The 46,952-nt window shown below is 33.8% G+C and carries 36 protein-coding genes and 9 pseudogenes; 31 read left to right on the forward strand and 14 right to left on the reverse strand.

Annotation, left to right across the window (positions count from 1 at the left end; all coding sequences use genetic code 11):
• Positions 1–210, forward strand: a pseudogene (locus ABH957_RS28035) (IS4 family transposase); the annotation flags it as partial.
• A 257-nt stretch (positions 211–467) separates the two neighbouring features.
• Here ABH957_RS28035 and ABH957_RS28040 read toward each other — a convergent pair.
• Both ABH957_RS28040 and ABH957_RS28045 read right to left on the reverse strand, forming a co-directional pair.
• The gene (locus ABH957_RS28040) at positions 468–1,898 is read right to left on the reverse strand and encodes an IS4 family transposase (RefSeq protein ID WP_404512759.1); all 1,431 of its coding nucleotides are present in this window, start codon (positions 1,896–1,898) and stop codon (positions 468–470) included.
• A gap of 1,487 nt (positions 1,899–3,385) precedes the next feature.
• A complete protein-coding gene (locus tag ABH957_RS28045) occupies positions 3,386–3,586 on the reverse strand; it encodes a hypothetical protein (RefSeq protein WP_002016954.1) in 201 nt (66 codons plus the stop codon).
• A gap of 733 nt (positions 3,587–4,319) precedes the next feature.
• Between ABH957_RS28045 and ABH957_RS28050 the strand changes: the two genes are divergently transcribed.
• From ABH957_RS28050 to ABH957_RS28070, 5 genes are all read left to right on the forward strand, one after another.
• Complete coding sequence (locus ABH957_RS28050; RefSeq protein ID WP_404512746.1) at positions 4,320–5,138, forward strand: hypothetical protein; 819 nt, start codon at positions 4,320–4,322, stop codon at positions 5,136–5,138.
• A 208-nt stretch (positions 5,139–5,346) separates the two neighbouring features.
• The gene (locus ABH957_RS28055) at positions 5,347–6,345 is read left to right on the forward strand and encodes an ETX/MTX2 family pore-forming toxin (protein WP_404512748.1); all 999 of its coding nucleotides are present in this window, start codon (positions 5,347–5,349) and stop codon (positions 6,343–6,345) included.
• Positions 6,346–6,824: 479 nt separating this feature from the next.
• Positions 6,825–8,273 carry a serine hydrolase domain-containing protein gene (locus ABH957_RS28060; RefSeq protein ID WP_404512750.1) on the forward strand — a complete coding sequence of 483 codons (1,449 nt, stop codon included), beginning with the start codon at positions 6,825–6,827 and terminating at the stop codon, positions 8,271–8,273.
• 491 nt (positions 8,274–8,764) lie between these two features.
• Positions 8,765–9,337, forward strand: coding sequence for a tyrosine-type recombinase/integrase (locus ABH957_RS28065; RefSeq protein ID WP_002191945.1), 573 nt, complete (start codon positions 8,765–8,767; stop codon positions 9,335–9,337).
• A 385-nt stretch (positions 9,338–9,722) separates the two neighbouring features.
• Positions 9,723–10,262 (forward strand): helicase, encoded by a 540-nt coding sequence (locus ABH957_RS28070; RefSeq protein WP_098800994.1) that lies wholly within the window; start codon positions 9,723–9,725, stop codon positions 10,260–10,262.
• A 328-nt stretch (positions 10,263–10,590) separates the two neighbouring features.
• Here the strand turns inward: ABH957_RS28070 and ABH957_RS28075 are convergent, their stop codons facing one another.
• On the reverse strand, positions 10,591–11,415 hold the full coding sequence (locus ABH957_RS28075; RefSeq protein WP_016093926.1) for an MBL fold metallo-hydrolase: 825 nt from the start codon (positions 11,413–11,415) through the stop codon (positions 10,591–10,593).
• A gap of 237 nt (positions 11,416–11,652) precedes the next feature.
• On the opposite strand from ABH957_RS28075, the gene ABH957_RS28080 reads away from it, so the two are divergent.
• The 3 genes and pseudogenes from ABH957_RS28080 to ABH957_RS28090 form a co-directional block, all read left to right on the forward strand.
• Positions 11,653–12,201 (forward strand): DUF4865 family protein, encoded by a 549-nt coding sequence (locus ABH957_RS28080; protein ID WP_215551253.1) that lies wholly within the window; start codon positions 11,653–11,655, stop codon positions 12,199–12,201.
• A gap of 44 nt (positions 12,202–12,245) precedes the next feature.
• Positions 12,246–12,510 (forward strand): annotated as a pseudogene (locus ABH957_RS28085) (tautomerase family protein); the annotation flags it as partial.
• A gap of 3 nt (positions 12,511–12,513) precedes the next feature.
• A pseudogene (locus ABH957_RS28090) lies at positions 12,514–12,735 on the forward strand (DDE-type integrase/transposase/recombinase); the annotation flags it as partial.
• A 484-nt stretch (positions 12,736–13,219) separates the two neighbouring features.
• On the opposite strand, the gene ABH957_RS28095 reads toward ABH957_RS28090, so the two are convergent.
• Positions 13,220–14,164, reverse strand: coding sequence for an acetyl-CoA carboxylase carboxyltransferase subunit alpha (locus tag ABH957_RS28095; RefSeq protein ID WP_000050726.1), 945 nt, complete (start codon positions 14,162–14,164; stop codon positions 13,220–13,222).
• Positions 14,165–14,196: 32 nt separating this feature from the next.
• Positions 14,197–14,643, reverse strand: a complete 447-nt coding sequence (locus ABH957_RS28100; protein ID WP_000817662.1) for a MarR family winged helix-turn-helix transcriptional regulator — start codon at positions 14,641–14,643, stop codon at positions 14,197–14,199.
• A 764-nt stretch (positions 14,644–15,407) separates the two neighbouring features.
• Here ABH957_RS28100 and ABH957_RS28105 point away from each other — a divergent pair.
• The 4 genes and pseudogenes from ABH957_RS28105 to ABH957_RS28120 form a co-directional block, all read left to right on the forward strand.
• Positions 15,408–15,662, forward strand: a complete 255-nt coding sequence (locus ABH957_RS28105; RefSeq protein WP_033707390.1) for a hypothetical protein — start codon at positions 15,408–15,410, stop codon at positions 15,660–15,662.
• 66 nt (positions 15,663–15,728) lie between these two features.
• Positions 15,729–16,891: pseudogene (locus tag ABH957_RS28110) on the forward strand (serine hydrolase domain-containing protein).
• Between the two features lie 93 nt (positions 16,892–16,984).
• Positions 16,985–19,060 (forward strand): serine hydrolase domain-containing protein, encoded by a 2,076-nt coding sequence (locus ABH957_RS28115; protein ID WP_404458093.1) that lies wholly within the window; start codon positions 16,985–16,987, stop codon positions 19,058–19,060.
• A gap of 222 nt (positions 19,061–19,282) precedes the next feature.
• Positions 19,283–19,492 (forward strand): annotated as a pseudogene (locus tag ABH957_RS28120) (S-layer homology domain-containing protein); the annotation flags it as partial.
• A gap of 200 nt (positions 19,493–19,692) precedes the next feature.
• Here the strand turns inward: ABH957_RS28120 and tnpB are convergent.
• Positions 19,693–20,814 (reverse strand): IS200/IS605 family element RNA-guided endonuclease TnpB, encoded by a 1,122-nt coding sequence (tnpB, locus tag ABH957_RS28125; protein ID WP_404512761.1) that lies wholly within the window; start codon positions 20,812–20,814, stop codon positions 19,693–19,695.
• A 583-nt stretch (positions 20,815–21,397) separates the two neighbouring features.
• Positions 21,398–22,309 carry a TetR/AcrR family transcriptional regulator gene (locus tag ABH957_RS28130; protein ID WP_404512753.1) on the reverse strand — a complete coding sequence of 304 codons (912 nt, stop codon included), beginning with the start codon at positions 22,307–22,309 and terminating at the stop codon, positions 21,398–21,400.
• 185 nt (positions 22,310–22,494) lie between these two features.
• On the opposite strand from ABH957_RS28130, the gene ABH957_RS28135 reads away from it, so the two are divergent.
• The 6 genes and pseudogenes from ABH957_RS28135 to ABH957_RS28160 all read left to right on the forward strand — a co-directional run bounded on the left by ABH957_RS28135 (position 22,495) and on the right by ABH957_RS28160 (position 30,341).
• Complete coding sequence (locus tag ABH957_RS28135) at positions 22,495–23,994, forward strand: DHA2 family efflux MFS transporter permease subunit (RefSeq protein WP_002204065.1); 1,500 nt, start codon at positions 22,495–22,497, stop codon at positions 23,992–23,994.
• A 126-nt stretch (positions 23,995–24,120) separates the two neighbouring features.
• The gene (locus tag ABH957_RS28140) at positions 24,121–24,732 is read left to right on the forward strand and encodes a GTP pyrophosphokinase (RefSeq protein WP_002069075.1); all 612 of its coding nucleotides are present in this window, start codon (positions 24,121–24,123) and stop codon (positions 24,730–24,732) included.
• Positions 24,733–26,361: 1,629 nt separating this feature from the next.
• The gene (locus tag ABH957_RS28145; protein WP_404458099.1) at positions 26,362–28,725 is read left to right on the forward strand and encodes a putative mucin/carbohydrate-binding domain-containing protein; all 2,364 of its coding nucleotides are present in this window, start codon (positions 26,362–26,364) and stop codon (positions 28,723–28,725) included.
• Positions 28,726–28,908: 183 nt separating this feature from the next.
• Positions 28,909–29,616, forward strand: a pseudogene (locus ABH957_RS28150) (IS6 family transposase).
• 129 nt (positions 29,617–29,745) lie between these two features.
• The gene (locus ABH957_RS28155) at positions 29,746–30,108 is read left to right on the forward strand and encodes a cell division protein SepF (protein ID WP_078179031.1); all 363 of its coding nucleotides are present in this window, start codon (positions 29,746–29,748) and stop codon (positions 30,106–30,108) included.
• Positions 30,109–30,182: 74 nt separating this feature from the next.
• On the forward strand, positions 30,183–30,341 hold the full coding sequence (locus ABH957_RS28160; RefSeq protein ID WP_002204060.1) for a DUF3954 domain-containing protein: 159 nt from the start codon (positions 30,183–30,185) through the stop codon (positions 30,339–30,341).
• 426 nt (positions 30,342–30,767) lie between these two features.
• On the opposite strand, the pseudogene ABH957_RS28165 reads toward ABH957_RS28160, so the two are convergent.
• Both ABH957_RS28165 and ABH957_RS29505 read right to left on the reverse strand, forming a co-directional pair.
• A pseudogene (locus ABH957_RS28165) lies at positions 30,768–31,366 on the reverse strand (undecaprenyl-diphosphatase).
• Positions 31,367–31,600: 234 nt separating this feature from the next.
• Positions 31,601–32,365 carry a collagen-like protein gene (locus ABH957_RS29505; protein ID WP_483862343.1) on the reverse strand — a complete coding sequence of 255 codons (765 nt, stop codon included), beginning with the start codon at positions 32,363–32,365 and terminating at the stop codon, positions 31,601–31,603.
• Between the two features lie 1,207 nt (positions 32,366–33,572).
• Here ABH957_RS29505 and ABH957_RS28175 point away from each other — a divergent pair.
• The 4 genes and pseudogenes from ABH957_RS28175 to ABH957_RS28190 form a co-directional block, all read left to right on the forward strand.
• The gene (locus tag ABH957_RS28175; protein ID WP_176523409.1) at positions 33,573–33,725 is read left to right on the forward strand and encodes a hypothetical protein; all 153 of its coding nucleotides are present in this window, start codon (positions 33,573–33,575) and stop codon (positions 33,723–33,725) included.
• Between the two features lie 424 nt (positions 33,726–34,149).
• Positions 34,150–34,359 (forward strand): hypothetical protein, encoded by a 210-nt coding sequence (locus tag ABH957_RS28180; protein WP_002204055.1) that lies wholly within the window; start codon positions 34,150–34,152, stop codon positions 34,357–34,359.
• Between the two features lie 385 nt (positions 34,360–34,744).
• Positions 34,745–34,939, forward strand: coding sequence for a hypothetical protein (locus ABH957_RS28185; protein ID WP_229168235.1), 195 nt, complete (start codon positions 34,745–34,747; stop codon positions 34,937–34,939).
• 391 nt (positions 34,940–35,330) lie between these two features.
• Positions 35,331–35,552 (forward strand): annotated as a pseudogene (locus ABH957_RS28190) (recombinase family protein); the annotation flags it as partial.
• 143 nt (positions 35,553–35,695) lie between these two features.
• On the opposite strand, the gene ABH957_RS28195 reads toward ABH957_RS28190, so the two are convergent.
• Complete coding sequence (locus ABH957_RS28195) at positions 35,696–35,890, reverse strand: hypothetical protein (RefSeq protein ID WP_002204052.1); 195 nt, start codon at positions 35,888–35,890, stop codon at positions 35,696–35,698.
• A 169-nt stretch (positions 35,891–36,059) separates the two neighbouring features.
• A complete protein-coding gene (locus ABH957_RS28200) occupies positions 36,060–36,290 on the reverse strand; it encodes a glycosyltransferase family A protein (protein ID WP_142333467.1) in 231 nt (76 codons plus the stop codon).
• Between the two features lie 416 nt (positions 36,291–36,706).
• On the opposite strand from ABH957_RS28200, the gene ABH957_RS28205 reads away from it, so the two are divergent.
• Together ABH957_RS28205 and ABH957_RS28210 are read left to right on the forward strand one after the other, a co-directional pair.
• Entirely contained in the window at positions 36,707–36,874 is a 168-nt protein-coding gene (locus tag ABH957_RS28205; RefSeq protein ID WP_404512755.1) for a hypothetical protein, read from the forward strand.
• A gap of 138 nt (positions 36,875–37,012) precedes the next feature.
• Positions 37,013–37,249, forward strand: a complete 237-nt coding sequence (locus ABH957_RS28210; protein WP_340954473.1) for a hypothetical protein — start codon at positions 37,013–37,015, stop codon at positions 37,247–37,249.
• A gap of 1,402 nt (positions 37,250–38,651) precedes the next feature.
• Here the strand turns inward: ABH957_RS28210 and ABH957_RS28215 are convergent.
• Complete coding sequence (locus tag ABH957_RS28215; RefSeq protein WP_404512763.1) at positions 38,652–39,347, reverse strand: IS6 family transposase; 696 nt, start codon at positions 39,345–39,347, stop codon at positions 38,652–38,654.
• A gap of 100 nt (positions 39,348–39,447) precedes the next feature.
• Entirely contained in the window at positions 39,448–40,305 is an 858-nt protein-coding gene (locus ABH957_RS28220; RefSeq protein WP_002187328.1) for a glycine betaine ABC transporter substrate-binding protein, read from the reverse strand.
• A 247-nt stretch (positions 40,306–40,552) separates the two neighbouring features.
• On the opposite strand from ABH957_RS28220, the gene ABH957_RS28225 reads away from it, so the two are divergent.
• The 3 genes from ABH957_RS28225 (at position 40,553) to ABH957_RS28235 (ending at position 43,110) form a co-directional block, all read left to right on the forward strand.
• Entirely contained in the window at positions 40,553–41,758 is a 1,206-nt protein-coding gene (locus ABH957_RS28225) for a quaternary amine ABC transporter ATP-binding protein (protein ID WP_404458108.1), read from the forward strand.
• The gene (locus ABH957_RS28230) at positions 41,751–42,581 is read left to right on the forward strand and encodes an ABC transporter permease (RefSeq protein WP_201033508.1); all 831 of its coding nucleotides are present in this window, start codon (positions 41,751–41,753) and stop codon (positions 42,579–42,581) included. The genes ABH957_RS28225 and ABH957_RS28230 overlap by 8 nt, the downstream gene beginning before the upstream one ends.
• Before the next feature lie 247 nt (positions 42,582–42,828).
• A complete protein-coding gene (locus tag ABH957_RS28235; protein ID WP_048567255.1) occupies positions 42,829–43,110 on the forward strand; it encodes an ArsR/SmtB family transcription factor in 282 nt (93 codons plus the stop codon).
• Between the two features lie 390 nt (positions 43,111–43,500).
• Here the strand turns inward: ABH957_RS28235 and ABH957_RS28240 are convergent.
• Positions 43,501–43,876 (reverse strand): annotated as a pseudogene (locus ABH957_RS28240) (hypothetical protein).
• Positions 43,877–44,079: 203 nt separating this feature from the next.
• On the opposite strand from ABH957_RS28240, the gene ABH957_RS28245 reads away from it, so the two are divergent.
• The 3 genes from ABH957_RS28245 to ABH957_RS28255 all read left to right on the forward strand — a co-directional run bounded on the left by ABH957_RS28245 (position 44,080) and on the right by ABH957_RS28255 (position 46,819).
• The gene (locus tag ABH957_RS28245) at positions 44,080–44,946 is read left to right on the forward strand and encodes a recombinase family protein (protein WP_404458113.1); all 867 of its coding nucleotides are present in this window, start codon (positions 44,080–44,082) and stop codon (positions 44,944–44,946) included.
• A 74-nt stretch (positions 44,947–45,020) separates the two neighbouring features.
• Complete coding sequence (locus ABH957_RS28250; protein ID WP_002187322.1) at positions 45,021–45,887, forward strand: Rpn family recombination-promoting nuclease/putative transposase; 867 nt, start codon at positions 45,021–45,023, stop codon at positions 45,885–45,887.
• Positions 45,888–46,393: 506 nt separating this feature from the next.
• Positions 46,394–46,819: a DUF4879 domain-containing protein gene (locus ABH957_RS28255; protein ID WP_404512757.1), complete on the forward strand. Its 426-nt coding sequence runs from the start codon at positions 46,394–46,396 to the stop codon at positions 46,817–46,819.
• Positions 46,820–46,952 lie beyond the last annotated feature (133 nt).

The raw sequence follows: 46,952 nt of genomic DNA on the forward strand, positions 1-46,952 counted from the left end.
GAGTATAAAGCCATATATATGATTAAAGACTATTTTCTTCTTCTATTCCAAACTATACAAAAAAACACCCAAGAGCTATCAAAGGTGTTACTTCGTCTGTTCAATCTCCTACAGCAAAACGGGCGGAAATCTCATCGATATGAGAAAAAAACGGTCTTTGATATATTAGGTGTCGTTTACAATTCCATGTCTGATAATCAAGCCGCTTAATTCAAAAAAGTGAAACCCATTAGGGTTTATTTCGTATGCAAATCTTTCAATCACCTACACTTGCCCCTTAGAAAAAAGAAACAATCTCGCCTAAAATTGACTTTGCATAAGCTTAGCTTGATAGCGATGGGGTCTCGCCACATGCCCATCAAGCTAACCAAGTAACTTACTAGATATGAAGCGATCCTTGGTTTAAGACTAGCAATTGATAGAAAAGTAGGCATACTAAAGAAGCCTATTAAAGCGTGATTTTTTCGCTAGGCAGTTTGTCTATACTTCACCGTCGTTTTATACACAATCCCTAAAATATCAAAGACGGTCATTTTCTTATACCGATGACATTTACGACCGTTCTTTTTGAGCAGTAGATAAAGACGATGCAAAATTTTCAAAAGTTCTTCTGTGCCAATGGCTATCGCTTGAAACAGTAACGGAAAGTAATCTTTAATCATATAAATCGCTTTGTATTCACTCAGCTCCTGCTTTTTCTTTTCAAGCAGAAACTGTCGCATTTGAAACATCGTAGAAGAACAGAGGAGAATGCCGATGAGTTGTCCATATAAATGGCACTCTAGGCGTTCTCTTTTAATATTTTTACATTCATCGATTTCAAAAAATGACTTCCACGTTTTAAACAAAATTTCAATCTGCCAACGAAGTGAATACAGTGAGTGCACGTAGTTCGTTGGTACCCCTTCTAGAGAAGTGTTCGTGATATATACATTCATACCCATTAAACGTTTACTTTTATCCTTCATGACAATGCCTTTTTTCTTTTCACGTATCGCTTGGTTTTTCAGGCGTGTTTGCGTTTGATCATCGGTTAAACGATGGATAATGACACGTGCTGGAAGTTTCTGATTTTGGCCAATGTATACCTCGGGAATTTCTATCGTTTCACCAGGGATTAGACCCAACATCATTTGTGTCATATCAAGCTGGATGTATTCTGTTTGCTTTATTAACGTGCCGTTGTTGAAGTATTCCGGCTCAGGGTTCTTGATATAAATCCTTGTATTCAGCTTCAACCGCGAGATGTAGTAAGCCCCTTTATCATGGATAGTTTGTAAGTCTCCTAAATCGAAGTAACCAAGATCACGTAAACATAAATCGTCCGCCTCTACGGTTTCAAGGCAGATGGTACCGTATGTTTTATCATTATTCTTTCCTGGTCCAAGCTGCACGTTAAGCAATTGACCACTAAGTAAATCATATTCCAATTGGATTTTCACGCCTGCCGTATTACTACTTCCACCTGAACCTTGATAGTCAGTGGCGAAATGATCAGGCAGTTGAAACACTGTTGCATCTAAAATACGGATACGATTAAAAGTAGAGATCACGTGTGCAGAAAGTGAGTGATTTGAACAGAATTTTTGTGTGAGAAGAGAAGTAAAGACTTCTCGAAGAAATGCGATGGCAGCTGAATTAAAGCGTTGATTCAGTCCTTCTGGGCTTATAAGTACCCCAGTGGAAACTTCTAACTGACCACACAATTGTGCAAGTGATGTGCTAGCAATTTCTTGACTGAGCCATACGCAAAGGGCAATGAGTTCGTTTGCTTGATACTTACTAGATCGCTGTACAAAGCCAACTTGTCTGGCGATATCTTGTAGGACTACTGGAGATAAAAAGTATTGTAGCTCTTGTGCAAAAAGATCCAGTTCATTTGAAATGATAGGGTTCATCAAAAACGCCATCCTTTCTGTATGTTTCTACAAAAAGAATAGCGTATCTTTGCATTTTGAGGAAGTTTAGTTTTGTTAGCTTGATAGCGATAGGGCGGGACCCCTAATATTGATGAAAAAAGACCGAGCAACTTATAATTATTATGGGTGAAACCAAAATAATTATAAATCCAACTATTCTATATTTTGAAAAGAACTGAACAATATACCCTATTAAAAGTAAAAAAATTAATACCCATATTAAATAGTAATCAAAGTTAGCTGGTTGACCAAAGGCTCTTGTACTGAGATTCAATATAGAAAAAATTAATAGAAATACCGGAAATACTATCAGTAAAATACGGTAAAGTACTTTTAATATTTTCAAACTATCCCTCCATACATATACTTAATTTCGAATGGTATATCCCACTATCTATAAATTACCGCCTTTTTTCATATCCTAAGATATATAGGTATATTTTAACATCTTCCAAGTTGAATGATTACTAAAATTAATCGTATATAAAAGTATTTTCATTTAACCATTCTGTGAATTGCAGAACGATCTCTTTTAAACATATTCAGCAACAAGAAATATTAATACGTATATTACAACCCCCTTTATATCATCGTAAATGGAGCGAAAAAGTACTCAGATGAGTACTTTTTGCTAACTTAAATCACCATTTTACTTTTGAGCGGTTGCTCTCATATATTTCGCAAATATATCTACATTAGTTATTAAAAGGGATTTTATTTCAAATGTTATTGGTAGTTCAGTTTCAATCAAGACCCATGTGATTTTATATGTAAAAAAGCCCCTTTTTTATCTAAAGGAGGCTAAGTATTATTCTTATTAAGCTAACACTTTGAGGTATCCCTAAAACAAAAATTTTATATAACTACAACCATTATTTATGAGAATTTAGGTCATTTTTTTCGTTTTGGGGAACAATGAATTTCTTAGCTTGATGGGCATGGGGTCTCGCCAACATAACGCTAATTTCGTACGCTAAGGAATTTTCAAGTTGAAAAACTTGGTTTTACCATACGTTAACAAAGTACCATAAACGACATTTAATGTTTGTTATGGTACTTTGTTTTTGATAATGAGTTTTGGAACTGGTTTTTGACTGTATTTCTTTCAGTTATATTAGAATTAAATAGAGTTCCCTAAACGATCGTTTTCGGTTCTTATTATACAATCCTTGTAACATCAGTGGTTGTAGCCTTAGCGTACAGAATTTGCGATTGGTGCTATCCCATAATGAAAAAATCCTTAATATTTAAGGCTTTAAGAAATCACTTCGCTATCAACTCAAAGGCCTACTGTTATAGAAATATATTAGGCTTTTATATACTACTTATTAACCGATTCATCAGTTTTATTATAAACATATTTGGCTTCTCCAAAAAGACCATCTGTGTCCCATTCTCCACCATAATACGCATGCTTCCTAGGTGAACCATTGTCTCGTATACTTGGATATAATTTTAGTTTATAGTCATAAACTGAAACCATAAAAAGATAAATATATCCCCCCGATTAAAAGTGCCGCAGCAACGATTAATATTATTACTCCATCCGGACTATTAAGAATTTCTTTTATATGTTTTTTTGCTATTTGCTTAGTTTCTCCACTTGAAAAGAGATAAACAATGGAATGGAGAATTAGTAAGAAAAATGCCGTAATTAACTCTATCATGGCTTATGTACCTCCTAATATATGTACCTTTAATTAAACAATAATTACCTTATACATTATATCAGCTAGGGTACATGGAGGTATAACAAATTATTTGTATAATTTATTTTATTAATCGATATGTTAAAAAAAGACACTGAATAATTCTTTAGCGTACAAGATTCGCGTTATGTTGGAGGGACCCCTTATATATCTGTTATTTCCTGTTGCAGAATCCTTAACACAAGGATTCTATTTTTTTGCATTAAATTTCTACAAACAAAAAAAGATAAGATCGGAGAATACGATCTTATCTTCAGCACAAGGAGTAAACATAAGTGATAACCATCATATTTTTATTATACTTTAATTTTTGTTAATTTTGAATATTAAAACCATAATTCACAAGTATATCTATATTGAGAAATTTATTACAAAATTAGCTATAAATGATTCAAAAAGCGAAAGTAAACTTTTAGCCAGAAGTTTACTTTCAATCACAGGGTTACCGTTAACAAAGCTCGAATATCCTACGCTAAAAAATCATCATAAATTAAGTCGCCTTAGAGATGACATTTTAGTAGCAGTCAAAAACAAAAGTCTTGAAATAAGCCATGTAGGACACTCTATTGTAAACTTTCTCAATATTATATTTTAAAGCTTCTAATTATAATTATATTAGTTCTCTTTTTAGAGGCTATATATTTGTACAACTCTTACTAATTACTTAATCACTATAAGGAGGAATGATAATATGTTGAAAAAACATACAATATGTTTGAAATTTTGCCATCACGATACAGTAGTCGAATTTGAAATGGGTGATAATGATTCTCGATGGGGTTCTTTTGAACTTTATATTGATACATATGCAGAGGATGCGCAGGAGGCTAGAAGAAACATACTTGAGCATATAGAACATTATATTGATAAAAACAAATTTAGTAAGTGGTTAGATACCCATTTGCATTTTGGTAAGAGCAATATATTTCTAACGATGACAACAAATCGATTTGATGAAGAGAAGTCTTTATGGGATGTAGAGTTGAAAATTGATGGTTCTATTGTAACTAAGCAAGTATCAGCATATTCAGAGTATGACGCAATAACAAGTTTTGGAATAGCAAGACTAGCTAACTCAGTTGAAATCATCCTTATTAAACCAAGTACTCAATACATAATTAAGACTGAAGATAATACTAAGGGAGATTACAACTTTGCGGTGACTTTTAATATTAATAATCAAGATAATGAAACGTGTCAGGTTAATTACTTTTCAAGTGTAGTTCCAACAGAAGAAGAATTACAATCTATTCAGGGAAACGCACTATCGGCAATAATAGAACCAAGTTGGCAGAACGTAAAAGTAGTTGAAACAAAGATCCATGAGTCTTCTTATGATGTTGTACTTAAATCGAATGAAACTGAGAAGACTTATCAAATTCGAACTCCAAAGACAAAAGAATTTGCCTGTATGTTGGGTATTAGCGAGTTAGCAAAAGAAAACAATCCAAATATGGATTATACAAAGTTAGAATTTTCGGATGTAAATAAGATGGATGATAGCCAATAAAAATGTGAAATATGGTCAAGAATCCTTATTGTTGAAAGGGTTCTTTTTTTGATCTTAAATAAACGTTTTTTTATATAAAAGGGATATTTTCTTTGTTCATTTTTCATAAGTTAATTTATTTATCAATTACATTTCCTACCATTTAAATATAAAATAAACTAGCAAAGCTGAATTTTTTATATTCTCAAATTGAATGGGAGGCTTCTCTATGAAATCTGAAGGTGCACAAGTGGGTAATCTTAAAGTAAGTGTAGAATTAACTGAGGTGTTAAAGAATGTAGGTTTTTTTCCCGTTTATAATTTAATACGTTGTGATATGGACACATTCAATAAAGCGGGTAATAAATGGAGTGATAATGGATATTATCCTTTCCCTATTTCAAATAAAATATCTTCAAATTGCGCAGCGGATACAGGAGATAAGGATGACCAAATAGCATACGATTGTAATTTAGAAGGTATTGATGTAATGGATGTACAATTAAGTGTAGATGCTGGAAAATTATTTGCTAATACAGAGCCTTTTTATTACACCATTCAAGATTTAGAAAATAAAACTTCCGTAGAACAAACAATGACAACACTTCAATATTCGGAACAGGTAACTGATACAACAACCGTTACAAAAACTAAAACGATAAAAGCTGGTACAGAAGTATCTGTTAAAACAGACTTGGACGTTTTCGACATAGTAGGTGTAGAGGTTGTCGCAAAGGTTACAGTACAAACAGATTGGTCTACAACTACTACAGATACTCATACAGTCCAAAAAACTTTAACAGTACCTCCATTACAAGTTAAAGTTCCATCAGGAAAAGGGGTACATGTTAAGGCTCAGGTACTAAGAGGAACGCTAACTTCTCAAGACATTACAGCAAATGCCAAGTTTTATGGTGCTTATAACATACAATCAACAGTAGATCATGGAGGCCCTGGTGCTTGGCATAAAGGGGACATCTATCCTTTCCTAAAAACGGTCTCTTTAGGTTCTCCAAAAATGTGGGAATATGTTACTGACAATGAAATTGTACTAAATGATGATTCACAAACTGTCTCAGTCTCTGGAATCGGTTTATTAGATGCAGAGTTTACTACGACTAACTATACTGTTGTGGAGGAAGAATATGATTTAGTAACAAAGAAGGTAGAAAAAGTTCGCACGGTTCAATCAGGTCGAATGGAGATAACTCAGAGTAAGTCTGAATAGAAATATATGCAATTGAAGGGAATTAAGTTCTGATAGTATTACATGAATTATGTATTAAATATAACGATTTATTATTGTTATTTCCTGTTGCAGAATCCTTATAATAAGGATTCTTTTTTTGTATCAAAAATTTACAAATAAAAAAGATAAGATCGGCATACACGATCTTATCTTTAAGCTGTATAGTGATAATAAAGTTATTGAATTTTGATTAAAAAAGATAAGAGCCTTACTACATTCTATATGCAGCAAGGCTCTTTAAAGTTGTTTCAAATTATATCCATCTGCTTATGTAATGCTTAAAAAATGAATAATAAAGTTGTTTACTTCTTATTAAACTAACGCCCCCGTTAGTTTAAGTGTAACTCTTCACAATTATTTGATATTATATAGATAAATAGAAATATAAATCAGAATTTAGTTTATAGTTATAAAAATAAGTTATTTATACCCTTATAATTCTTCAGAAAGGAGAGTGTATGAAAAAGACTATTGTTTTTGTATTAACGATATTTATATTATTCTCAGGATTCGCAACACAAAGTTATGCGTTGTCAGATTCGAAATCTGTGGCAATACAAGCATTGCTAGATGATGCCTGTCGTACGTCAGGTGTGCCTGGAATGTCACTCTCAATACTTGCTGATGGTGAAGTGTTCTACTTTTCTTCTGGGTATGCAGATCTTGAAAAGGGACTGTCTGCAAGTGAAAATACACTCTATGAGTTGGCCTCGGTGAGTAAAGCTTTTACTGGTATGGGGATTTTGCTATTGGAAGAGCAAGGGCTGCTATCAATGACTGACCCTATCCAAAAATATTTACCTTGGTTTACGTTAAAGTATCAAGGTAAACCTGTTGATATGCAAAACCTTACACTAAATAACTTTCTTCACCATACCAGCGGCCTAACAAATATTAGACATCTTCAAAATATTCCACAAGGTAATACGCCTGATATGTTGCAAAAGACTGTGGAAACGCTGGTAGATGCAGAATTGGCGTTCTCTCCTGGTGAACAATATAACTATGGAACCGTTAATTATGACGTATTGGGTTTGGTTATTGAGATTGTATCACGACAAAGCTATGAAGACTTTATGAAGGAGCAGGTATTTCTACCCTTAGGTCTTCACCAGACGTATGTTTATAAAGAAGATGCTCAAGCCACTGGACAGTTAGCACAGGGTTACCGTTCTTCCTTTTTTATAACAACTCCATTTAACGCTCCGGATTATACTGGGAATAAACCTGCCGGCTATATCATTTCTAATACAAAAGATATGGCGCGTTGGATGGGCATACAGATGGGTATCGTGCAGGACATACCCGAAATATTTCACAGGGCCATCGAAAAATCACATAGGGGTGATATGTCTGTTTCGGCTGTCAATGATATGTATTATGCGGCAGGTTGGTCGGTAAACGCCGAACAAACGTTTATAGAACACACTGGGGGTAATCCAAATTTTAGTACCAAAGTAGCCATACTGCCAAATGAAAGAACAGCCATCTGCTTACTGAGCAACGGCGCAAATACCAATATAAACCTGGTACTACAAGTTAAAAATATATTAAACGGCAATCTAACTCAGTCATATGAGATAAGTGGCACACAGCTTTTGGACATCATTTTGTCGTCTACCACAATTATTCTTTGCCTATTAGCCATTCTGTTATTTTTCTTAGGATTAAGAAAAAGGAAAACGAATGAGCAGCAGCCAATGACAAAAAAGAGAACAATCGTAACAATTATTTTCCTAATCGCTACGATTGCCCAGTGTATAATGTTTTTTGCCTTCGATTGGTCAACGATACTTATTTGGCAAACATATAGTGTTCTTACAGCTTTAATTTCGTCAACATTATTAACAGCAAGCATTACTTGGTTTGTATATACTCACCGATTAGATGCCTCGGTCCGAAAATAAGTACAATGTTAAGTAAATAAATCTTAATTTATCGATATCCTTAATTTAAAAAACAGAAGACACCTCGGTGTCTTCTGTAATGTCATCGACACTTCTCCTAGTTAAACCCACTTGCTATTTCTTCCACTAACCTGCCTCGTTAGTAGAAGAAGGATTTTTAAACTACTATATTATTTTTTAAATGACTTTATTGTAAATTAAACAACTTTATTATCTCTGTACATAAGCAAAAGGAAAAACCATCTTATTTTAAATTTATTGTATTTTTTGTTAATTTTGAACATTAAAACCACAAATGATATCTTCCTCTATATTGAGAAATTAATTACAAAATTAGCTATAAATGATAAAAAATCGAATGTAAACTTTTCACCAAAAGTTTACATTCATATCCCCTTAAACATTGACTTTCATCTAATTTCATTGATATTATAAAAATAGACAAAAAAGTATACATTCAAATCATTGAAAATAAAGGGATTGAAAAGCAGATGGATAAAAAGCAACATTTAATTGATGTACAACCAATTCGGAGCATAGAACAGCTCGAAGATATGAAATGGTCTCTTAAACGTCATTGTTCAGACCGTGATTACATTTTATTCCTACTTGGGATTAATACTGGATTACGTGTGAGTGACTTACTTAAAATGGAAACGAATGAGATTTTAAAATTAAAGCGAAAAAAGAGGAAAGAATTTAAAGTTAAAGAAGGAAAAACAAAAAAGGAACGTATCATAAATATTACTTCTATTTTTGAGGAAGTATTTCCATACGCTGAAAATCTAAAAAGTACCTGGTTATTTCCTTCTCGAAAAGGTGATAAACCCATTAGTAAAATTCAAGCCTATCGACAGTTACAAAAAGCCGGGGATTTTGCCGGAGTCGAATCTTTAGGTACCCATACCATGCGTAAAACATTTGGATATTGGTTTTACAAGCAAACAAAGGATATTGCTATGTTACAAGAAATATTGAATCATAGTACACCACAAATTACACTAAGATACATCGGGATTAATAAGGAAGAAAAAGATAATGTACTTGACACATTCCGCATCTAATTTAAATGAAATGCTTTTTTGTTTTGTTGAAAATATATGAGGTACTATCAACAAACGTTAAAATGTTGATGGTACCTCATATAGGACGGATTAGCATTTTCCATAGTCCCCTTTATAGGGTGATTTTTATAAACTGGACTGTAATTTAAGACTCTATTTCATACCTCTTTCGGACGGGAACACCAATTGACCATTTGTAATCAATAAAAAACGCCATCCTTACCTATGATTCTACAGAAAGAATAGCGTATTTTTTCATTTTAAGAAAGTTTAGTTTTGTTAGCTTAATAGCGATGGGTCTTTACTCCAACAAAGGGATTTATGGAAAATTGTAGAATGTATTAATTTTAAATTCTTATACCCAATTTTTTAGGAGTGACTACAAATGCGAATATACCCTGATTGTCCAATTATTACTAGAACAGTAGAGGTTGGCGGACTTACGAAATCACAGCTTATTCAGAAATTGCAACAATACTCCATTTTGATGAATGAGTATGGAGAAAGACTGCTAGCTGATGATAAATTTACGACTTCTAATACAAAGTACAGCCTGGAGACCGTTGAACTAACCGTTATAGACCTTGGCTTTCCTGATGGAGCTACTACGGCTCAGCTCTTTAAAAGAGCGAGCGAACTTGGTTTGGAATTGTGTCCGCTTGAGCTGGGACCTCAACTAAGATTGGAGTATCTGGAACAGCCTGAAGGTTATTTGGGGAATGCCTCACAACAACATCAAGCTCCATCTGGCTCCATCACAATAGCATCGGAAATATTAACTAAAGACGATGATTTTCCGAAAGGCTTTTATCTTAGACGAATTAATGGCGTGTTGTGGCTACGCGGATACATCGCTGACCATCTGCACGTTTGGAAGCCTGAAGACCACTTTATCTTTGTCAAACAAAAAAATTTTAAGAAGTGAGAAATCATGAGAAACTTACCTGCTTTTGTTCAACTAAAGGGGGGCTTTACTTCATGAGACCGTCGTTAGACGGTCTTTTTTATTGTCCTTGTTTTTAGGGATCACCACATCACCATCAAGCTAAGAAAAGCAAATACCTCAAAACAAAAAAATAAGCTTTTTTGTTACAAGTTAATACAAAATTTCGTTCTGGGGGTACTATAAAATATTAGCTTGATAGCAATGGGGCATTATAAAATTCTTAAGTTGATGGGCATGCGGCTGTACCCCTATATAAATCTAAAAATAAAGAATGACTGTTTTAACAGTCATTCTTTATTTTTAAGATTTAAGTATGAAAAAGTGTTCCTTGTAAAGCTTTTACATAGCGATCAGCAGATCTTTGAACAGCTTCATTTGCATCCTCGATTATTACTCTATGAAATGCATTATACAAACGATTAAAAGGTAAGTCTTTAATCTTATCTACCATTTCTTTTACTTTATTAGCTGGTAACGGAATCAAATTTGGATAACTATACATAAAACTTACCCACTGACGATCTGCAACAACTTGAATGATATCGCCTGTCAGAAGAAGCCCTTTTTTATCACTGCCATCTTTCCAATGTAAAATAGCTCCACCTTTAAAATGCCCTCCCAAACGATAAATTGTAATCTCATCAGTTAATACCAAAGATTCTCCAGACCAGAAAATAATTTGTCTACTTGAACGATTTACCCACTCTTTATCATCTTCATGAATATAAATTGGAACATTAAATGTTTCTGCCCATTCTACTTGTGTAGAATAATAGTGAGGATGGGAAAGTACAATTGCTTGTATACCTCCCAATTTATGTATCTCTTGTATTGTATTTTCATCTAAATAAGTAATACAATCCCACAAAACATTAAAATTTTGACTTTGTATTAAATAAGCTGTCTGCCCAATTGCAAATTCAGGTTTTGTATTAATGCTATATAAACCAGTTTCTTCTTTTAAAATTTCATTTTTATATAATTTACTTTTTTGCATTTTTTCAAGAGTAGTCCATGATTGTCCAGATGGATTAATATACTGCCTTTCTTCATTACAAATTATACAATCAGAAGGAACTTCTTGACTTTTAGAATATTGAACGCCGCATGTAGTGCAGATGTAATTTAACATATGTATGCCCCTTTGTTATAAAATTTCTCACAAATTAATTATAAACTTCAAACTAAAATTAATCTATTTATATATTGAGAATCTTCAAAAATAATTATATATACTTACCTTTTAATTAACATAACACCCCTTATTGGGTATCATTATAAATGATACCGTGTATAATTTATACCTATTTTACATTTATTTAATATCGATTTATCATAATTTATATAATATTGAAAGTGAGTGATGAACATGATTGGAATGCAATATAAGGTCATTTTGCCAAAAGATTATGATATGGGGATTATTAAAAAAAGGGTGCAAGACAATGGACACAAGACGGACAGTTTTCCAGGGCTTAACTTTAAAGCGTATTTAATCACTGAGGCAGAGAAGAATGAAAGTTCATATAATTCCTATGCACCGTTATATATTTGGAATAACTATCAAGGAATGAACAAATTTATCTTTGATGGTTTTTATGACAATATTTTAGAATCCTTCGGATGGCAACAAATTAATATCGGTGTTCCTTTGTCTATTGACTTAGAAAAAGATTTTATTAAAAGTAAATATGTTGTTGAATATGCAGGGAATATTACTGAAAGCAAATCATTAACCAATACGCCATTTAATACTATTAATCACTATGTGGAAAATGCAGAAAAAAGTTTGGGGAATTTATTAGTTTATAATCCAGATAAATGGGGATATAGTCAATTCAGTTTTTATCAAGAAAAACCAAAAGTTAACTCATCAGACAACCTTACAGTATATGAAGTTTTGCATATTTCAAAATAACAATTAATCTCAAAACCACACAACAAGAAAGGGAATGAGAGTATATGCCTTTTGTTAACGTTTATTACCCTGAAGGTCTATCGAATAAAGAAGAATTAAAAAGGTAAGCAATAGTATTCACCTTTCTTTAATTGAACATTTCGAAGTTCCTGAAAATGATTACTTTCAAATGTTTTTCCCTATCCATCTAACCAATTTTTTTACGATCCGTATTACCTGTTAGAAGGAGAAAAAAAGAGAACAGAAAAAATAATGTATGTTTCTATTACATGTGGGCCAGGAAGAACAATAAATCAAAAAAAGAGTTTGAAACATTGTACCATAAAGCATCTCAATAACCTGATTGAACAGGATCATCGACATGTAAAACGGCGCTTTGTCAAATCTTCTGGATTCCAAAATCTTCGTCATGCTTCACGTACTATAAAAGGTATCGAGACCATTCATGCCCTATATAAACAAAGGCGAAGTCTTCAAAGAGACTCCGCCTTTTCAACGTACAATGAACTTCAACAATTACTAGCTACTTCCTAAACATTGTTCCTCATTTACCAACCTGTTTATGCTTTTTCAAACTTTGCAGCAAAACCTATACACTCATTGATTCCCAATACTAATAGATACATTAACTTCCGTTTTCGATAATTATGTAAATAAGCTGTCCACATGGGCAGCTTATTTTATTTTACCGCATAGCGTAGGTTATTTTACAAAATGCTGGCGGTACCCCATTGCCATCAACCTAAGCTTTTGAGATACCCCCATACCGAAATTTTCACCTTTTTACAGTTATTTATGAGAATTCAGCTCATTTTTTCGTTTTGGGGAACAATCAATTTCTTAAGTTGATGGGTATGTGATAATGCTTCCATTTGAACAAATTTTCCTTTTCCATACCGATCACACACCTTTTGTAGAGTAATAGTATCAGCATATCCCAGTTTAAGAGGTTACTTACAAAATATTTAGAATTTTTTTGCGAGAATCCTCCGAAATGTAATACGGACTTTAAATATTTTCATTTATAATTCTCTATTTGTCTATACTTTTCATACCGCTGTTGTATAAGCTCTTCCGAGGATAATAGTATCAATTTTTTTAGAGATGATTCGATTACAGATTCAATCACTTTTGCCTGTGATTTTATATCATTTTGTGCTCCACCTTTAATTTCAGGAATGATTTCATCAATAATTCCTAAATGTTTTAAATCTTTTGCTGAAATTTTCATATGTTCAGCAGCTTCTGGAGCATACTTAGCGTCCTTCCATAGGATAGATGCTGCTCCTTCTGGCGAAATTACCGAGTACCATGAATACTCTAACATATGGATATGGTTACCGACACTAATGCCAAGAGCTCCACCACTTGATGCCTCTCCAATTACAATACAAACAATTGGCACTTTAAGTGTAGCCATTTCAAATAGATTTCGAGCTATCGCTTCAGAAATTCCACGTTCTTCAGACCCTTTCCCTGGATAGGCGCCTATTGTATCAATAAATGTAATAATAGGGCGATTAAATTTATCAGCTTGTTTCATAAGTCTGAGCGCTTTTCTATAACCTTCTGGATGTGCCATTCCAAAATTTCTTTCTATATTTTCCTTTGTATTTCTACCTCTTTGATGACCAATAACCGTAACGGGCATCCCTTTAAATTTTGCAATACCACCTATCATTGCTTTATCATCACCATATAATCGATCACCATGAAGTTCGAGAAAGTTTGTAAACAATAAAGGTATATAGTCCAATGTCGTGGGTCGGTTACGTAGCCTTGCAATTTGAACTCGTTGAAAAGGTGTAATATTAGAATAAATTTTATCTTGCATTTTATTTAAACGTTTTTCTAATACATGAATTTCTGGCGATAAATCTACATTATTTTCTTTCATAATTTTCTTTAATTCATCAAATTTCTCTTTTAATTCAATAATAGGACGTTCAAAATCCAAACTCATTTTACCCTCCAAATGTTATGATTTACCTCACTCTAATCAAAAGGCTTAGAAATAGAATCAATAAATAATTCAAAACCATCCACAACTATTTTTTGTTCTGATTCTGATAAATTATTGAGAATACTTTGATAAAATGTAATAGATTGCTCTCTTAAGCAATTAACAGTTATGTGACCTTTTTCTGTGAGGTGCAGAAAAAGTTCTCTTCTATTTTTTTCATTTACTTCACGATAAATAAGCCCCTTTTTTACTAACTTATCTACCAATCTACTTACAGTTGAAGTCTCTAATCTAAGTTTATTGGATAGTTGCCAAACAGTTAATTTTTCCACCTCTAGTTCCTCTAACGCCATCATTTGAGAAGTTGGTAAAGGTTTTTCAAATGGTCCATTGGGCAAATTTTGAGATTCAAAAACCCCAGTTATTATAATCATTTTCTTAATATCTGTTCTTAGTTTTAAGGCATCTTCTCTTTTCAAAAAGGTCACCCTCCTACAATTAATGTATCATACATCAATTGTATTATACATGAATATGTTTTTTTCACAAGCTTAACGTAAGCCAATATTACAACATGGACGAGATATTTCTTCTTGTTAAAATGGTATAAGTGGATTGTTTTCTACAAATGGCAGAACATCAATTATGTATCAGGGGCCTTTATGGGGTACCGCTCATCGCAATCAAGCTAAGAAAATAAAACTACCCAAAAAACTAAAATTTTGTGATAACTTGTAACAAAAAACTCATAATTTTTTGGGGGAGTTCTAAATTCTTAAGTTGATGGGCATGGGGTAGCACCACATTACTATCAAGCTAAGGTTTTAATATATCTCCTAAATGAACATTTTCTTTTTCTACAGGTAGTTACTTTGAGAAGGTAGTTTATTTTTTCGTTTTGAGGGCGTTTATTTTTCTTAAGCTGATGGATATGGAGTATCTGCCCTAAGTTAAATAAATTTTGACTTAAAAACAAGTGATTTTAACAACGGTAGGAGTGTTTCATGCAGCACAATTTCATTTGTGTTGTATTGCAAGAAGAAAAATTACATTAGAAAAGAGCCAGAATTCATCCTGTTAAGGGTAAATCGACTCTTAATATTTAAAAGGATGGAAAAAAGAAACACAGAAGTAAAAAACCTCTGTGTTTCTTTTTGATTAATATATTTACTGACCCTTACGGCACAGATGCTCCTTCTACCCTATTATAAAAGCGATTTTGAACGTAAGTAATTTGTAAGAAATGGGTAAGAAAAAAGAAATTTTCATTGTGTATGATAAAAATATAAAGAGGCGTGAAAGGCGGAACAGATATGACTTATATATGAAAAACAGACCGGTAACAAGAGTATTTCAAAGAAAAGAAGTAATTTCTGTGGTTAACATATATGTGGAAAAAGAGGGATTTACCCAGGACAGAATGGCGTTTGTAAAAATAATAATTATGAAGATGATTACGAATTCAATGTTGACCTTTTTTCATTGGTGGAGATGGTAGCTGTGTGGTTAATACGAAATAGCAAGAAACCACCTATACAATATGAATAGAGGAGAGGAATGCCCTATGAAAACACATAGTCAAATTACATGTGCAAGTCTTGCCCTTTTAATAGCTGGAAGTGCCCTGTTATACACAACGCCAACCTTAATTGTAAAAGCAGAACCTACTCAAAGTGTATCTAGTTCGTTACAAACAAGTACTCAACGAGATCGTAATTCTGTCAAGCAAGCAGTGCGGGATACATTACAACTTGGATTCCCGGGGGTACTTGCTAAAACTTCTGAGGGTGGAAAAACATGAAGTTATGCCGCTGGGGTAGCGAATCTGAGCAGCAAGAAACCAATGAAAACAGATTTTCGCTTTCGCATTGGTAGCGTGACGAAGACGTTCACGGCAACAGTTGTACTTCAATTAGCCGAAGAGAACAGCTTGAATCTAGACGACTCTATTGAAAAATGGTTGCCTGGTGTCATTCAAGGAAACGGGTATGATGATAAACAGATTACTATCCGGCAATTATTGAACCACACAAGTGGTATCGCTGAATACACAAGGTCAAAAGGCTTTAATCTTATGGATACTAAAAAATCGTATAGGGCTGAAGAATTAGTAAAGATGGGGATTTCGATGCCCCCAGATTTTGCTCCAGGAAAGAGCTGGTCTTATTCAAATACAGGATACGTATTACTAGGGATCCTTATTGAAACAGTAACCGGGAACAGCTATGCGGAAGAGATTGAAAATCGGATTATTGAACCGCTTGAATTATCGAATACATTCTTACCAGGCAATTCAAGCGTGATTCCAGGAACCAAGCATGCCCGTGGATATATCCAACTAGACGGAGTAAGTGAGCCAAAAGATGTTACTTATTATAACCCAAGTATGGGAAGCTCGGCTGGAGATATGATTTCTACTGCTGATGATTTAAACAAATTCTTCTCTTACTTGGGGGTAAATTACTAAAAGAACAGCAACTGAAACAAATGCTTACTACAGTTCCAACAGGAGAAGCTGCACTTGGCAGATATGGTCTTGGAATCTATGAAACTAAGCTTCCAAACGGTGTCTCAATATGGGGACACGGAGGTAGCATTCCAGGGTTTGTTACTTTTGCTGGAGGCACACTTGGAGGCAAGCATACATTAGCTGTCAATTTGAACAGCCTTAATGCTGATAATCATGATCCTTTTAAAAATATTTTACTTGCTGAATTTAGCAAGTAGGCCAAAAGGAAGAACGGATAAATTTTATCATATTTTCATAGTTAAACAAATAAATGATGAAATTGATCACTTATCTAAGGAGGCAATTCCCTCATGAAAAATAAACTAACTGGTGTATTAGCCGCTACATTAGCGCTAACTATGATTCTACCAACAGGGGCGAAAGCATTTTCTGACGGTAAGACTACAGTTGTATCTAACGCAGAAGTAGCTAGCCAAGAACTGAAGAAGATTGCAGCAGAAAAGGCTGCGCTACTCACGAAGTCCCATGGGACGACTAGCGTGCAGTATGCGCTAATTGATAATGGCAAGCTTACTTTGTCGGGGCAGGCTGGAAAGAACGATATGGAAGGGGAACAGCCGCTAACCAAAGATACTCTATACGGGATTGGTTCAGTCAGTAAAATGTATGCAACAGCGGCTGTAATGAAATTGGTCGACGAAGGAAAAGTCGATTTGGATGCTCCTGTGGTCAACTATGTTCCTGATTTTAAGATGAAAGATGGGCGGTACAAACGCATTACCCCGCGTATGTTGTTGAATCACTCCTCCGGCTTGCAAGGTTCCACGTTAAGTAATGCATTTTTATTTAACGATAATGATACCTATTCCCATGATTTCTTGTTGCAGCAATTGTCCAACCAGAGCCTGAAAGCAGACCCTGGCGCGTTTTCGGTATACTGCAACGATGGCTTTACGCTGGCCGAAATTTTGGTGGAAAGAGTCAGCGGTATGAGCTTTACCGAATTTCTACATCAACGGTTTACAGAACCCTTAAAGATGAATCATACAAAAACGCCGCAGGACAAATGGAGAGACGAAAAGCGGGCTGGACTTTATTTTCCGGCGTACCAAGGGCAGCTTCCAATTGAATCGGTGAATGTGATTGGTACGGGAGGGGTCTCTTCCACGGCAGAAGATATGGTACGATTCTCACAATTATTTATGGGACAGGGAAAAGGGATCCTCTCTGATAAGGTAGTCAAGGCGATGGAGCAAGAGGAATATAAAAAAGGAATGTGGCCGGGAGATGGAGATAATATTTTTAACTATGGTCTTGGCTGGGATAGTGTGAAACTATACCCATTTAGTGAATATGGGATAAAAGGCTTGGCTAAGGGCGGCGACACGGCACTGCAACATGCTATACTGGTCGTGCTTCCGGAACAGAAAATGGCAGCGGCTGTGTTGTCATCCGGTGGACGAAGCTCTACAAATCAACTGCTGGCAACTGAATTGCTGCTCGCCGTGCTTAAAGAGAAGGGTACAATTAAGAACATCAAGCCGAACAAATCTTTTGGCAAGCCGGTCAAGGTCAAGATGCCTCAAGACGTGGCAAAGAAAGCGGGCTTTTATGGCAATAGCGAAACTCATTTCAAAATTGAAATTACGAAGAATGGAGAACTGTTCTTACCATCTAATCGAGAAGAAAAATATGTATATACTGCGGATGGAAGCTTTATTAATGAGAAGGGTACTTCTAAGCTCAACTTTGTCACCGAGAAGAATGGAAGAACTTATTTGAGGGAGAGCACATATAAATCGACACCAGACTTAGGGCAAGGTGCGATGACTCACTATTTGGCCGAGAAACTAGAAGACAATGTGCTATCGAAGAAAACCGCTGCCGCATGGGCGAAGCGGGAAGGTGTCAAGTTCTATCTCGTGAATGAGAAATTTAGTTCTATTGAATATCTCGTACAACCGAAACTTATTACCACACAAATTACTCGTAAGGAAGGCCTGGCGGGCTATTGGGAGGGCAGAAAAATTACAGGTCCGAACACCGCGACGCATCAGCTCCAGATCCCCGTGATGAATGGCCGTGATACGACGGAAACGCATTTCTATACAGAAGGCGGCAATGAATATATGGAAATGGCCGGGTTGTTATACGTAAGTGGAACCAGCGTAAAACCACTTGATGCTAGCAAAGTTACGCTGCAAGCAAATGGGCATGCTAAATGGTTTACGATCCCGCAAGCGGCAGCAGGAAAAAGGATGACCGTGACATTGCCATCGAAGGGTGCGTTCGCGGTGTATGATGAGGATGGAGTATGCGTCAACTTTACCATCGTGAGCGGCAATAACAAAGTAAAACTGCCGAAGAATGGAACGGTTGTAATTGCTGGGGCACCGAACTCAGAATTTGCAATTACGTTGAACTAGCTACAATTCAAGATGGACTTCAACAAAACCAGTACGACATAGGAACGGTGTTTTGCTGGTTTTGTTTGTATTTACGTATTATCTTTAAGAAGAGAATTTCAACGAATAATATCACGCTCAAACTCTGCAAAAACAGCTATCATACCAATTCAGGGCAATCATCATTTGCTCCATTAATCTTCTTGATGTAAATACGTTCGCAGCCGGTATTATGATGTACAAGCCCTATACGATACAGGAATTATCCGAGGTGTTTCAGCTACTAAGTTTACGCCATATGGCACACTCACACGTCAACAGGCTGCACTTATGTTAGAACGAACTCTAGAATATCTAGGTGTAGAAAAAGAGTCAAATATAGGGCCCTACCACATCGCTATCAAGCTAAGAAAAGTAAATACCCCCAGAACGAAATTTTGTGCTAACTTGTAGCAAAAAAGCTCATTTTTTGTTTTGGGGTAATTCTGAATTCTTAAGTTGGTGGGCATGTGTAGAGAAGGCCATTTTGATTAATCTTTATTCGAGATGCCTTCTTTTTGTTTGTAAAGAACCCCTTTTTGAACTACCCCCACTTTCACTTCGTTTAGAAGTGAGGGATTCCTAAGTAAAGAGTTCTAACGAACTCTAATTGATTAGGCTAGCTCCACAGTCCTTGTGGTTAGAAGCCTTATCGCTTCATTCTTTAGATTAATACTTGCGTTAATATCCCTATCATGGTGTGTACGACAAGAAGGGCAGTCCCATTTACGTAGGTTTAGATTTTTAACGTCTTTATTTTGATATCCACAACAAGAACATAATTGGCTGGAAGCAAATGTTTTCGATACGACAATGACTTGTTTGCCATACCATTTTGCTTTGTATTCTAACATGGATCGAAATTGCGACCATGATACTTCACTAATGGCTTTTGCTAACTTATGATTCTTTAACATATTCGATACTTGCAAATCCTCTATACCGATAACATCGTGGTTTTTGATGATTTCAGTTGAGACTTTGTCCAAGTAATCTTTTCTAGCATTCGTCATGTATTCATGAATTCTAGCTACTTTTACTCGCTGTTTATTCCAGTGAGAAGATCCTTTTATTCTTCTAGAAAGAACACGCTGCGCTTGCGCCAACTTCTCTTCTAATGACCGAAAAAACTTCGGATTTTTATAGGTTGTTCCATCTGACAAAATGGCGAAATTTTTTAGTCCCACATCCATTCCGATGTAAGATTGTGTTTTTGGAAGTTCTTGCACTTCTGTTTCAACTAACAATGACACAAAGTATCTGCCAGAAGGGTTCCGTCTAACTGTAGCATTTACAATACGTCCCTTTACTTCGCGACTCTTGGCAAATCGAACAAGACCTAGTTTCGGCAACTTTATCTTTTTTCCTACAATGGCAATGTTTTCATTTGTTTGTTTTGTGGTGTAAGATTGTACGTTGTTTTTCTTAGATTTGAAACGCGGGGCACTAGTTTGTTTTTTGAAAAAGCGTGTATAAGCATCCGCAAGGTTGCGAACAGACGACTGAATCGCAATACTATCCACTTCTTTGAGCCAAACAAACTCTTTCTTCATGGCAGGAAGTATGGCAGAGCATGTACCATATGTCAAACCTTTCCCTGTCTCTTTGTATGCGTTATCCCATAGAGATAGGAAATGATTGAATACAAAACGAGAACAGCCAATCGTTTTATTAATTAGGGTTGCTTGTGTTTTATTTGGATAGATACGAAATTTATATGCTTTATTAATCATTATTCATTTCACCTCCATTTCGGCATGTGTCTATTATATAACAAACATATATTCGATAGATAGTGAAGTAACAGTTTATGTATGTCGAACAATTAAGATGGCTTCCTGCCATCTCTTGTCCGAAGCCAATTCATCTCCCACCTACTCACTTCGCGTTCCTTGAGGAAGGAGTCTTCTTGGCTAAAATGATAAAATAAAAATAAAAAAACAAAAAGTAAAATCATCACCGTATCTATATAAGTACGCAAGTGTAAATAAAAGAAACCTATATAAACCGAGTTAACAAAAATCCAGAAATTAGTTCCTTATCTCTATCAGATGTGAGTTAAACGTTAAAATACTTTTCAAAAGGAATGAAGCCAGAGTAAGAACAGATATCGTTTTTGTAAGAGGGATTAACTTAATTCAAATGGGTAAAGAAACTTTTGAAAGGCCAGAGAGGAATAGCTGAGAAATATCATCCAACGTTAAATATGATGATAAAAAACATATATTGGAAGACCCTATATATACAGGATATAGGGTCTTTTCATTATAAGAATACCTTTAAATTTGTGTATATAGTTTAGATTGAAGAAAATGAAATTTATGAAATCGGAAAATACTCCATTTTCCCTAAAATTTGTTCATATTGTATATATTCCTGAGTGGCATTGATTTCTGGACTATTTTTTAAAGTTGTTAAAGTACTTTCAATTAAAAATTTTCTTGAATCTGCTTTATTATACATAATCTCTTCTTGAATAAAGTACAACAGGTTTAAACATGTTGTCATTTTCTGCTTTTCGAAACCATTTTTTTTCTCAATCACTTTTTTTAAGTTTAGCGTAGCAATTGAAAATTCATTGTTAAAAAAATCATTATAATCTGATTGAGGTAAAAATTCATTTATATATGCGGGTGTAAATAATTGAATGCTTTTTTCACTAATATCTTCCAAAATGATAATTATCCGATCCATACAATAAGTAACAATTTGCTTTATGGTAATTGTTTGATTCCATGCATTACTGGTATGAAGAATATTCTGCATCATACCTATGAAAATAACCGCACAATCCACTAAATAATTTGATTTATCCTCGGGGAAAATATTTGTAAAGCGTTTATACACCCAACTTAAAAATAAGTATTTAGACTGCTTAATAAATTGTATGAGATCTGGATCGTTTGATACAAGCACATCTTCAATTAATTGCATTAACTTGTTTTTTTTATTAAGTTCCATCATGAGGCTGACTTGTTCTATATAGATAGCAATATCTTTACAATCTTCTCCAATAAGTAATTTGTCTCTTTCCACTTGCATCTCTTCTTGGATAAGTTTAAATACAGCTTTGAATAGTTCGCCTTTGGAAGAAAAATAATTATAAAAAGAACCTTTGGAAATATTGCTATGATTTAAAATATCTTGAATAGATGTCGCGTGATATCCCTGTTCTATAAATAGCTCATGTGCTTTATCTAAAACGTCTCTTTTCTTCTTATTCTTATTCATATTTTAAGCTCCTTTAGAGGTAATACTCTTATATTAATAAATATATTGTAACAAAGAAAATACAACTAGTACAATTTTGGACAACCGGTATATTTTTGTTGATAATTAATTGCTAATGAGATATCATTAACCTTGTTGGACTTGAGGTATAAAAATAAACCGATAGTACAGAAGGGGGCATATACATGAAAGAAAAACAAACAAAAGCTTCTTTTAGCTTATTAGCGATTTTAATGATAGGAGCATTTGTAGCGTTATTAAGTAATACATTGCTTAATATAGCTTTACCATCTATCATGAAGGATTTTGATGTGAGTGCTTCAACCGTACAATGGTTATCGACAGGATATATGCTAGTAAATGGAATTTTAATTCCCACTACTGCATTTTTAATAAAAAAATATACGGCTAGACGATTATTTTTAACCTCTATGGGGTTGTTTACAATTGGTACATTAATAGGTGGATTTGCACCAAGTTTTTCAGTCTTACTTTCGGCTCGTATGATTCAAGCTTCAGGAGCGGCTTTAATTATGCCACTACTAATGAATGTTTTATATACAACATTTCCACCTGAAAAACGTGGCTCAGCAATGGGGATTTTTGGTTTAGTAATGATTTTTGCACCTGCTATTGGACCAACATTATCGGGGTGGGTTATCCAACATTATGATTGGCCGGTACTTTTCTTAATGATGGCTCCTATAATGGCTTTAGTCTGGATTTTGGGATACTTTAAATTACATGATCACAAAGAAAAAAGCAATGACAATATTGATGGATTATCTGTTGTCTTATCAGCCTTGGCTTTTGGTGGTATTTTATATGGATTCAGCTCTGCTGGTAACAGTGGATGGAGTGCAGCTAATGTTTATTTAACCATTATTATTGGACTAGCATCGTTGGTAGGGTTAATTGTTCGTCAATTTAATCTTGAGGAGCCTATGCTCGACTTTAGAGTATATAAATACCCAATGTTTGCTTTATCGTCAATTATTTCAGTGGCTTTAAACATGGCGATGTTCTCTGCCATGCTGTTATTACCGATTTATTTACAAAATATCCGTGGTATTTCCGCAATGGATTCTGGTTTACTAATGTTACCTGGCGCATTAATCATGGGGATTATGATGCCTATTACAGGAAAATTATTCGATAAATATGGTCCGAAATTGTTGGCGTTTATTGGCTTAGCTATTGTAATCGTTACAACATTTTTATTTAGTCAACTAACGGGATCCACTGAGTATACACATTTAGTTGTGTTATATGCAACTCGTATGCTTGGTATCTCAATGGTTATGATGCCGATTATGACGAATGGTTTAAATCAATTACCACCAGAATTCACACCACACGGAACAGCAATGAATAGTACGATTCAACAGGTTTCAGGAGCAATTGGTGGTAGCCTACTCGTTACAATTATGTCTAATCGAACAGCAATACATGTAGAAGAAATGATGTCTAATGCTATAAATAAGCTAACAAATGCACCTACTGGTGAAGCCTTAGCAAAAATACAGCAGCATATCTCCATGGAAGCAACTATTTCAGGAATCAATGATGCATTTTTAGTATCAGCTGTTATTGCTGGTGTAGCATTTATTCTATCGTTCTTTCTTAAAAGAACAACAGTTCCAATTTCAAATCAAGTAGATGATCGACTTGAGAACATAAATTAGTTGTTTAAAAAATGAAGAATTTTTAGAGTTAAGGCATCTTCTTTCTGTCTATCTGATGAACGTTTTTAATGTGATTGATTCAATTGAACAATACATGTGAAAAGTTGAAATAAGAGGGGGATTAACATGGAAGATGTAAGAAAATGGGGTCAATTTTTACTACCATATAAGTTTGCTTTAGATGAAATGACAACCAAAATTAATATAATAGCTGAAGAAGCAAAGTATTTAAAAAACCATAATCAAATTGAGCATATTAAGACGAGACTTAAATCATTCGAAAGTATTCAACTAAAACTTGATAGAAAAGGAATTTCTCCTACAATGTCAAACTCAAGAGAACAGTTGTATGATATTGCAGGTATGAGAATCATTTGTTCTTTTGTAAATGACATTTATGATATCTATTCTCAGCTATCCAAGCGAAATGATATTAAAATTGTACAGGTGAAAGACTATATTGAAAATCCAAAATCAAATGGGTATCAGAGTTTACATGTAATTGTACAAATACCTGTAACACTATCCCAAAAAGTAGAGACTGTTTATGTTGAAATACAGCTTCGAACCTTAGCGATGGATTTTTGGGCTAGCCTAGAACATAAAATTTATTATAAGTATGACAAAAAAATCCCTTTCTATCTGGAGCAAGAGCTTATTGACGCGGCCAAAACTGCAAAATCTTTGGATGAAAAGATGAGGGACATTCATGTAAGAGTGGAAGGTTTGAAAGGTTAAAGAGGCATGTTAAGAATAAATAGGATCGCATGAAACAACATGTTATATAAAAAGGACGCATATGCTTGATTGCAGCTGAGGAAAGAAAGATTCAACACCAATGATTATCAATAATTGAAATGCTAATGATTATAATAAAAAAGAACCTTCAATAGGTTCTTTTTTATAGTTGGTAAATATGTTATCAACAATAGATGGTAATAAAGATAGTAATTTAGACACTTTTTATTAATTGGCTAAGTTTTCTTAGGAAGAAATCTTTTTCTCATGACTGATCGCTAGATATAATAGGATATATCATGTATTGATTTGGGTGGGTGATTTAGCTTTTTGGGTTTACCACGCTAAAATGTAAATTTTGCTTAGGGACAAAATGTTAAAGTTCTACATTCTGAATTAACAGAAAATTTAGGTGGTAAAAATCCCGTTGAATATTTTATCAGGTAGTTCATATTTCTTTGACCATAATTTCATGTTGTTACCGAACGTTTATATGTGTCTAATGGAAAGAAATATTTTAAGTTTGTTACCATCTATTGTTTGATTAAGATGGTAACACGAAAATAAAACGTTTACAACAAAAAGATAAAGAAAAAATATGAAAATTCGACTTTTTTCGACAAAATGATTGAGAGAGAAAAAATCTAAATTAAGTAAATCTTATATGTAGAGAGATTCTTTATCTCATAAATAACAGTTATAACATATGTAAATGTTCTATAAGTAATTAAAACGTCGAAGATAAAATTATATTTTGACAATTATAAACAAAACATACTTAATAATTCATACTTAGACTAACAAATCAATTCATAATAAGTTAAATACGCTATATTTAATAGAGTATAATATGGAATATTTAACTATAATATTCCATATTATATATAATTATAAATCATTTAACATATTAGTTGCGGGAAATTTTGACATAAGATATTTTAAATATTAAGCACAGAAACATTTTAAAGAAAAAGAGCTATTTTAAAATGTACCCTAAAAACGTTTTTCCTAAAAAGTAGTAAGAATTTTTAAATTGTTTCTGTGCCTAATTAGATGAAAATAATACAATAAATTGTTTAAAAAAGATAAAAGCAAGTTACTTTTACGGAGAAATATACATTCCATACCATTAGAATTATGTCAGATCGTAGCATACAAATTACATTCTTCTATCTCACAAACTGCACAACTACCATTATAGGTAGCTTGTCTTAGTTTTAACATCACATTCAGCATTTTTTTGTCCAATAAGATTAATATGGTTAGAAAAACGTGCCGCCATCTACTATGAAAATATTAGCAATTAGAAAGAATTATTTATAAAGTAATATAGAAATAAAATTATCCGGTTGTTTATAAGTGAATTTTTAATATTTTTGGCGTTTTTCAAAGGGCTTTCACTTATATTTCATATCATGAGGACAATTGTTGTGTTGTTTGAAGGGTAGGGTATAGGTGTTAACAGTTCATTTGTATATAAAAAATAAACAACCTGTTGAGTGTATAATAAAAGATTTTTTAAAATAATTTATGAATACACACAAGTGATGTTGAGTTATTTATTCAAAGTAGAACCTTTAAAAAATCTATAAATTGTTATATAAAGAAATAGGAATAGAGGTATTCATTATGAAATTTATAAAAGGGATATTCGTTTCTACGATTGCACTTACGGCCTTTACAGGATTAGAGCTAATTAAATTTCATGAAAATCCCAATGTAGTGTATGCAGATTCGAAAGGTCCTGTAAAAAATATAAGTCAATCTGAGGCAGATATTAAAGAAGAAGATCAAATTATTGTAAAGTTTAAAAGTGAAGTGAATTTCCCGTATAAGGATGGACTTGAGAAACAAATAAAAAACGAAGATAGCGATCTGGAATTAGTAAAAATCTTTTCTGAATTTCCACAGCTAACATTAAAACGTTTATTTACATCTGTGGACCCAAAAGAGATTGAAAATATTGATAAAGATACGAGGGAAACTGAAAAAAAATCATCTTCTAATTTACTAGATTATTATATTGTAGAAGTACCTAATAAAGTAACAGCTGAAACATTGATGGACAAGTTTAAGAAATCTTATCTTGTTGAAGAAGTATATATGCAAGAAAAACCAACTCTTTTACCAGAAGTACAATTACCTACTGTATCGCTTAACCCTTACGACGATCCAAGATTTTTAAACCAGGGATATCTTAAGGAAGCACCATATGGGATTAATGCATCTTATGCATGGAGCATTAAAGGTGGAGATGGAAAAGGAACTACTTTTGTAGATATGGAGTATGGGTGGTTATTAGACCATGAAGATTTAGTAAATCAAAAAGTTGAGCTTATATCTGGTAGAAATATAGATCAACACGTTGGTCATGGAACGTCTGTTCTTGGGATTGTTTCTGCTGAAGATAATAAGATTGGTAATATAGGAATTGCACCAAAGGCTAAGGTCAAAGTAGTATCCCAAATAAGAGGTGATGGGTCGTATAATACAGCTGATGCGATAATAAATGCTGTACATAATTTACAAGCTGGGGATATTTTATTATTAGAGGCACAAGCTTCATATGATGGATATGGAGATAAATATTTACCTGTTGAAGTACAGCCAGATATCTTTGATGCAATACGAGCTGGAACGGATAAAGGAATTATTGTGATAGAAGCCGGGGCAAATGGTTCTAATGACCTTGATCAATTTAGAGATCGGAATGGAAAACAGGTATTAAATCGCAATAGTCCGGACTTTAAAGATTCAGGAGCTATAATGATTGGAGCCGCATCGTCAACTGTTCCTCATAAACGTTTATGGTTTTCAAATTATGGTAGTAGAATTGATGTTTATGGTTGGGGAGAAAACGTAGATACAACTCGTGCTGAGCCTAATAGGATTACTAAAAATCTCTATACAACAGGCTTTAGTGGTACATCTAGTGCTTCTCCAATTATTGCTGGAGCAGCGACTTCAATACAAGGTGTGGCTAAAGAACATTTAGGTCGTCCATATAAACCAGCTGAATTAAGAAATATACTAAGTAATCAAAATACAGGTACCAAATCCCAAAATCCGTTAACAGATAAAATCGGTGTTTTGCCAGATTTAAAGTCAATCCTGTCAAATTTGGGATATAGTCCAGATATATCAAATAATGTTTTAGAGGGAAACCAATTTGTATGGTCAATGAAAGGAATAGGAGATTTTGAGTTTGCAAAATTGGATTTTAATAAGACAAAAGAAGAAATGCAAATTCAATTAAAAGCAGGTGTACCACATCATTACTTTGATAGTACATATGCGAGTGTGAAAGTCCAAAATTCATCTGGAAAAGTGGTATATAATAAAGATATTTATGGAAACAGGCAACAAAATGCTGAAACACAAAAAATTCCGATGAAAGTCGGAGACTATATTGAGTTTACACATTTAGAGGGTGGAAACCGGGCGACTCTTATAAATGTGGATAAAAATATACAGGAGAGCTTTGGTAAGAAGATAGTGTATCAAGTTACAGTTAATGGTCTTAAGAAAGTTGATCAAATTATTAACCCTAGCCCAGATACGGAAGCTCCTACACGGCCTGAAGGATTACAAGCAGCCAACATTACTACAAATAGCGTAGAGTTAAAATGGAATTCATCAACAGATAACGTAGGTGTGAAAGAATATCAAATATTACGTGACGGAAGATTCATTCAAACGGTACAGGGAACCACATTTACTGATAGTAAACTGACTGCTAACATGGAATACAAATATACTGTGAAGGCTATAGATGCAGCTGGAAATCAGTCTATTCAAAGTAGTGTTCTTAGTATAAAAACAAAAGAGCAAAATACCTCTTATGAAAAATGGGATCCGAGGAAAGCATATACAAAAGGGGATAGAGTAGAGTATCAAGGGAAAATCTATGAAGCTGTTCAAAGTTACCAAGGAAATGGAGATTCGAATTGGATATTCTCGTTATCCTTATGGAAAACAATTTCAATAAGTTGATGATATCGTCTATTTGAGAGAATAATTATTTCATAACTAGCTAAATAATTTTTATCTCATAAGAAGAAGGCGCCTTTTAGGTGCCTTTTTCTGGTTCTGGTGCGAAAACTTCAAGATAATTTCAAGTAATCTCTAAATCTTGGACATACTGATACGATTACTCTAAAAAGGTGCGTGATCAGTATGGAAAAGCGAACTTTATTCAAGTGGAAGCATTATCATCATGATATTATTTTGCAAACAGTAAGATGGTACCTACGGTACAACTTGAGATTTCGTGATTTGGTGGAAATGATGGAGGAACGGGGCTTATCCGTTGCTCATACAACGATTATGCGTTGGGTTCATCAGTATGGTCCTGAATTAGACAAAAGAATCCGTCGTCATCTCAAGCAAACCAATGACTCTTGGAGAGTTGATGAAACATATATCAAATTAAAAAGTCAATGGATGTTACCTGTATCGTGCTGTCGATTCGAAAGGAAATACCATCGATTTTTACCTAAGCAAAGCAAGAAACCACAAGACTGCAAAGCGATTCTTCAAGAAAGCTTTGCAGTCTTTTCATATTTCTGAGCCTCGTGTCGAGACAGTCGATAAGAACCCAGCTTATCCTATAGCAGTTGAAGAATTGAGAAAAGAAAAAAAGATGCCATTAGGCATCCAACTAAGGCAAGTGAAATATCTCAATAACATAGTGGAACAAGATCATCGATTTATTAAAAAGCGAGTTCGTTCGATGCTAGGATTGAAAACCTTTCGTACAGCTACAGCCATTATTTCTGGAATAGAAGCTATGAATATGGTAAAAAAAGGTAACTTATTTCACTGGACAAGTCTGCCCAAAATCAAGTGGAGTTCATCCATCAACTATTTGGAATTGCTGCTTAAGACTAGATTCCACTAGGAAACTTTTCGCCTCTTTATATCTTTCCCAAGTATTTGCACCAGAACCACTAACGTTAACGCAGCGTGAAGGAATCTTAATTGCAAGCTTGCACGTATTGGAGGGGAAAAGCAATGCCAAAGCAGTTAACAATCTTTGATGTTGAACCAGTTGTATCATTTGATTTTAAGAAGGCTCATGATCATCGATTAAATTCTAAACTACGTTTTGCCGACGTTGTTGTACAAATACCACGTCAAGCCAAAGCGATTGATGAATTAAAACCAACGACAGCGCCTGATGAGCGTTATGAGTTATTTGAAGATTACACAATTGGAATTTGGCGTTATAAGCGAGTGGAGGGTAAACAATTTGATTGGGAAGAAGCAGAGGAAATGTGTAAGCGAGCACGGGATGAAAAAAAGCCTATTCCAATACGGCTTCATTTATCACTTGAACAATCATTTGTTCCAGAAAATGTTGTGCGATATTTGTAGACAAACAAAAAAGCCGAGATTGCTCTCGACATAATTATTCGAAAAAGTAATTATAACATATGGGAGTGATCTTGGTGGGAATTAGAAAAGAAAATCTTGTAGAAATGACAGCTGAAATAGATTTGAAAATAAACGGAATATATGTTGTTAAAAATGGTCAGGTCCAACTAATACAACCACCTCAAAGTGGAAAAGTAATCCGTATGGAAGAACGAAAAACACAGTTACTTTAATCAAATTTGAATTTTATTAAGAAATTGGACTGAAAGCATCGATAATTAGATGGGATAAAGAGCATCATCACTGAAATGAAAAAGCCCTGCACACAGGGCATCTAAAAAGATACCTTAGCTATAACAACGATTAGGGGGAGGTATTAGCTAAGGTATCTGGATGGATGATTGCATACTAAGTATGCAATCAAGAGCATTGTTGAATGTATTGGGTTATTCAACAAGTTCAGAATAACACGAAATTTCCGCTAATTCACCTGGTAAATTTGTCCAAAAAAGGTGTTTCTATAAAAGTTTTTCACCTAAGAAATGGATTCATAGATTTTAATCAAAGCGTTATTTTAAAATTAAAGAGTGCTCTTCGATCAAGACAATATTGAAAAATACTCGGTAATATATGTAATCTTTTTAGCTTTGTGAGATTAATCAAAAGTTTTTCGACTTGTTTTTGGAGGGTATTACATTTTGTTCTATTTTTTCGTAAAGATTAAGTAATTGTTTGATGAATGTAATTTTCGGTGTTAACCAATATGAAAATAGTGCTGAAATAATTCCTATTAAAGCTCCTGTTATGACATCAAAAGGATAATGAACTCCTACCCAAATACGAGAAATAGCTACGCAGAATGCAAGTACAAGCCATAACCATCTAGCCTTTTTACGAACAAGCCAGAATGAAAAAAAATTGAAAAAAATAGAATCGTATGGTCGCTAGGAAATGAATTATCTACTGCATGATCGACAAGTTTATTAACATTAGGTAATACTGCAAATGGTTGATAATTCAAATGCAAATTCCCTGCTAATTTTCCAATTATTTCAGCAGTTACGAAAGCAACTATTGCTTGAATAATCATCATTTTGTTTTTTCTAGATTGAGTAAACCAATAAGCAATAATAATTAAACCTAAAAAATACACCATATATTCCGCTAAAAATACCATAGTGGAGTTTAGGGATGAATATTGCTTCCCTAAATTATTGATAGCTCGAAAAGCATCAATATTTAATTGAGAAAAAAACATTTTTAAATCGCTCCTTATTGTTTGTGTATAAGGAAAATTATAGTAAAGAATTTATAGTGAAAAAATTGATTTTAGTGACAGTAGTCTTACAAAACTGTAAGGATTAGCTCATTAAAGATTTTTAATAAAATAGTTATTTTAATTAAAGTAAGAAGGTTAAAAGTAATCTTAATCTACGTGATTCATAAAGGTTAAGTAGAGTCGCTTTATGAATCACGTTTCTAACCTAATTAATCATCCTACCTGAAAAATACTTACATTTGCAGATACATTTGTTAAAGAGCCACCATCACTATTTGAGAGAGTGATAGTACCCGCTGAAGAAGTATTATTTATTAAAGTTAATGTTGAAGGAACAACTGTTACTGTAAAAGCAACAGTACCTTGATTTAAGGAATGGGGTGACCCTGTCCCAAACCGTCCGCCTGGAATTGGTGTACCGTTTAGTGCAAAGGAAAATTGGTTTTCACGAGAAGATTCTAATTGAAATTCTGCTACATATGTTCCTAGTGTATTAATTATAATATTTCCAGTACTTGCTATGTGGGTAAGGGCGGTTCCTATTATAGGTCCATTTGTATTAAAAGTAACATTACCTCCTACTACAATTGACTGGTTGGTAGTATCAAAAGCATATAGATAGTTTGTTAATCCTACGCCAGCGGGTCCAGTCGATCCGGTAGCACCAGTCGGTCCGGTAGCACCAGTCGATCCTGTAACACCAGTTGGCCCAGTAACACCAGTTGGTCCGGTAGCACCAGTCGATCCTGTAACACCAGTTGGTCCGGTAACACCAGTCGATCCAGTAGCACCAGTCGATCCGGTAACACCAGTCAATCCGGTAGCACCAGTCGGTCCGGTAGCACCAGTCGATCCTGTAACACCAGTTGGCCCAGTAACACCAGTTGGTCCGGTAGCACCAGTCGATCCTGTAACACCAGTTGGTCCGGTAACACCAGTCGATCCAGTAGCACCAGTCGATCCTGTAACACCAGTCAATCCAGTAACACCAGTTGGTCCGGTAGCACCAGTCGATCCGGTAACGCCAGTTGGTCCGGTAACACCAGTCGATCCAGTAACACCAGTCGATCCAGTAGCACCAGTTGGTCCGGTAGCACCAGTCGGTCCAGTAACACCAGTTGGTCCGGTAGCACCAGTCGATCCGGTAACACCAGTTGGTCCAGTAACACCAGTTGGTCCAGTAGCACCAGTTGGTCCGGTAGCACCAGTCGGTCCAGTAACACCAGTTGGTCCGGTAGCACCAGTCGATCCGGTAACACCAGTTGGTCCGGTAGCACCAGTTGGTCCAGATGGTCCAGATGGATAATGTGGGAGAATAATATGGTTAATATCCATAAGCGGAAATTTATTGAATATATCTTTGTTTTTGTAATCTATCAAAATCACCTCACTTGTGTGTTTAGAAAAATAGTAAATTTAATTTTTTATTAATACCTCATTTTTATACTATTAATTCAATTTATTTTGGAAACAGCGAATAACTACTATAGGGCATTAGTTATTAGTTTAAATCTCAATAAAATCGTTATTTTATCTTAAATAAAAAAGAGCACACTTATATGTGTGCTCTCAAATGAGAAAGGTAGAATGCTATGAATGGAAAGCTTCCATACAATAACATATGCTTGTCCGGTTTAAATGTGAGAAGTTTTTAATAAAAACGCTATTTTATAAAAAAAGAACCAGCTAACTGTAACGAGTTCTAAAAAGGAGTTTAACTCAACTCTCAGGGAGTATTTCTTTTCTATAATGGTACAGACCTGATATCGATCCGAAAAGAAGTGAAATGGAAATTATCATGATGAGATACTGTCTTAAATAGATAGTATTTGTAGGCATCCATAGAATAAATATTGCTAATAAGACAAGTAGTGAAGTGCACATTGTATAAGATATTTGGTGCTTGAGTTTTAGTCTTTCTGTATCGTTGGTACCTATTTTCTTAAACGTTATAGAAAATAAGATAACAGACGCTAGAGAGAGAAGGGTTGTCATACCTACAAATAAATTAAAATGAAGAATATCACTAGATAGCCATGATTCTAGCCATTGGAAAATAACCATTTTATCATCCTTTCTTAAATGCCTAAAAAATCATTGTTGTTAATCTATGTATATATTAACATATTGTGGGTTTTGGAGGGAGGATAACAAAAATTTCATTTTGTAGAAAAGGGGAATGGATATGAACATCAAAACGCAATTAGAAAATATCGTTTGGCACATCCAAACAAACAGAGATGTCATAGGGGATAAACAAACACTGGAAGATGTATTGATCTCCTTAAAGAGAATGGTAAGGGATGAAGAAAGTAAAAGAGCAGCTAGCAAAAGCTAACTGCTCACCCAAGGAAAACAAAGAAAGGATAACCATGTGTCTACAGTATTAACGTAATATTTAGTTTTATTCAGGGTTGGTTCCAAAAAAGTGACATACCGCCAAAATATAAAATTATTAAAAGGACAATTACTATGAAAGCAATTAAAGAGATTTTCTTCCAGGGATTTTTCATTAGTAGACCTCCTTTATGAAGAATATTAACACTTTACCAGAATCTGAACAAAATAATCCTTTGAATAGAAAGCGAGGTTATGAAAATGGAAGATAACGTAAAGCTATTAGGCGTAGGCGCAGACGGAATGTGTGGAATGGAGTTTACAGAGAATAAGGTCAATGTTCGGAGATGAATTTTTGTTTATTCAGATAAAAGGATGATAAGGTCTTTTGTCGAATAGATAGATTTGGAGAGGAGGGGGCATATATGCTGATTTCTTTTAAAGACGAAACAAAAAAACTAAAAGCTTCAATAGACAGCCATGATCTAGCAGGATTAATAGCAGTGCTAGAAAAAAATAAAAAAGTAAAAATAGGACATGATCGTTATGAAGTTGTCGAAGTGAGTTTAGAAATCAACAAGTACACAAATAGTGATGATTTAGCAGAGGTTATAGTAACTGTGAAAGAGGCTTAAAGTAGCAAATAAATCAGAAATAGCATCCATAACGGGTGCTTTTTTCTTTGTTATATAGAAATTATATATTAAACCAGTAAAACTTTGAATGAGACAAGCATATACTAATAACTGACACGACGTATTCATTCTTTATAATCGTATCGGACGAGCACCTTATAGGGCTCTTTTTTTATTGCACATAAGGAATTCCCAAACATACAATATCGAGTCAATGCCAACCAACTTATTCCTTTTCCGATAGCTATATATATTCCGCTATAAAGCTCTTTTATGTTGCGCCATTAGAACGGGCAGGGCATTGTCGTATATTTAATACTCAGAAGCTTAGGGCACTTTATAGTGTTCTTTTTTTATTGAACAAAATGGATATTTGGATAGGAGGATGAAGAAGTTAATGGAAACAATTAATAAATTTGCAGACTATATGAAACGTCTTGGTGAAAATAAAAAGGTAGTCGTTGAGGAAGAGGATGTAAAAGATATTACTGAAGATATCGAAGCGTATTTAAGTAATAACGGCCATACTTATTCTTATAGTGAGAATATGGCAGGACAAGTGTTAATCATTGTTCATTAAACCAATAGCAATTATCGTAGGCGTTGCCGTGATCTTGGTTTAGCGTCTTGTTTGTTGTTAAGGGATGATAAGGGGTGAGGGCATGGAAGTTATTTACGAACATCCTTGGTTAACTACATGGTTTATTTTATGATTTGTATTTGTGCATCTAGTGTTGTATCTATGGAAAAGAAGTAACAAAACAAACGAACACAACGAACGAAAATAGAGGATTAAACGTCCGTAATGGGTGTACTTATTTAGAATTATGTTTGTTCACAAATTAGACATATTTAGAACCCTTATTTTCCAACAACCTATTTGTTCGGTTTAGCATGTACGGAAATTAAATGCTGTTATTAAGCTATAGTTAATTTACGGACACTTAAACGGACAAAAGGGGAGAAACGGAATGATTCTTGGATATGCTCGTGTATCAACACAAGATCAGAACTTAGCAAGGTAACTCAAACAATTGAGTGATTATGGATGTGATTATGTGTTTGAAGAAAAAGTTAGTGGAGCTACAACAGACGGACCAGAGTTATTACGCATGTTAGAGAATCTGCGTGAAGGTGATGTAATTGTAGTTACTGAATTAGCACGTATTACAAGAAGTACACAGGACTTATTTAATTAAGCTCGTTTCTAATTAAGACATAAAATACTCATTAAAAAATCGATTTCTTAACGTACAGGAAATCGATTTTTTATTTATAATCCCTTCATCCAATTCTTTCTACATTTTAGGCATCTTTGCAGCAGGACCATCTAGAATTAGAGTGTAAAAAATGTATCTTGAATAGTAGAAAGAAAAGATTGGCAACGAATTTGTTTTGCCCAAAATGCCGTTTCTGCTTCTCTTTTTTGTAATGTCATGTTAGTTCTAAAGGGAGAAGGAAGAATAAGAGCAGTTACAGTTGGTATTGAATGAAAAGTTATATTATCTAGCTGTAGAAATTTTCGCCACATATTAAGATCACTCCACACATCCTCTGGTCCAGGGCTCCATCCTTAAAGAAGACGATGGTAGGTATCTATGCGGTGTCCAGCAATCGTAGGACTAAAATTTATATGACTCTTTCAACATACGATCGCGAGTCTCAAGTTCCTCCAATGATCCCTGAATGGCCATCATTTGTTACTTATTCACAATAGCCATATAGCGGCTATGTACAAAATCTGCTTTGGATAAAGCTTGCTCCATGTATTGTAAGTGATCAGGAAACCATGAATCATCGTCACTCAGATAACATACAAATTTTCCTTTTGCTAATTGTAATGCCTCATGTCGATAAATTTCTCCGTTCCTTGCACTTGAGCCTATAAAAACAGAGAAGAAATCTTTAATCAAGCTCCTGCTTTTCAGCATGAAATACACCAAAACAATTACTTGAAATATTATTCATTTATTAATCTGAGTATGCTTTTTTAACTTTGCAACAGCAACCATAAATGCTCCTCATAATAAATATAAGGTTATTTTATATATACATAGATTTTATTCATCGTAAGCCTACTGAAAATAAGAAAAGACGTAAAAAGACAGTGGCTTATATTGTCATGCAATTTAAACTTTTAAAAGGGTGAATGGGGTATCGAAAGCTGTACAGTTATCTTTTAAACAAAGGAGTCAAAGTTACTCTGTCTCAAGTAAGACACGCCTTATGTAAGGTCAGCTCAAAGTGAAAAATTGTCACTTATTATAAGAAACAAAAGCAAGAACTCAATACGTTTCCGAATATATTAGAACGCTCTTTTATACCTAGTACGAAGGAAAGACCAACAGTGGTTGAGGAAATACAAATTATATTAGGTAGATTGGCAATAAATAGTGATTTATCACAGCTAACAGAGGAAGAAAAGCGGCAATATTACCATTATGTATGCAGAAAATATGGACTAGATCCATTTACAGAGTCGTTTGCTTTTATTCGGTTTAAGGGAAGTAAGTGAACTACAGCTATAGGTGCAGTTCCTATTAGTACAAAAGTTGGAAGAAAACTTAGTCCCGCTCAGTTAGCTCATACACTGATGACTTGTGCAACCAAAGTAAAGAGACGAGCGACAGTATCACTGTGTTGTTTAGCTATGATGGATGAAACAGAAGTAGGTATACTTTTTGGTGTAAAACGATTTGATATACAATCCGTCATCGAAAATAAAGATTTACCTCTACAATCCAAACAATCTTATGGCGGTTATACATTTATGGTAAAAGAATCAATGGGAAAATCAGAACTATTTGAGAAAGAAAAAATAAAAAAAAGAAGTGACTGTTTTGACAGAATTGAGAGAGTCATAATGGTACATCAAAAACTTCATGAATAGAAGAAGTGCACCTATTATCATATAGAATTTGTTGTGAAAGATGAAAGAAACAAGCAAGCATACAATAATGATGAAGTATGGCATTATATATATTTCTTATATTAGCACTTATTTATTTGTCAATTCTCCTTTGTGTGAAAGTAGAGTGCACGAAAATGAAAGCGGAACGAATCTTGAGATTACTATTGAAGAGGGTGTGCTTATTTATTGAGTTGTAGTGCATAGATACTATAAGAGAGCATAGGATACACATATTTTTAGAGGAATTATGTAATAAGTGACATATGAAGAAGACAATGTTGCAAATATGAGAGGTTGAAAAGAAAGCTCACAAACCAATGTAGTTTTAAGAATAGTAGTAAATAAAAAACTGTATCTAGCCTGAAAAATACATCGAAAGGATAGCAACGGTATTTAAAGTATCTGGGGATATATTGTAAGGAAGGCAGATGTTCAATGAGTATATGCTTATAAAAAATACTGTAAAAAAACTATTGTATGTTAAAAATTTATATGTTACATTTATGTTACAAAATTATTACTTTATGTGACTTTTGTTTCATTTTGTTTTCTTGTTATTTATTTTTTGTTACAAATCATATACTAAAAGCGTTATTTCTATGTGCGTAAGAGTGTGTGTAGTAAGAAGTCTGAGTTAGAACTTCATACATTATATTAAAAATCCTTTCTGTCTTAAAAGAAGAAGAATACCAACTATATAGGGGTTTTTAGGTAATGAGATTATATAAAATGTACTTCCTTCCCCACACAATTTAGTACATATTTAAGGTTCAGTCTAATTGCTGCACAGCTACTTTTGCATATGAGTGTATCGAAATAAATGAAGAGATTGGTAATTATAAACAGCATTAAAAAATTAATCTCGAGATGGATTTAAATAGAGTGATTGAGGTATATAAAGTGAAAAATTCTTATAAAGTGTTTATATGTATTTGGATAATTATTTTGTTGTTTTTTGTAATTTATTTTGGATACAAAATGACATCTGATAATAATCAGGTATCAATACAAGAAAAACAGGTAAAACAAGAAGTTCAAAAAGTGTCAGAATAATCAAATGAGAGAGAAATAGAATCCTTTTGAAATATTCTAAAAGAAATCAGTAATAAAAAGAGGGCAGTTACGTACTAGCGGGTTCCCTTTTGAGGTGCAAACATTGCAAATCACATCACATTTTTGTCACTAATATCAATGGGATTCACTAATTAAGTAACAATAATAAACGCAGAGGAGGGATAGCTTAATAGCTATCCCTTCGTCATAATATCATTTAAATAAATCTTCTATTATATTAGCAGGGGATAGTGATAGAAAAGTGGGTTCTGGTGCAAAGATTGTATTTATTTGAAAGAGGTATATAGATTCCTAATGGAATCTATTCTTATGCAGCCATTCCGAATAGTTGATGAATAAACCTCACTTCATTTTGGACAGACTTGTCCCTTAAAATAAGTTGGCCTTTTTTAATGATATGCATCGCTTCTATTCCTGAAAGAATAGATTTAGCTGTACGAAAAGAGTTCAATCCTAGCATTGAACGAACTCTCTTTTTAATAAAACGATGATCTTGCTCTACAAAGTTATTAAGGTATTTTACCTGCCTTATTTGGATGCCCACAGGCATCTTTTTCTCTGTCTTCAACTCTTCAATCGCTATAGGATAGGCCGGGTTTTTGTCCACTGTAATCACACGGGGCTTTGAAACATGAAAAGACTGCAAAGCTTTCTTGAAAAAACGCTTTGCAGACCTATGATCTCTTGTTTTGCTTAAATGAAAATCAATTGTATATCCTTTTGAATCAACAGCACGATATAGGTACATCCATTGACCTTTGACTTTCACATAGGTCTCATCGACTCGCCAAGAATCATTGGTTGACTTAAGATGACGTCGTACTCGCTTATCTAATTCGGGACCATATTGATGAACCCATCGCATGATAGTTGTATGAGCCAGGGATAGCCGGCGTTCTTCCATCATTTCGACTAAATCACGAAAACTGAGGTTGTACCGTAGGTACCATCTCACGGTTAATAAAATAATATCCGGTTGATAATGTTTCCACTTGAATATAATAAAAAGAAAGAGAAATGATTATATGAAAACATCACTTCTCTTTCTTTGTATTTACGAGTGGCTCGAAAAAGAAGGAATGGTTGCCGTACCCCATAAATGATTACTTTTTCATCCATGTATCTACTAATTTTTTATTCTTTTTTATCCATTTTTCAGCGGCCTGTTCAGGGTCATTCGATTCATTAATCATGGTCATCAACGTTCCGAGTTGCTCATCGGTCATGTTCCAGTTATCAAAATACTTTATAAGCTCTGGATAATCTTTTTCAAATCCTTTACGAACAGAGTAATAAATATCATCTTTTTCTCCATACACCTTTTTAGGATCTTTTAAATATTTAAGATCAAACTCTGAAAAAGCCCAATGTGGATTCCATAATGTTACTGCAATGGGTTTCTTTTGATTATATGCTTTTTTTAATTCACTCATCATAGCGGCTTCTGAAGATTGAACAAGATTTAGCTCTATCCCATATTTGTGTATCGCTTTATCTGTTAAGCCCATTAAACTGCTGCCAGGTTCAATACCAATGATTTTATTGTTAAATTTATCCTTATTCGCATTCAAATCCTCAATACTATTGATATCTGTCATGTATGAAGGAACAACTAAACCAAGACCAGTACCTTTATACCACGCTGACTTTATTACAACATCATCCTTATATTTTTCATATAATGGCTTATCAGTAATTGGTAGCCAGACCTCTAAGTTGGCGTCCACATCTCCTCGTGCTACCCCGGTCCAAACGGCTGCCTTTTCTAAATATAACAATTCAACTTTATAACCTTTTTCCTCAAGTAATACTTTCCACATATTTGCGGTAGCTATGTTTTCTTTCCAACTCGTTACACCAATTTTAATTTTTCCCTTTGCATTACTGTTCGCGCCACTACAAGAAGTAGTAATTATGCTAATTAATAATAGTATGCACAGAAGCCATATTTTTTTCTTCATCAAGCTCCTCCTAGTCTCTATGATTAGATATTTCTTCTTTAACTAACGTAGAAAATTATTTCAGTAAAGCTAAATACTTTATAATTATAAATAAATATTTTATAATTATAACTATGAATAATATAAACTAACTATTAATAGCTTAACAAAAAAATAAAAAAAAGTCTTTGATGAACTATTGTAATGTACTATTTGGTTTAGAAATAGTTACAGTATTTGTTTAGAGTCAAAGAAAAGGAGTGAAAGAATGAAAGAAACGAAATTACGTGTTGAAAACGTTACAAAAGTATTTGGAAAGAATCCTTCTAAAGGAATCGCTTTACTAAAAGAGGGAAAAAGCAAAGCTGCTATATTAAAAGAAACTGGTATGAATATTGGCGTGAACCAGGCAAAATTCGATGTTTATGCTGGTGAAATATTTGTCATTATGGGATTATCCGGTAGTGGGAAATCTACACTTGTTCGTATGTTAAATCAGTTAATCAAACCGACTTCTGGCCATATATATATTGATGGTGAAGATATCGCAACAATGGGAAAAGAATCTCTTCGAAAAGTAAGAAGAAACAAAATGAGTATGGTATTTCAAAAATTCGCCTTATTCCCTCATCGAACGGTTTTACAAAATGTTGCATATGGTTTAGAAATACAAAAAGTATCAAAAGAAGAACGAGAAACAAAAGCGTTAGAATCTCTAAAATTAGTAGGTCTAGAAAACAATAAAGATAGTTATCCGGAACAACTTAGCGGTGGTATGCAGCAGCGTGTTGGTATCGCAAGAGCACTAACAAATAATCCAGATGTCCTACTGATGGATGAATCATTTAGTGCTTTAGATCCGATTATTCGAAAAGAAATGCAAAATGAATTATTAGAACTGCAAGATAAAATGAAAAAAACGATTATTTTTATTACACACGATCTAGATGAAGCACTCCGAATTGGTGATCGTATTGCTTTAATGAAAGACGGAGAAATTGTTCAAATTGGAACACCAGAAGAAATTATGGTGAGCCCTGCAAATGAATTTGTAGAGCAATTTGTTGCTGATGTAAATTTAGGAAAAGTTTTAACCTCTGAATCCATTATGAAAAGACCGGAAACCTTATTAATTGATCGCGGTCCACGTGTTGCACTCCAAATCATGAAAAATGCTAGTGTTTCTAGCGTATATGTAGTGAATAAGAAACATGAGTTTTTAGGTGTCTTAACTGCTGATAATGCTAGTAAAGCTGTTAAAAAACAGGTTCCGATAGCGGATTTATTAGTAACAGACATTCCTCCTGTTTATTTAGATACTCTATTAGAAGAAATGTATATAAAAATGGTTAAGGCAAAGTTACCTCTTCCTGTTCTAGATGATAAACATAGATTACGAGGGATAATAAAGCGTGAAAGTATTATTCAAGCTTTAGCAGGAAATGTAGAGGAAGAGGTGAATGATAATGAATAGTATTCCACGTATTCCTTTAGGAGAATGGGTTGATACACTTGTTACAAGTTTGTATCAGCATTTCGAAGGGTTTTTCAAAGGATTTTCTTTTATTATCGGAGGATTTGTTGATTTATTAACAAATCTATTAATATTTATCCCAGCCATTATTTTTATTGCACTCACATGCTTATTAGTTTGGTACACCTCCCGTAAAATTTCACTTATAGTATTTTCTTTAATTGGATTTCTGTTTATCCTTAACGTTAACTATTGGGAACAGACTATGCAAACACTAGCGCTTGTCTTGACGTCTGTTATTATCTCTATCATTATAGGTATACCAATTGGGATTTTGGCATCTCAGAACGAAAGGTTTTCCAAATTTTTAAAACCAACTCTTGATTTTATGCAAACAATGCCTGCATTTGTTTATCTTATTCCGGCAATTACATTCTTTGGTGTTGGAGTAGTACCAGGTATTATTGCATCTGTTATTTTTGCAATGCCACCTACTATTCGCTTTACTGAGTTAGGGATTAGGCAAGTACCAGAAGATTTAATTGAAGCAGCTAACGCCTTTGGTTCAACATCGTCACAGAAACTATTCAAAGTACAGCTTCCACTTGCAACTGGAACAATCATGGCTGGTGTAAATCAGAGTATTATGCTTTCTCTATCAATGGTTGTCACTGCATCTCTTGTCGGTGCACCAGGTCTTGGCGTAGACGTTTATCGGTCGGTTACACAAGTTAATATAGGTATGGGCTTTGAAGCAGGCCTTGCTATTGTAGTAATTGCAATTATATTAGATCGAATTACACAAGGTTTTCATAAAAAATAATTATAATGTACATACTAAAAGTTATCATTTGAAATCGCGAGAAATTTATTGCTTAAAGCTGGTGTAAGTAAGGTAATATTAGTTGGTATTATCCCTTTTAAGTAGACAGTGTAAAAAGACTACATTCTTAATGTGGAATGTTACACTATACTTGAAGGGATATTTTAATGGCAAAAAAAGAACAACATTTCAAAAATATGCAGAGACATTTAAAAGGAAAGAGAAAAAATATGGAGGATAAACCAAAATGAATGATTTTCATATATATGAAGAACAAGCGGATGTACTTAGAAATATTGCACACCCTGTCCGACTTCAATTACTTCAGGAACTGATACGAAGAGGTGGTTGTACTGTGACCGAACTATATCATATGTTGAAAATTCCCCAAGCCACTACTTCTCAACACCTTGCAAAATTGAAAAGAGCTCGTATTGTGAGAAGTATTAATCAAGGAACAGTGAAAACATATCAGGTATGTCATGAACAGATACATCCAATTATTAATATCTTAATGAATACGAGATAGACGAAGAGTAATTTCAATTTCTATTAATGTTTCATGAAGTACTGGATATCTAACCACATTAGTATGGCGAGGGTTTAGTTTTTCGAAAGTTAAGAATAGTCAGTCTTAATTCTATCGATTTACTATATATTACATTTATATAAGTATTGTTATAAGAGCGTTTTTTAAAACTTTCCCCTAATAAAGTTTTGAAAGAGTTGTCTCAGTATTCTCCATGTTGTAAATATGCCAAGAAAAGAGAATCCATTTGGGTTCTCTTTTTCTTTTAAATTTGAGTCCTTAACCTCAAATTTAAAAGACGCATTAATAATTGTGATAATTTAACAGAAAAATCACCTTAACATACAGCAAATACAAAAAAGACCGGATATAATATCCAGTCTTTACTTATTATTGATTAATTGGATTTTCACAATATTTCTTTGCAATTGCACTTGCCATATCAATTGCCCTTTGTAGAGTAGCGTGTTTAGAACTAAAATCATAAGGCTCAAATCCAAATTCTTCATAAATTTCAAAGGAGATGCTTGTTACAAGTCTATACTTTGAAGGGATAGCTTCATTATCAATTGTTAAATGGAAATCATAACGATCATCAAAACATAATAGTTCAACTTTGAATGTATTATGTGTGCTTGCTTCGCGAAATTGATAATACTCAACTGGATATAAATAATCACCTTCATTTTTGTAGTTAAAGTCTTTAAAAAAAATCTTAATCAACGCCCCTCGTGTGTTTTTTTGGGATATTCCCTATTTTTATCATAAACTCTTACCTATTACAAAGTACATAATTATTAGATTTATTATTTATAGGTGTTTCAAAAACGATGGTTTTTGATAATGTGAAAATAACCAAAATCTTAATCTTATAAATCGCTTAACTTCGTTATCAAAACTATTGTCAAAATCAAATTAACTTTAACGACCCTTTATGATAAAATTATCGTATAAAGGTTAGGTGATTTCATGAATTCATACATTTATGGTTATGCAAGGGTAAGTACCCAACAACAAGATTTGATTCGTCAACTAGACATGCTTCAAAATTATAACTGTACTGAAATTTTAACTGAAAAAATAACAGGTACGAAAAGTGATCGTCCAGATCTTACTCGATTAAAAGATAAAATTAGACCTGGTGATACATTAGTTGTTGAAAGCTTTTCTAGATTAGGAAGAAGTACCAAAGATTTAATTGAACTTGTTGATTTTTTTGAGAATAAGGGAGTTAAGCTAATTAGTATCAAAGAACAATTTGATACTAATACACCTCAAGGAAAATTGATGTTAACAGTATTTCAAGCATTCAGCCAGTTTGAAAGAGACTTGATTGCTCAACGTACTCAAGAAGGGCTTGAAAGTGCAAGAGCAAGGGGAAGAGTAGGTGGACGCCCTCGTGTTAAGGATAGTTTCATTCAGAGAGCATTGAAGTTATATGATTCTAAAGAATATAGCATCCAAGAAATTGTAAACATGACAGGTATTAGTCAAGCTACACTCTACCGATATATACGAAAAAATAAGCAAACCAAAAAAGGCGAACAAACTAAAGAACAAGCAGCCACTATTCGTATGTTGTTACGTGTGGAAAATAATAATAAATTTGTACAAGGCAAGGGGAAAGTTCGAAAGAATATCGAATCCTTTCTCATATCACAATACAATATGGAACAACGTTCAGGAGAATATATATTTTATGTTCCTTACAAAACAATTTCAGATTTAGAAAAAAAGGTAGATAGCATAATTCGTGAAATTGATTTTGAAGCGGATTTACAAAACTGTTTTACGGAGTTAGATGTGTACTGTGATGAATTGGAGCTACAATGGTAAAAGTAGCATTTGCTTATATAAAGAATTACAGTATAAAATAATAAGAAGAACAGAAAGACAGGGAGAGGAAACCCATGTCCACAAAATTAGTAAATTTACGGATTGATTTCGCTTTTAAACAGTTATTCGGAACGAAGGGAAACGAAGAGATTTTAACTGGATTTCTAAACGCTATCCTAGAAGAATCTTTAGATGCACCTATTGCTTCTCTACAACTAGAAGATCCACATCTTCATAAATCTTATGAAGATGATAAGTTATCCATATTAGACTTATTAGCAACACTAGATAACGGAACACAAGTTAATATCGAAATTCAATTACGTAACACACATGATATGGTGAAGCGATCTTTATATTACTGGAGTAAACTCTATACATCCCAAATGCAAGAAGGGATGCCGTATCGTTCACTTCGGAAGACAATTACCATTAACTTATTAGATTTTATATTATTCTCCCAGGATGATTCATTTCACACCATAGGACAATTATGGAATCCCAAAAAGCAACAGATACTAAGTGATGATATTGAAATTCATTTTGTAGAAATTCCAAAATTGGTCAAACAATGGCGTGAAGAAAAAGTAAATCCATGGGAAAATGCATTTGTTCGCTGGATGTTATTACTACCAGCACATGAAGATGAACATTTAACTCAAACATTGGAGGAGATTGCAATGAATCAAGATCCAATTTTACAAAAAGCAATGAATAAGTGGGAAAATATGAGCCATGACTCTTCTTTCCGAACAGCTTATGAAGCTCGTGAAAAGTTACTTCTAGATGAACAAGCTAAGTTAGCTCATGCTCGTGAAGAAGGAATTGAGCAAGGAAAAATTCAATTAATCCGTGGTATGCATAAGAATGGTATGCCATTAGAAGACATTGCAAAATTCACAGGTCTAAGTACAGAAGAAATACGAAAATTACTATTATAATACGTATTATTACAAAAACTTTGCGAAAAATATCGCAAAGTTTTTTATTTAGTACTTTAAACATCAACTCCTTAAAATTTTTTCCTTTTTTAGACAGTTTACTTTTAATTTACATTAGTGTGATTTTAAAAGTAAGTTGTACCGTTTGTAAAAAGTTTGATTAAAAATCCTATATAAGGCCTCACCATACATGCCCATAAACTTAAGAAATGTATACACCCCAAAAACAAAAAAATGAGCTGATTTCTCAAGATAACTAACTGTAGAGAAAGAGAATTTTCATTTAGGGGGTACTTCAAAACCTTAGCTTGATGGCGATGGGACGTTACCCCATTAAGGAGTTTTTTATCTTGAAAGCAACGGATATATTATCATACATGTCAATCAATATGCTAAATTGCACATCTAAAAAAGTATAATTTGTTAACATTTTCAAAATAAGGGTTATTCTTATAAAATTCTGTTAATATCAAACTTGTACATATATAAAAGAAGGGGATGTTTATATGTTTAAAAAAGTTACATTAGGGATATCATCATTAGCAATGGCAGCGGTAGTTGGTTTAGGAATGGCATCGGAGGCATCTGCAGGGCCAGCGGCACCTCTAACTTCTTTAAGTGTGGTAAAAGTAGAGTCACAATTGGGTGGAGTTGAATACATTAACCCTAATAGTTTTAGTACAACTAAAGATCATGGGGGAAGTTACTTATATGTTTACACAAAAGAAATAGGGTATGGCCAGTTTCCTTTTGCGAAAATGAATGGATTTGATGTAAAAAGTATTGGTTCACAAGTAATTGGTGGTAATCCTATTGTAGGTTGGGAATATAAATGGGATGCATCAAATCATCAAGAAGGGACTTTTGAATATCAAAAGACTTCAATAAACTATCCAAGAGATACGTGGCGTACTTCACTATATATTAAATAGTCAGTTTTATATATTCGTAGCATAAAAATCCCTGCACCTTGAAGTGAACCCGAATAGTGGTACATGAAAAAAACACCTCCTGAATTCGCATACTAAGTATGCAAATTCAATGGAGGTGTTTTTCGTTTGAAGA

This window comes from Bacillus sp. RC242, assembly GCF_044908245.1.
GTDB lineage: Bacteria > Bacillota > Bacilli > Bacillales > Bacillaceae_G > Bacillus_A > Bacillus_A mycoides.

Coding starts and splice junctions, on each gene's coding strand:
- ABH957_RS28225 (WP_404458108.1), top strand. CDS start 40,553: ATGAAAGAAACGAAATTACGTGTTGAAAACGTTACAAAAGTATTTGGA.
- ABH957_RS28155 (WP_078179031.1), top strand. CDS start 29,746: ATGCCAAAGCAGTTAACAATCTTTGATGTTGAACCAGTTGTATCATTT.
- ABH957_RS28080 (WP_215551253.1), top strand. CDS start 11,653: ATGATTGGAATGCAATATAAGGTCATTTTGCCAAAAGATTATGATATG.
- ABH957_RS28245 (WP_404458113.1), top strand. CDS start 44,080: ATGAATTCATACATTTATGGTTATGCAAGGGTAAGTACCCAACAACAA.
- ABH957_RS28175 (WP_176523409.1), top strand. CDS start 33,573: ATGAACATCAAAACGCAATTAGAAAATATCGTTTGGCACATCCAAACA.
- ABH957_RS28140 (WP_002069075.1), top strand. CDS start 24,121: ATGGAAGATGTAAGAAAATGGGGTCAATTTTTACTACCATATAAGTTT.
- ABH957_RS28060 (WP_404512750.1), top strand. CDS start 6,825: ATGAAAAAGACTATTGTTTTTGTATTAACGATATTTATATTATTCTCA.
- ABH957_RS28095 (WP_000050726.1), bottom strand. CDS start 14,164: ATGAGTTTGGATTTTGAACGTCCTATTATTGAATTAAAAGAGAAATTT.
- ABH957_RS28195 (WP_002204052.1), bottom strand. CDS start 35,890: ATGTGGCGAAAATTTCTACAGCTAGATAATATAACTTTTCATTCAATA.
- ABH957_RS28235 (WP_048567255.1), top strand. CDS start 42,829: ATGAATGATTTTCATATATATGAAGAACAAGCGGATGTACTTAGAAAT.
- ABH957_RS28135 (WP_002204065.1), top strand. CDS start 22,495: ATGAAAGAAAAACAAACAAAAGCTTCTTTTAGCTTATTAGCGATTTTA.
- ABH957_RS28040 (WP_404512759.1), bottom strand. CDS start 1,898: ATGAACCCTATCATTTCAAATGAACTGGATCTTTTTGCACAAGAGCTA.
- ABH957_RS28105 (WP_033707390.1), top strand. CDS start 15,408: ATGGGTAAGAAAAAAGAAATTTTCATTGTGTATGATAAAAATATAAAG.
- ABH957_RS28070 (WP_098800994.1), top strand. CDS start 9,723: ATGCGAATATACCCTGATTGTCCAATTATTACTAGAACAGTAGAGGTT.
- ABH957_RS28065 (WP_002191945.1), top strand. CDS start 8,765: ATGGATAAAAAGCAACATTTAATTGATGTACAACCAATTCGGAGCATA.
- ABH957_RS28075 (WP_016093926.1), bottom strand. CDS start 11,415: ATGTTAAATTACATCTGCACTACATGCGGCGTTCAATATTCTAAAAGT.
- ABH957_RS28200 (WP_142333467.1), bottom strand. CDS start 36,290: ATGCTGAAAAGCAGGAGCTTGATTAAAGATTTCTTCTCTGTTTTTATA.
- ABH957_RS28220 (WP_002187328.1), bottom strand. CDS start 40,305: ATGAAGAAAAAAATATGGCTTCTGTGCATACTATTATTAATTAGCATA.
- ABH957_RS28255 (WP_404512757.1), top strand. CDS start 46,394: ATGTTTAAAAAAGTTACATTAGGGATATCATCATTAGCAATGGCAGCG.
- ABH957_RS28045 (WP_002016954.1), bottom strand. CDS start 3,586: ATGATAGAGTTAATTACGGCATTTTTCTTACTAATTCTCCATTCCATT.
- ABH957_RS28250 (WP_002187322.1), top strand. CDS start 45,021: ATGTCCACAAAATTAGTAAATTTACGGATTGATTTCGCTTTTAAACAG.
- ABH957_RS28050 (WP_404512746.1), top strand. CDS start 4,320: ATGTTGAAAAAACATACAATATGTTTGAAATTTTGCCATCACGATACA.
- ABH957_RS28210 (WP_340954473.1), top strand. CDS start 37,013: ATGGATGAAACAGAAGTAGGTATACTTTTTGGTGTAAAACGATTTGAT.
- ABH957_RS28180 (WP_002204055.1), top strand. CDS start 34,150: ATGCTGATTTCTTTTAAAGACGAAACAAAAAAACTAAAAGCTTCAATA.
- ABH957_RS28230 (WP_201033508.1), top strand. CDS start 41,751: ATGAATAGTATTCCACGTATTCCTTTAGGAGAATGGGTTGATACACTT.
- ABH957_RS28185 (WP_229168235.1), top strand. CDS start 34,745: ATGAAGAAGTTAATGGAAACAATTAATAAATTTGCAGACTATATGAAA.
- ABH957_RS28115 (WP_404458093.1), top strand. CDS start 16,985: ATGAAAAATAAACTAACTGGTGTATTAGCCGCTACATTAGCGCTAACT.
- ABH957_RS28055 (WP_404512748.1), top strand. CDS start 5,347: ATGAAATCTGAAGGTGCACAAGTGGGTAATCTTAAAGTAAGTGTAGAA.
- ABH957_RS28130 (WP_404512753.1), bottom strand. CDS start 22,309: ATGAATAAGAATAAGAAGAAAAGAGACGTTTTAGATAAAGCACATGAG.
- ABH957_RS28145 (WP_404458099.1), top strand. CDS start 26,362: ATGAAATTTATAAAAGGGATATTCGTTTCTACGATTGCACTTACGGCC.